54 protein-coding genes (2 of these 54 only partly in view) are annotated in these 56,931 nt (G+C 72.4%); 22 read left to right on the forward strand and 32 right to left on the reverse strand.

Annotation, left to right across the window (positions count from 1 at the left end; all coding sequences use genetic code 11):
• Positions 1–573 carry the 3' portion of a beta propeller repeat protein gene (locus SHK17_RS20805; RefSeq protein ID WP_322920593.1) on the forward strand. Its footprint begins 510 nt before the window's first position, so only the last 573 of its 1,083 coding nucleotides appear in the window; its start codon lies off the left edge, out of view; it ends in the stop codon at positions 571–573.
• A gap of 45 nt (positions 574–618) precedes the next feature.
• The gene (locus SHK17_RS20810; protein ID WP_322920594.1) at positions 619–936 is read left to right on the forward strand and encodes a hypothetical protein; all 318 of its coding nucleotides are present in this window, start codon (positions 619–621) and stop codon (positions 934–936) included.
• A 21-nt stretch (positions 937–957) separates the two neighbouring features.
• Here SHK17_RS20810 and SHK17_RS20815 read toward each other — a convergent pair whose 3' ends face one another.
• Positions 958–1,194 carry a DUF1059 domain-containing protein gene (locus SHK17_RS20815; protein ID WP_322920595.1) on the reverse strand — a complete coding sequence of 79 codons (237 nt, stop codon included), beginning with the start codon at positions 1,192–1,194 and terminating at the stop codon, positions 958–960.
• A 93-nt stretch (positions 1,195–1,287) separates the two neighbouring features.
• Entirely contained in the window at positions 1,288–2,145 is an 858-nt protein-coding gene (locus tag SHK17_RS20820; protein WP_322920596.1) for a sigma-70 family RNA polymerase sigma factor, read from the reverse strand.
• 100 nt (positions 2,146–2,245) lie between these two features.
• On the opposite strand from SHK17_RS20820, the gene SHK17_RS20825 reads away from it, so the two are divergent.
• Positions 2,246–3,394: an alpha/beta hydrolase family protein gene (locus SHK17_RS20825; protein ID WP_322920597.1), complete on the forward strand. Its 1,149-nt coding sequence runs from the start codon at positions 2,246–2,248 to the stop codon at positions 3,392–3,394.
• Between the two features lie 36 nt (positions 3,395–3,430).
• Positions 3,431–3,916 (forward strand): hypothetical protein, encoded by a 486-nt coding sequence (locus SHK17_RS20830; protein WP_322920598.1) that lies wholly within the window; start codon positions 3,431–3,433, stop codon positions 3,914–3,916.
• A gap of 81 nt (positions 3,917–3,997) precedes the next feature.
• Here SHK17_RS20830 and SHK17_RS20835 read toward each other — a convergent pair whose 3' ends face one another.
• The 3 genes from SHK17_RS20835 to SHK17_RS20845 all read right to left on the reverse strand — a co-directional run bounded on the left by SHK17_RS20835 (position 3,998) and on the right by SHK17_RS20845 (position 8,673).
• On the reverse strand, positions 3,998–6,451 hold the full coding sequence (locus tag SHK17_RS20835) for an immune inhibitor A domain-containing protein (protein WP_172268165.1): 2,454 nt from the start codon (positions 6,449–6,451) through the stop codon (positions 3,998–4,000).
• A 127-nt stretch (positions 6,452–6,578) separates the two neighbouring features.
• Positions 6,579–7,997, reverse strand: a complete 1,419-nt coding sequence (locus SHK17_RS20840) for an MFS transporter (RefSeq protein WP_322920600.1) — start codon at positions 7,995–7,997, stop codon at positions 6,579–6,581.
• A 67-nt stretch (positions 7,998–8,064) separates the two neighbouring features.
• Positions 8,065–8,673, reverse strand: coding sequence for a DinB family protein (locus SHK17_RS20845; protein WP_322423627.1), 609 nt, complete (start codon positions 8,671–8,673; stop codon positions 8,065–8,067).
• 37 nt (positions 8,674–8,710) lie between these two features.
• Here SHK17_RS20845 and SHK17_RS20850 point away from each other — a divergent pair, with 37 nt between their 5' ends.
• Positions 8,711–9,148: an MOSC domain-containing protein gene (locus tag SHK17_RS20850; protein ID WP_322920601.1), complete on the forward strand. Its 438-nt coding sequence runs from the start codon at positions 8,711–8,713 to the stop codon at positions 9,146–9,148.
• On the opposite strand, the gene SHK17_RS20855 is transcribed toward SHK17_RS20850, so the two are convergent.
• From SHK17_RS20855 to SHK17_RS20905, 11 genes are all read right to left on the reverse strand, one after another.
• The gene (locus SHK17_RS20855) at positions 9,145–9,507 is read right to left on the reverse strand and encodes a bleomycin resistance protein (protein ID WP_172268171.1); all 363 of its coding nucleotides are present in this window, start codon (positions 9,505–9,507) and stop codon (positions 9,145–9,147) included. The two genes, SHK17_RS20850 and SHK17_RS20855, sit on opposite strands and share 4 nt — an antisense overlap.
• 9 nt (positions 9,508–9,516) lie before the next feature.
• Positions 9,517–9,984, reverse strand: a complete 468-nt coding sequence (locus SHK17_RS20860; RefSeq protein WP_322423629.1) for a hemerythrin domain-containing protein — start codon at positions 9,982–9,984, stop codon at positions 9,517–9,519.
• A gap of 130 nt (positions 9,985–10,114) precedes the next feature.
• Entirely contained in the window at positions 10,115–10,987 is an 873-nt protein-coding gene (locus SHK17_RS20865; protein ID WP_172268177.1) for an RNA polymerase sigma-70 factor, read from the reverse strand.
• Positions 10,984–11,610, reverse strand: coding sequence for a carboxymuconolactone decarboxylase family protein (locus SHK17_RS20870; protein ID WP_322920602.1), 627 nt, complete (start codon positions 11,608–11,610; stop codon positions 10,984–10,986). The genes SHK17_RS20865 and SHK17_RS20870 overlap by 4 nt, the downstream gene beginning before the upstream one ends.
• Before the next feature lie 62 nt (positions 11,611–11,672).
• Positions 11,673–12,440, reverse strand: coding sequence for a glycoside hydrolase family 16 protein (locus SHK17_RS20875; RefSeq protein ID WP_322920604.1), 768 nt, complete (start codon positions 12,438–12,440; stop codon positions 11,673–11,675).
• A 25-nt stretch (positions 12,441–12,465) separates the two neighbouring features.
• A complete protein-coding gene (gene katG / locus SHK17_RS20880; protein ID WP_322920605.1) occupies positions 12,466–14,745 on the reverse strand; it encodes a catalase/peroxidase HPI in 2,280 nt (759 codons plus the stop codon).
• A 51-nt stretch (positions 14,746–14,796) separates the two neighbouring features.
• Entirely contained in the window at positions 14,797–15,216 is a 420-nt protein-coding gene (locus SHK17_RS20885; protein WP_172268189.1) for a Fur family transcriptional regulator, read from the reverse strand.
• A gap of 121 nt (positions 15,217–15,337) precedes the next feature.
• Positions 15,338–16,207 carry an aldo/keto reductase gene (locus SHK17_RS20890; RefSeq protein WP_322920607.1) on the reverse strand — a complete coding sequence of 290 codons (870 nt, stop codon included), beginning with the start codon at positions 16,205–16,207 and terminating at the stop codon, positions 15,338–15,340.
• A 42-nt stretch (positions 16,208–16,249) separates the two neighbouring features.
• Positions 16,250–16,687 (reverse strand): BLUF domain-containing protein, encoded by a 438-nt coding sequence (locus SHK17_RS20895; protein WP_322920608.1) that lies wholly within the window; start codon positions 16,685–16,687, stop codon positions 16,250–16,252.
• Positions 16,688–16,752: 65 nt separating this feature from the next.
• Complete coding sequence (locus SHK17_RS20900; RefSeq protein WP_322920609.1) at positions 16,753–17,685, reverse strand: NADP-dependent oxidoreductase; 933 nt, start codon at positions 17,683–17,685, stop codon at positions 16,753–16,755.
• A 90-nt stretch (positions 17,686–17,775) separates the two neighbouring features.
• The gene (locus tag SHK17_RS20905; protein WP_322920610.1) at positions 17,776–18,087 is read right to left on the reverse strand and encodes a hypothetical protein; all 312 of its coding nucleotides are present in this window, start codon (positions 18,085–18,087) and stop codon (positions 17,776–17,778) included.
• 174 nt (positions 18,088–18,261) lie between these two features.
• Here SHK17_RS20905 and SHK17_RS20910 point away from each other — a divergent pair, with 174 nt between their 5' ends.
• Positions 18,262–18,552 carry a DUF1540 domain-containing protein gene (locus SHK17_RS20910; RefSeq protein ID WP_405030385.1) on the forward strand — a complete coding sequence of 97 codons (291 nt, stop codon included), beginning with the start codon at positions 18,262–18,264 and terminating at the stop codon, positions 18,550–18,552.
• 111 nt (positions 18,553–18,663) lie between these two features.
• On the opposite strand, the gene SHK17_RS20915 is transcribed toward SHK17_RS20910, so the two are convergent.
• A complete protein-coding gene (locus SHK17_RS20915) occupies positions 18,664–21,108 on the reverse strand; it encodes a 5'-nucleotidase C-terminal domain-containing protein (RefSeq protein ID WP_322920611.1) in 2,445 nt (814 codons plus the stop codon).
• 171 nt (positions 21,109–21,279) lie between these two features.
• On the opposite strand from SHK17_RS20915, the gene SHK17_RS20920 reads away from it, so the two are divergent.
• Positions 21,280–21,876 carry a GNAT family N-acetyltransferase gene (locus SHK17_RS20920; protein WP_322920612.1) on the forward strand — a complete coding sequence of 199 codons (597 nt, stop codon included), beginning with the start codon at positions 21,280–21,282 and terminating at the stop codon, positions 21,874–21,876.
• Positions 21,877–22,014: 138 nt separating this feature from the next.
• On the opposite strand, the gene dnaB is transcribed toward SHK17_RS20920, so the two are convergent.
• Complete coding sequence (gene dnaB / locus SHK17_RS20925) at positions 22,015–23,418, reverse strand: replicative DNA helicase (RefSeq protein WP_322423637.1); 1,404 nt, start codon at positions 23,416–23,418, stop codon at positions 22,015–22,017.
• A gap of 499 nt (positions 23,419–23,917) precedes the next feature.
• Between dnaB and SHK17_RS20930 the strand changes: the two genes are divergently transcribed.
• Positions 23,918–25,243: an MATE family efflux transporter gene (locus SHK17_RS20930; protein ID WP_322920613.1), complete on the forward strand. Its 1,326-nt coding sequence runs from the start codon at positions 23,918–23,920 to the stop codon at positions 25,241–25,243.
• Positions 25,244–25,327: 84 nt separating this feature from the next.
• On the opposite strand, the gene rplI is transcribed toward SHK17_RS20930, so the two are convergent.
• The 5 genes from rplI to SHK17_RS20955 all read right to left on the reverse strand — a co-directional run bounded on the left by rplI (position 25,328) and on the right by SHK17_RS20955 (position 28,054).
• Positions 25,328–25,774 carry a 50S ribosomal protein L9 gene (gene rplI, locus SHK17_RS20935; RefSeq protein ID WP_322423639.1) on the reverse strand — a complete coding sequence of 149 codons (447 nt, stop codon included), beginning with the start codon at positions 25,772–25,774 and terminating at the stop codon, positions 25,328–25,330.
• A 14-nt stretch (positions 25,775–25,788) separates the two neighbouring features.
• On the reverse strand, positions 25,789–26,025 hold the full coding sequence (gene rpsR / locus SHK17_RS20940; protein WP_056603689.1) for a 30S ribosomal protein S18: 237 nt from the start codon (positions 26,023–26,025) through the stop codon (positions 25,789–25,791).
• Positions 26,026–26,105: 80 nt separating this feature from the next.
• Positions 26,106–26,708, reverse strand: a complete 603-nt coding sequence (locus SHK17_RS20945; RefSeq protein ID WP_322423640.1) for a single-stranded DNA-binding protein — start codon at positions 26,706–26,708, stop codon at positions 26,106–26,108.
• A gap of 112 nt (positions 26,709–26,820) precedes the next feature.
• Complete coding sequence (gene rpsF, locus SHK17_RS20950) at positions 26,821–27,111, reverse strand: 30S ribosomal protein S6 (RefSeq protein WP_172268216.1); 291 nt, start codon at positions 27,109–27,111, stop codon at positions 26,821–26,823.
• A gap of 298 nt (positions 27,112–27,409) precedes the next feature.
• Entirely contained in the window at positions 27,410–28,054 is a 645-nt protein-coding gene (locus tag SHK17_RS20955) for a hypothetical protein (RefSeq protein ID WP_322920614.1), read from the reverse strand.
• A gap of 165 nt (positions 28,055–28,219) precedes the next feature.
• On the opposite strand from SHK17_RS20955, the gene SHK17_RS20960 reads away from it, so the two are divergent.
• Entirely contained in the window at positions 28,220–29,155 is a 936-nt protein-coding gene (locus tag SHK17_RS20960) for a serine/threonine-protein kinase (protein WP_322920615.1), read from the forward strand.
• Positions 29,152–29,961 carry a deoxyribonuclease IV gene (locus tag SHK17_RS20965; RefSeq protein ID WP_322920616.1) on the forward strand — a complete coding sequence of 270 codons (810 nt, stop codon included), beginning with the start codon at positions 29,152–29,154 and terminating at the stop codon, positions 29,959–29,961. Before SHK17_RS20960 ends, SHK17_RS20965 begins: the two co-directional genes overlap by 4 nt.
• Before the next feature lie 34 nt (positions 29,962–29,995).
• On the opposite strand, the gene SHK17_RS20970 is transcribed toward SHK17_RS20965, so the two are convergent.
• The 6 genes from SHK17_RS20970 to SHK17_RS20995 form a co-directional block, all read right to left on the reverse strand.
• Positions 29,996–30,748, reverse strand: coding sequence for an SDR family oxidoreductase (locus SHK17_RS20970; RefSeq protein WP_322920617.1), 753 nt, complete (start codon positions 30,746–30,748; stop codon positions 29,996–29,998).
• Positions 30,735–31,751 (reverse strand): LacI family DNA-binding transcriptional regulator, encoded by a 1,017-nt coding sequence (locus SHK17_RS20975; protein WP_322423645.1) that lies wholly within the window; start codon positions 31,749–31,751, stop codon positions 30,735–30,737. The genes SHK17_RS20970 and SHK17_RS20975 overlap by 14 nt, the downstream gene beginning before the upstream one ends.
• Before the next feature lie 5 nt (positions 31,752–31,756).
• Complete coding sequence (locus SHK17_RS20980; RefSeq protein WP_322920618.1) at positions 31,757–33,199, reverse strand: GH1 family beta-glucosidase; 1,443 nt, start codon at positions 33,197–33,199, stop codon at positions 31,757–31,759.
• On the reverse strand, positions 33,196–34,026 hold the full coding sequence (locus SHK17_RS20985; RefSeq protein WP_172268235.1) for an ABC transporter permease subunit: 831 nt from the start codon (positions 34,024–34,026) through the stop codon (positions 33,196–33,198). Before SHK17_RS20985 ends, SHK17_RS20980 begins: the two co-directional genes overlap by 4 nt.
• Entirely contained in the window at positions 34,023–35,009 is a 987-nt protein-coding gene (locus SHK17_RS20990; protein ID WP_172268238.1) for a carbohydrate ABC transporter permease, read from the reverse strand. The genes SHK17_RS20985 and SHK17_RS20990 overlap by 4 nt, the downstream gene beginning before the upstream one ends.
• A gap of 99 nt (positions 35,010–35,108) precedes the next feature.
• On the reverse strand, positions 35,109–36,392 hold the full coding sequence (locus tag SHK17_RS20995) for an ABC transporter substrate-binding protein (protein WP_322423647.1): 1,284 nt from the start codon (positions 36,390–36,392) through the stop codon (positions 35,109–35,111).
• Between the two features lie 155 nt (positions 36,393–36,547).
• Between SHK17_RS20995 and SHK17_RS21000 the strand changes: the two genes are divergently transcribed.
• From SHK17_RS21000 to SHK17_RS21010, 3 genes are all read left to right on the forward strand, one after another.
• Entirely contained in the window at positions 36,548–37,456 is a 909-nt protein-coding gene (locus tag SHK17_RS21000) for an SMP-30/gluconolactonase/LRE family protein (protein WP_322423648.1), read from the forward strand.
• Positions 37,457–37,575: 119 nt separating this feature from the next.
• Positions 37,576–38,712: a lipid II:glycine glycyltransferase FemX gene (locus tag SHK17_RS21005; protein ID WP_322423649.1), complete on the forward strand. Its 1,137-nt coding sequence runs from the start codon at positions 37,576–37,578 to the stop codon at positions 38,710–38,712.
• 7 nt (positions 38,713–38,719) lie between these two features.
• A complete protein-coding gene (locus SHK17_RS21010; protein WP_322423650.1) occupies positions 38,720–39,814 on the forward strand; it encodes an alanine racemase in 1,095 nt (364 codons plus the stop codon).
• On the opposite strand, the gene SHK17_RS21015 is transcribed toward SHK17_RS21010, so the two are convergent.
• Together SHK17_RS21015 and SHK17_RS21020 are read right to left on the reverse strand one after the other, a co-directional pair.
• Positions 39,725–40,960 carry a hypothetical protein gene (locus SHK17_RS21015; RefSeq protein ID WP_322423651.1) on the reverse strand — a complete coding sequence of 412 codons (1,236 nt, stop codon included), beginning with the start codon at positions 40,958–40,960 and terminating at the stop codon, positions 39,725–39,727. The genes SHK17_RS21010 and SHK17_RS21015 overlap by 90 nt on opposite strands.
• A gap of 17 nt (positions 40,961–40,977) precedes the next feature.
• On the reverse strand, positions 40,978–43,350 hold the full coding sequence (locus SHK17_RS21020; RefSeq protein WP_322423652.1) for a transglycosylase domain-containing protein: 2,373 nt from the start codon (positions 43,348–43,350) through the stop codon (positions 40,978–40,980).
• A 72-nt stretch (positions 43,351–43,422) separates the two neighbouring features.
• On the opposite strand from SHK17_RS21020, the gene SHK17_RS21025 reads away from it, so the two are divergent.
• From SHK17_RS21025 to SHK17_RS21045, 5 genes are all read left to right on the forward strand, one after another.
• Positions 43,423–44,004 (forward strand): PadR family transcriptional regulator, encoded by a 582-nt coding sequence (locus SHK17_RS21025; protein WP_172268250.1) that lies wholly within the window; start codon positions 43,423–43,425, stop codon positions 44,002–44,004.
• Positions 44,005–44,099: 95 nt separating this feature from the next.
• Positions 44,100–45,182 carry an inositol-3-phosphate synthase gene (locus SHK17_RS21030; RefSeq protein ID WP_172268253.1) on the forward strand — a complete coding sequence of 361 codons (1,083 nt, stop codon included), beginning with the start codon at positions 44,100–44,102 and terminating at the stop codon, positions 45,180–45,182.
• A gap of 191 nt (positions 45,183–45,373) precedes the next feature.
• Positions 45,374–46,747 (forward strand): extracellular solute-binding protein, encoded by a 1,374-nt coding sequence (locus SHK17_RS21035; protein ID WP_322920619.1) that lies wholly within the window; start codon positions 45,374–45,376, stop codon positions 46,745–46,747.
• Complete coding sequence (locus tag SHK17_RS21040; protein WP_322423653.1) at positions 46,744–47,700, forward strand: carbohydrate ABC transporter permease; 957 nt, start codon at positions 46,744–46,746, stop codon at positions 47,698–47,700. The genes SHK17_RS21035 and SHK17_RS21040 overlap by 4 nt, the downstream gene beginning before the upstream one ends.
• Positions 47,697–48,638, forward strand: a complete 942-nt coding sequence (locus tag SHK17_RS21045) for a carbohydrate ABC transporter permease (protein ID WP_322920620.1) — start codon at positions 47,697–47,699, stop codon at positions 48,636–48,638. The genes SHK17_RS21040 and SHK17_RS21045 overlap by 4 nt, the downstream gene beginning before the upstream one ends.
• A 30-nt stretch (positions 48,639–48,668) precedes the next feature.
• Here the strand turns inward: SHK17_RS21045 and SHK17_RS21050 are convergent, their stop codons facing one another.
• Positions 48,669–50,090, reverse strand: coding sequence for a CCA tRNA nucleotidyltransferase (locus tag SHK17_RS21050; protein ID WP_405030417.1), 1,422 nt, complete (start codon positions 50,088–50,090; stop codon positions 48,669–48,671).
• Between the two features lie 83 nt (positions 50,091–50,173).
• Between SHK17_RS21050 and SHK17_RS21055 the strand changes: the two genes are divergently transcribed.
• The 4 genes from SHK17_RS21055 to sigM all read left to right on the forward strand — a co-directional run.
• Entirely contained in the window at positions 50,174–52,489 is a 2,316-nt protein-coding gene (locus SHK17_RS21055) for a DUF6049 family protein (protein ID WP_322920622.1), read from the forward strand.
• 7 nt (positions 52,490–52,496) lie between these two features.
• Positions 52,497–54,143 (forward strand): murein biosynthesis integral membrane protein MurJ, encoded by a 1,647-nt coding sequence (gene murJ / locus SHK17_RS21060; protein WP_322920623.1) that lies wholly within the window; start codon positions 52,497–52,499, stop codon positions 54,141–54,143.
• Between the two features lie 90 nt (positions 54,144–54,233).
• Complete coding sequence (locus SHK17_RS21065) at positions 54,234–56,330, forward strand: protein kinase family protein (protein WP_322920624.1); 2,097 nt, start codon at positions 54,234–54,236, stop codon at positions 56,328–56,330.
• Positions 56,327–56,931: the 5' portion of an RNA polymerase sigma factor SigM gene (gene sigM, locus SHK17_RS21070; RefSeq protein WP_172268277.1), read on the forward strand. The gene runs 76 nt beyond the window's last position; the window shows 605 of its 681 coding nt (coding positions 1–605); the start codon lies at positions 56,327–56,329; its stop codon lies beyond the right edge, outside the window. Before SHK17_RS21065 ends, sigM begins: the two co-directional genes overlap by 4 nt.

The raw sequence follows: 56,931 nt of genomic DNA on the forward strand, positions 1-56,931 counted from the left end.
CAGGTCCTCGCCACCGAGGACCGCGGCCGGACCTGGTCGCTGCTGCCCGACAAGGGCATGCCGGCCTCGGCGAAGGAGTTCGGCTTCGCAGCCAGCGGCAACTGCCTCGTGACGGCGGGCCGGTCCGCGTTCATCGTCTCCGGTGGCGCCCGGGCGCGGGTGCTGCGCTCCGACGACCGGGGACTCACCTGGACCGCGACCGCGTCCGGCATCCCGGCCGGTCCCGCGGCCGGCGGGTTCGCCGGCGACATGGCCTCGCCGCGGCGCGGCATCGCGGTCGGCGGGGACTTCGAGGACGCCGACGACACCACCGACAACGTGGCAACCACCCGCGACGGCCGCACCTGGTCCGCCGTCGCGAGCCTGCGCCACGTCGGCGAGGACGTCGCCTTCGTCCGCGGCTGGAGGTACGCCGTCGCCACCGGTGACTACGACGGCTCGGCCGGCTCGAGCATCACCCGCGACGGCGGCGCCACCTGGACCCGGGTCAGCAAGCTGGGCTACCACGCCGTCGACTGCGTCTCGAAGGTCTGCTGGGCCGCCGGGAGCGAGGGCCGCGTCGGTCGCGGGTGACCGACCGCGGGGAGGCGGCGGAGATCCACTGGCTACGCTCGACGCGTGCCCGACCTCAGCCGCCTCCCCACCGCTCCCCTGCTCGCCGGCGGGCTCGTCGGCGGTTTCGCTCTCGCCCAGCGCACCGGCGTACGCCCCCTCGGCGGTGCCGCGATGCTCGGCGCCAACGCCCTCGCCGCCCGCCAGTGGTGGTCCCTGGGCGGAGCGCCCCTGACCCTCGGCCTGACCGCCGGCTACTGGACCGCGATGGGCGTCTCGCACCCCCTCGCGAAGAAGGTCGGCACCTGGCCGTCGGTCCTCGGCGTGACCGCGGCCGCGGCCTCCGCCGCCTGGGTGCTCGCCGACCGGCGCCGCCCCCGCTGAGTCCGGCCGCCCTCGAGGCGGTCAGTCCTCCGGCAGGGCGGCGAAGGCCTGCTTCATGTCGCGGTACCACCCGAGCGACTTCTTCGGGTGGCGCCAGCGGCCCTTCATCTCGTCGCGCGCCGGCTGGTGGGCGGCGTCGCCCTCCTTCTCGGCCTGCTTGAGGTGCTGGTCCTGGGCGTTGATCACGTCGTCGTGGGTCTCGCCGCGGTGCGCGAGGTCGCACGGGCCGCCGAGCTGGCGGCAGGTCATGGTCTTCATGGTTCCCTCCTGCTGGGTGTCGTGGGGTTGTCGTGTGATCCGTCGTGGTTCTCGTGGTGTCGACGACCGGCGTGGGCCGGGTGTGACCGGTGGCTACCGCGGGTCCGCGCCGTCGCGGCGCACGACGCGGGCGAGGACCTCCGGCTCGGCGCGGAAGGTGATCCCCCGGACCATGCCGTGCTCGACGGTGAAGTCGAAGACGACCGCCGCGGCGCCGCGGTGGAACCACGCCGCCGCCGGCCGGTCGCCGACGAAGACGGGCATCGCGGCGTGGGCGCTGCCGTTGAAGAAGGCGGCGACCTCGCCGCGCCCCTCGATCGAGGCCGGCGTGCCGGCCTGCACCGCGGCCGCGTCGGCGCCGACGACGGCGTCGGGCGCCAGCAGCTGGAGCAGGCGCTCGAGGTCGCCGCCGCGGGCGGCGTCCATGAAGGCGTCGACGACCTCCCAGTCGGCGAGGGAGTCCTCCGCGGCGGGCTGGGCGACCTTCGCGCGGGCGCGTGAGGCGAGCTTGCGGGCCGCCGCCGGCGTGGTGTCGAGGACGGCGGCGATCGTGCCGAACTCGAACCCGAAGCTGTCGTGCAGCACGAAGGCCACCCGCTCGCGGGGGGAGAGCCGATCGATCACGGCCTGGAGGGCGATGCCCACCGTGTCCGCGAGCGCCACGTCGTCGGCGGGGTCGGAGGCGGTCGCGCCGAACGTCTCGCCGAGCTCGACCTCCTCGACCGGCACCGGTGTCCGCGACCGCAGCCGGTCCAGGCACAGCCGGGTCGTCACGGTGGTCAGCCAGGCCGGCAGGTTCTCGATGTCGGTGCCGTCCCGGGCGACGGCGCGCTCGAGGCGCAGCCACGCCTGCTGGACGACGTCCTCGGCCTCGGCGTGGTCGGCCAGCACCCGGCTGGCGATGCCCAGCAGCCGCGGCCGCTCGGCCTCGAAGATCTCGGTCCGGTCCATGCCCTCATCCCTCTCTCGTCCGCATCATGCCCCGTCGACGTCCGGGCGGGCGCAGGTGTGACACGAGGCCGGCTGGGTGCGGTCCCGCACACTGGTCGGCATGGCTGCCCTCCGGCTCCGAGCCGCCCTCCCGGTCGTGACCGTCGCCGCTGCGCTGCTGCTCGTCGGGTGCTCCACCGAACCCGAGGCAGCACCCGCCCCGGCAACCAGCGAGTCGGAGGCCGAGTCGGAGGCCCCGTCCGAGACCCCGTCCGAGACACCGAGCGAGGAGCCGCCGGAGACCCCGAACGAGGAGGCCACCGGGACGCCGACCGAGGAGGCCCCCGAGGAGTCCCCCGAGGCCGAGGAGCCGGCGCACCCGATCTCCGTCGCCTCGCTCGCCCGGGCCGACCTCACCGGCGGCGGCCTGCGGCTCGGCGCGGTCCGCGAGCGCACGGCGTCCTGGACGTCGTACGACGTCACCTTCGCCTCCACGACCGCCGGTCGCGGGACCGAGCCGCTGCGGATCAGCGGCGTCCTCAACGTGCCGACCGGGCGCGGCCCGTTCCCCGCCGTCGTCCTCGCGCACGGCTACATCGACCCGTCCTACTACGTCCGTGGGCAGGGCATGACGCGCGAGCGGGGCTTCCTCGCCGACCGCGGCTTCGTCGCGCTGCACGTCGACTACCGCAACCACGCCGAGTCCACCGACGACCCGCGGGTCGAGACCGCCGTACGGCTCGGCTACAGCGCCGACGTCATCGCCGCCGCGCGGGCGCTGCGCAGTTCGCCCGACGTCCGCGTCGACCCCGACCGGATCGCCCTCTTCGGCCGGTCCATGGGCGGCGGGGTGATGCTCAAGGCGCTCGCCGCCGAGCCCGGCGCCTTCGCCGCGGGCGTCGGCTGGGCCTCCGTGTCGAGCCTGGAGGCGGAGAACTTCGCCCAGTTCCAGCGACCCGACGCCCCCCTCGCCGAGCTCGAGGCCGGCTTCCGCGGCCGGCACGGCCTGCCGGCCGAGGACCCCGAGTTCTGGCGCGGCGTCTCCGCGCGGCCCGCCTTCGGCGACATCACCGAGCCGGTGCTGATGGTCCACGGACGCTTCGACGACACCTGTCCCCCGCCGTGGGCGCGCGCCACCCAGCAGGCGCTCACCCGGGCCGGCGTCGACGCGACCCTGGAGTGGTACGACGACGGCCACGCGTTCGGCCCGGCCTTCGTCGCCGCGATGGACCGCACCGTGCGGTTCCTCCGGGCGCGGATGCCCGCCTGACGGGAGCCGTCGGAGGCTGCCCCGCGTCCCATCCCCATGCAGCCCCCCATCCAGCCCCGCACGCGGGCAGGCCGGCGCGCCACCGCGGTCGCCTCGTCGGTCCTCCTCCTCGCCGTGGCGCTCGGCGCCTGCGGCGAGCAGGACGACGCCCCGACCGGGTCAGCGACCGAGCCGACGACGAGCGCTGAGCCCACGACTGAGCCCACGACCGAGCCCACGACCGAGCCCACGACCGAGCCCACGACCGAGCCCACCAAGCCGCCGCCCACCGAGCCGACCGCCGGCACCACCACCCCGCCGAGCGAGGGCCTCGAGAAGGTGCGCGTCGTGGGAGAGGTGGTCCAGGTCGGCGACTGCGTCGTCGTGCGCGACGACAACGCCATCACGTGGACGATCACCGGCCCGCCGGCGGCCGACCTGGTGGCCGGCGACCGGGTGGCCGTGACGGGAGCGCCCGACCTCGTCGCCACCGGCTGCGGCGGACCCGTGGTCGAGGCGAGCGTCGTACGGGTCGAGGGCTGACGCACGAAGGGCCGGGAGCCATCGGCTCCCGGCCCTTCGTGCGACCGTGTCGTCAGGACCGACGGAGTCGGTCCCTCGGGGTCAGTTCACGCGGATCCGCATGCTGGTGCCGCTCTGCGAGAGCACCTCGATCTGCACACCGGCTCCGGCCACCTTCACGCCGACCCGGGGCAGGCCCGCGGCGACGTAGGGCGCGAAGTAGCGGTTCGGGTCGGTGTCGTCGAAGACCGGGTTCGGTCCGCGACCACGGATCAGGCTGCGACGCCCGCCGGCCGTGAGGTAGAACGAGTCGGACCTCTCCAGACCGAACGGAGCGTCGTAGGTCTGGATGCGACCGCGCCACGCCTGGCCCTGGAGGTTGTAGTGCGGCTCCGGGTTGGCGTCGACGGGCAGCACCAGGCCGCTGCCGGGGTGCTGGCTGGTGTTGTTGTCGGAGTACGACGAGTCCCAGTAGTTGACCAGCAGGCCGTCCTGGTAGGGGAACTTCTCCACGAAGTCAGGCCGGTCCGGGAAGCTGAAGTTGTAGGGACCGGTCTGGAGGTACTTGTCGTAGGAGACGTACTGGCGGTTGCTGGCCAGGTAGAACTGGTCGTAGGCGGTGTTGAAGCTGGCTCCCACGGAGGAGAAGCCGGCCAGCGTCCACCCGTTGGGCGACGTCTCGGCGCCGTCGGCGAAGACGGTCGTCGTGCCGTTGGTGACCTTGATGTCGTCGACCAGCAGGCCGGACCACGCCAGGGCGGGGTTCTGGCCCTGGACGGCGCCGTCGGTGGCGTAGCGGGCACGGAACCCGATCGTCTGGCCGGCGTAGGCCGACAGGTCGAACGTGGCGGTGACGAACCCGTTGCTGACCCCGTCGATGCCCGGCTCCTTGGCCGGGTCGTTCGTCGGGTTGGTGTCGGTGTCGGTGTCGGGGTCGATCGAGGTGGTGTCGATCGCCGTCCAGGTGCCGCTGCCGACGGGGGACTCGACCTCGAACCAGCCGTAGTCGTAGTCCTCCTCGATGTTCCACGCGGCCTTCAGCGACAGCGTGGTGGTCCCGGCCGGGACGGCCAGGTCGGCGCGGGACATCGACGACTTGTAGTCGTTGCCACTGCCGCTGTACCACTGCTTGGCACCCTCGGGCGGGGCGGGCAGCGCGGTCGGGATCTGCTTGTCCGGGAGCACGACGGCCACGCCCTGGGCCTTGTCGGAGTTGTACTCGTGGGGGCCGAGGTCGATCGTGCGGTCCTGGCCCGCGACCACGGTCTCGTAGTCGAGCCAGCCCAGCTGGAGCTTGTCCCAGACACCGAGGTCAGCGGCACGCGTGCCGATGCCCTGGTCGCCGGCGGCGGAGACCCGGCTCTGCGCCATGAGCGTCCACCAGCTCACCGGGTTGTCGCCGGAGGCGGCGGTGTCGTAGTGGTCGGGCAGGCCGAGGTCGTGGCCGTACTCGTGCGCCACGACGGAGATGCCGCCGTTCTCGGGCTGCACGGTGTAGTCGGCGACCCAGATGCCGGTGTTGCCGATCTGGGTGCCGCCGTCGGCGTTGGGGACGCCGTCGACGGACGGGCCCTGGCCGGTGTTCTGGAACGCCTTCCAGCGGTGGCTCCAGATGGCGTCCTCGCCGTAGATCGGGTCACCGTCGGCCTGGTCGCCGCCGGCGTGGATGATCTGGAAGCGGTCGATGTAGCCGTCGGCCTCGTCGAAGTTGCCGTCGCCGTCGAAGTCGTAGCGGTCGCGGATGTCGTACTGCGACACCGTGCGCTTGATCTGGGCGTCGGTCTTGCCGGCGGCCTTCTGGTCGGCGACCCACTGGGTCATGCCGTCCTGGACGAGGTTCCAGGTGTTGTTGCAGACGTTGCCGGTGCAGGGGTAGCCGTTGCTGCGGCCGTAGCGCGCCTGGTTGTAGGGGACGGTGGTGAAGTCGGTGACCATGCCCTCGACGCTGTAGCGGCCCGAGGACTGGCGCTCGTAGTAGCTCTTGAGGGAGTCGGCGAGCTCACCGTCGCCGAAGTAGAGGTCGCGGTAGTAGCGCTTGGTGTACTTCTCGCGCCACTGCGTCGAGTTGTCGTTGGCGCCCGGCTTGGGGATCTCGTTGAACCCGGGGCCCTCGTAGGTGACGGGACCGGCGGTGGCCGGGTCGGTGTCGCGGTCGGGGAAGTTCGGGTGGCGCTGGGTGCCGAAGTCGACGAGGAACACGAACACCTTGTCGGTGCGCTCGTTGCTCAGCTCGACGTACTGGTCCTGCGTCGTGGCCTTGCCGGCGCGGGCGTTGGCACGACGTGCGGCGGGCTCCTTGCCGACCTTGAGCACGGAGTTGCCGCTGATGGTCTGCGGCGCGGCCTCGCCGCTCAGCACGTCGGCCCAGGCCTGCTGGCGGAGGGCGTCCTGCTTCTCGGCTTCCGGGTTGGGCAGGACGTGGTCGGAGGTGGCCGAACGTGCCTCCCCGCCGGTGCTGCGGTTGTCCGCCGCGGGGGCGGCGCTGGAGGGGGCGAGGGTCAGCGCGCCTGCTCCGGTGATGAGGGCCAAGGACAGCCCAAGGGTCGTGGATCTCACGAGATTGTTCCTTTCCGAGAGGCAGGTAGGCGGGCTCGATCGGCCACGACGACTTCCTGCTCGGCCGACACTAAGCCGAAGATGTCCTCGTTGGACAGACCCTTCGTGGGGTAAAGATCCGGCGGTGTCAGTCGGCCGGTCGGGCCTCGAGCTGCTGGGGCGGCGCCGCGGCGTAGGCCCGCGAGAGCCGCCGGTAGGGGGCCGAGGCCAGGGCGACCAGCACCGTCACGAGCATGATGGCGCCCGCCGCGAGGAACACCAGGGCGATGCCGCGCGCCTCACCGTCACCGAGCAGCCAGCCCCACGTGTCGCGCCCGGATCCGGAGTCCATGTAGGGGATCAGCCAGAACTCGGCGATCGGCCCGATGAGGAAGGCGGAGACGGGGCTCGCGGCGAGCTCCACGCTCTGCGCGAAGCCGAAGACCCGGCCCTGGGTGCGGAACGGCACGACGCGCTGCAGGATGGTCTGCTCGGCCGACTCGGCCGCGGGGATGATGCACATGAAGGCGAACAGGCCCAGGACGTAGAGCCAGGCCCACTCGCGCAGGGTGAACGTCATCCCGAGCACCGCCACGCCGAGGTTGACCAGCAGCAGCGTGCGCACCGGGTTGGCGCCGAGGCCCAGCTTGGCGACCAGGCCGCCACCGACGACGAACCCGATGCCGGTGACGCCGAGGACGATCCCCCACGCCTCGACGCTGAACAGCGTGAGGCCGTAGGGGTCCATCAGCGCGATGTAGACGCCGCTCACCAGGTTGTTGAACGTCGAGAACAGGATCAGCGCCACCAGCCCGGGCACCACCCGGATCGCCGCGACCGCTCCCCGGACGTCGGAGCGCGAGGCCCCCTCCTCGGGCTGGGGCTCGAGCTCGGGGATGGTGATGGGCAGCAGGTGGAGCAGCGAGGCGCCGGTCAGCGCGATCGCCACCGCGAGCGTCCAGCCCATGCCGATGAGGCCGACGCTCAGGCCGCTGAAGACGCTGGTGATCATGAAGGCCACGCCCTGCACCGTGCCGACGAGCCCGTTGGCCTTGTCGCGGTCGTCCTCGGGCACGAGCAGCGTGACCGTGGTGGACAGCGCGATGTTGCGCAGGCTCTCAACGACACCACCGACGAGGATCACCGCGGAGAACAGCCAGAACCAGGCGCTGCCCCAGTCGGCCAGCCGGTCCTCGCCGAGCAGCAGCCACAGGCCGCCCGACGCGGCGTAGGTGACCAGGGTGACGGTCGAGGAGATCACCATGACCTGCTTCTTGCGGTGGCGGTCCACCAGGGTGCCGAACCAGGTCCCGAGGACGGCCGTGAACAGCATGAAGCCGCCGCCGATGATGGCGGTGGCCATCACCGAGCGGGTCTCGAGGTAGGCCCAGAAGGTCAGGGCGAACCACAGGTAGCTCGAGGTGACGTTGGCGACGAGGGTGTTGCCCAGCACCGCGCGGAAGGCGCGCAGCGTCTCGGGACCGCGCGTCACGCCCGGGGGCAGGTGGGCCTCGAGCTGCGGCGCGGAGGGGTCTGCGGGGACCGGGTCCATCTCGTCCGTGGCCACCCCGGCAGCCTAGGTGTCGCCACCGACAGTGCGCCCGCCGTTTTCCCGGCCGGTGAGGGCCCCGGGCCTACGTCGCCGGGAACTCCTCGGCGACCGCCGTCAGCCTCGCGACGTACGACGGCCAGTCGACGTCGTCGGGCAGGTTGCTCGCGGCGACCTTCATGCCGGCACCGCCGTCGACGCCCTCGCGCAGTATGTCAGCGTGGCCGGCGTGCCGGGTGGTGTCGCTGATGACGTGCAGGACGATCCGGTGCAGCGAGACCTCGCGCCGGTCCGGGTGCCACCACGCCACCGAGCCTCGGGCGTCGAGCGGCAGGTCGGCGATGGTGGCGTCGCTGAACGCCCACACCGAGCGGTAGAACGCGACGACGTCGGCCGCGGGCACGTCCGCGGGGACCCACCAGTCGGCCTGCGGGTCCGCCTCGGCCTCCTCGTCGCTGACGAGCAGCGCCGCACCGGGGTCCGGCCAGTCCCGTCCGAAGGTGGGACCGAAGTAGCCGACCTCGACGTTGGCCGCGTGCCGCACGATGCCGAGCAGGTTCGTGCCCGTCGGGGTGCGGGGCAGCCGCAGGTCACGCTCGCCGAGCCCCTCGAGCTTCCAGAGCAGGGCGTCCCGCGCCTCCTGCAGGTAGTGGAGGAGGGCGGACTTCGGGTCCAGCAGGTCGGTCGGGGTCACGGAGGAGATCCTGCCGCGCCCGACGTACGGTCGCACCGTGGTTTCCCGTGTGCACTCACTCCACGTCGCGCCCGGCCGAAGGCTGCCGACGAAGTCGGTCGCCTCCGTCGAGGCGGAGGCCGGCGTCGGCCTGGTCGGCGACCGCTACCACGGCGCGAAGCACCGGCATGTCACCGTGCAGGCGCTCGACGACCTCGAGGCCGCGGCCGAGGCGCTCGGCCGACCGGTCGACCCCGGCCTGACCCGCCGCAGCGTCACCCTGACCCACGGCCCGTTGCCGACCCGGCCGGGCGAGCGCCTCCGGATCGGCGAGGTCGAGCTGGAGGTCGTGCGGATCGCCGCGCCGTGCCGCCTCCTCGACGACTGGCTGGGCCCGGGGGCGATGACGGCGCTGCGCTCCCCGCGCGGTGGCACCGTCTTCCGGCTGCTGTCGTCGGGGACGATCCGCGTCGGCGACGCGGCGGTCGACGGCTAGGGGTTCTGCACCAGGCGCAGCAGGTTGCCGTCGGCGTCGACCAGCGCCCCGATGCGGATGCCGGACTCCTCGACCCGCGGCGGGTGCAGGCGCGGCCAGCCCACGTGGGTCTGCGGCAGGCCGGCGGCGACGCAGACGGCGTACATCGCGTCGACGTCGTCGAGCCGCAGGCAGCACCCGGCCGCCGTGCTCGCCGGGTCGAGGCCCGGGTCGCGGAAGAACTCGAGCACGACGGTGCCGCGCTCGACGATCAGCCAGCCGGGGTCGTGGAAGGTCGCGCGGAAGCCGAGCGCGGCGTAGAACCCGGCCGTCGCGTCGAGGTCGCGCGAGGGCAGGTTGGGCGTCGCGTGGTCGGCCATGCACCCACGCTAGAGCGGACCGAGGACCTGCGTCACGGGCGCTGTGAGCTCGAGCCGCTCCAGGAGGCCGAGCAGGGTCCGCTCCTCGTAGCGGAAGTGCGACTCCATGATCGCGCCGATGCCGTCGAGGTGACGCCCGAGCGTCGCGGGGTCCGCGGCCGCGTCGACCGCCGCCCGCAGCGCACCGACGAGGTGGCCGATCATCGCGTGGTCCTGCACCAGCGTGCGCAGCGGCTCCGCCAGGTCCGGGTGCTCGGCCGCCACTGCGGGGAAGAGGATGGTGTCCTCACCCCGGTGGTGCCCGTCGAGGGCGGTGCAGAAGCCGCGGCAGAACAGCAGGAGGTCGCGGCTCGCCGACGGCGCGCGTCCCTGGCCCACCTCGTCCTGCGCCACCCGGTGGGCCGCCCGCAGCCGGTCGTGGACCGACCGCATCTCGTGGGCCCAGGCCACCAGCCTGGTCGTGTCGCCCTCAGCCACGTGAGGGCGAAGGGGACGACGTCATGGTCGTGCTCCTTCGTGTCCGGCGCCTCCATGCCTGGCACGGTCTGCCACCGGCACGCGACGCTGGCGTGAGCCTAGCGGCACAGCCGGCCGGCGGCGGAGGGCGTCATCGCGTCAGGTCGGCGGGATCCAGCAGGCGGGCCAGCTTCTCGGGGTTGCGCACGGTGTAGAGCGCGGTCACGAGACCGTCCTCGACCTGCAGCGTCATCACGCTGTCCACCTCGCCGTCGAGGCGCAGCAGCAGCCCGGGCGACCCGTTGACCTCGGCCGGCTCGGCGCTCATCCGTCCCGCCATGGTCGTGATGCCCAGGCCCAGCAGCCGCACCACCCGGTCCTGGCCCAGCACCGGCCGCGGCATCGCCTGCTTGACGCCGCCTCCGTCGCCGAACGCCACCACGTCCGGCGCGAGCAGGTCGGCGAGTGCCTGCAGGTCGCCGGTCTCGATGGCCGCGAGGAACGCCCGGGTCGCCCGCTCGGTGGCGGCCCGGGACACCGCGCCCCGCGGTCGGCGCTCCGCCACGTGCGCCCGGGCCCGACGAGCGATCTGGCGCACGGCGGCCGGGGTGCGGCCGACCGCCTCGGCCAGCTCGTCGTAGGGGAGGTCGAAGACCTCGCGCAGGACGAAGACGGCCCGCTCGGTCGGCGCCAGGGTCTCGAGCACCAGCAGCATGGCGGTCGACAGCGAGTCGGCGAGCGCGACGTCGTCGGCCACGTCGGGGCCCGTGAGCAGCGGCTCCGGCAGCCACGGCCCGACGTAGTCCTCGCGACGCCGGGCCACGGTGCGCAGCCGGTCGAGCGCGGTCCGCGTCACGATGCGGACGACGTACGCGCGCGGGTCGCGCACCTCGTCCCGGTCGACGCGGTCCCACTTGAGCCACGACTCCTGCACGACGTCCTCGGCATCGGCCGCCGAGCCGAGCAGCTCGTAGGCCACGGTGAAGAGCAGGTTGCGGTGCTCGAGGAACGGGTCGCCGCTCATGGCGCCGACGCCACGGCCACGGCCGGCGCCATCGGCGGCAGCCCGCAGGCCTCGGCGTAGTGCTCGGAGCGGATCCCGAGCGCCACGTTGCCCCGCGCGGTCATGTTCATCGCCCCGACGCGGGCGGTGAGCTCGAGCAACCCGTCGGGGCCCAGCTCGGCCAGCAGCGCGGCGGCCATCTCGTCGGTGACGGCGACGGGCGTGCGGCTCATGGCCGCGGCGTACTCCATCACGCCGCGCTCCAGCGGCGAGTACGCCTCCGACGTCCGCCACCGCCGGACCTCGGACGCCTTCTCGAGCGAGAGCCCCCCGTCGCGGGAGCGGAAGTAGTGCAGGTCGAGGCAGAAGCCGCAGCCGACCTCGGCGGCCGCCGCCATGGTGGCGAGCGTCGCCAGCGTCTGGTCGAGCCGGTCCCACTTCTCGGCCCGTCGGCCGAACCTCATGGTGTCGCCCAGCACGCCGCGGTGGTGCCACATCACCCGCGCCCCCACGGGGACGCCGCCGAGCACCCGGCGCATCGCGACCTTCATCAGTCCTCCGTAGAGGCCGGTGATCTCGGTCGGCGGCACGCGCGGCTCGCTGGTCTCGCTGGTCTGGCCGGTGTGGTCGGTCGGGCTCGTCATGGCGGTCTCCTGGGTCGAGGGGGTCTCGACATGGGACGCCGCCCGACGTCCTCGTGTGACAGTCAGCCGACGACGTGCTCGATGGAGTCGACCTCCAGCGTCGGCTCGTGGTCGGCCAGCGTGCCGTCGTCGCGGTCGGGGAAGTCGAAGACCCCGACGAAGAGCTGGAGCGGGTAGCGCGGGCACTGGTCGGAGGTCCGCACCGGCGTGCCGTCGACCGACCACGTGCAACCGGCCGGGCCCATCTCGACGGTGAAGTCGTGCCACTCCCGCAGGTCGAGGGCGAGCGGGGTGACCGAGAAGTCCTCGCGCAGCGCCGGGTCGCGGAAGGCGTGCACGCCTGCTCCGACGCCCGCCGACGGAGCGGCCGGGTCGGTGACCAGGGTGTCGCCGAACACCTCGAACACGCACACCTCGCCGCACCGCTCGGGCTCGTCCTCGAAGCCCGTCAGCCAGACCGAGACCATCGACCGGGCCGTCACGTCGGCGCGGGCGCGCACCGTGAGCCGACCGCCGGTGAGCAGCCAGCCACGGAACGGGTCCTGCTCCTCGGTGACCGTCAGGCCGTCGGCGAACGGCTGCTGGCCGACGGTGGACCCGAGCGCGCCGGCGAAGAGACCCGACGCGATGGTCGAGGTCCGCAGCGCCGGCGTGTGGCGCTCGGGGCACCACAGGCCCTGGGCGGTGGGGATGCGCAGACGGAGCACCGAGCCCGCGACGTCGTACGACGCCCGGGTGCCGTCGCGGGACGACCAGTGGGGCAGGTAGTGCGGCACCCACGTGTCGGCCGCGAGGTCGTCACCCTCGAAGTGCTCCGTCCGCGATCCCATGACGGCCGGGAGTCCGGTCAGGCCCTCAGCGGTGGAGGTCGAACCGGTCGTTGTCCATGACCTTGACCCACGCGGTCACGAAGTCGCGCACGAACTTCTCGCGGGCGTCCTCGCTGGCGTAGACCTCGGCCAGCGCCCGCAGCTGCGAGTGCGAGCCGAACGCGAGGTCGACCGCGGTGGCGGTCCACTTCACGTCGCCGGTGGCGAGGTCCTGGATCTCGTAGACGTTCTCCGTGTCCTGCGAGGCCTTCCACCGGGTGCCCGGGGAGAGCAGGTTGGCGAAGAAGTCGTTGCTCAGCACACCGACCCGGTCGGTCAGCACGCCGTGCGACGATCCGCCGTGGTTGGCGCCCAGCGCGCGGAGACCGCCGACCAGGACGGTCATCTGCGGCGCCGTGAGGTCGAGCATGTAGGCGCGGTCGACCAGCAGCTTCTCGGGCTGGAGCTTCTCGCCGGGACGGACGTAGTTGCGGAACCCGTCGGCGCGCGGCTCGAGGACCCGGAACGAGTCGACGTCGGTCTGCTCCTGGGTGGCGTCGGTGCGGCCCGGGTGGAAGGGCACGCTCACCTCGACGCCGGCGTCGCGGGCGGCCTTCTCGACCGCCGCCGACCCACCGAGCACGATGAGGTCGGCCAGGGACACCTGGGCACCGCCGCGGCCGTTGAAGTCCGAGCGGACCGACTCGAGCACCTGCAGGACGCGGTCGAGCTCCTCGGGCTGGTTGACCGTCCAGCCGCGCTGCGGCTCGAGGCGGATGCGGGCACCGTTGGCGCCGCCGCGCTTGTCGGTGTGGCGGTACGACGACGCGGAGGCCCACGCCGTGCTGACCAGGTCCGACACGCTCAGGCCGGAGTCGAGGACGGCGGCCTTGAGGGTCGCGACGTCGTCGTCGCCGACGAGGTCACCCTCGACCGGCGGCACCGGGTCCTGCCACAGCTGCGGCTCCGGCACCCAGGGGCCGAGGTAGCGGGTGACGGGTCCCATGTCGCGGTGGAGCAGCTTGTACCAGGCCTTCGCGAAGGCCAGCGAGAACTCCTCGGGGTTCTCCAGGAAGCGGCGCGAGATCTTGTCGTACTCGGGGTCGACGCGCAGGGCGAGGTCCGAGGTGAGCATCGTCGGCTTGCGCTTCGGCGAGTCGGGCGTGGGGCCGGGGATGATCGCCTCGGCGTCCTTGGCCACCCACTGCTTGGCGCCCGCGGGGCTCTCGGTGAGCTCCCACTCGTAGCCGTAGAGGATCTCGAAGTAGCGGTTGCTCCACTGGGTCGGCACGTCGGTCCAGGTGACCTCGAGGCCGCTGGTGATCGTGTCCTCGCCCTTGCCGGACCCGTGCTCGCTGATCCAGCCGAGGCCCTGGTTCTCGATCGGGGCGCCCTCGGGCTCGGGACCGATCAGGTCGGGGTTGCCGTTGCCGTGGGTCTTGCCGAAGGTGTGGCCGCCGGCGATGAGGGCGACGGTCTCCTCGTCGTTCATCGCCATCCGGGCGAAGGTGGTGCGGATGTCGCGCGCCGAGGCGAGCGGGTCGGGGTTGCCGTTCGGGCCCTCGGGGTTGACGTAGATCAGGCCCATCTGGACCGCACCGAGCGACTCCTCGAGCTCGCGGTCGCCGGTGTAGCGCTCGTCGCCGAGCCAGGTGTCCTCGGGACCCCAGAAGATCTCCTCGGGCTCCCACACGTCCTGCCGGCCGAAGGCGAAGCCGAAGGTCTCGAAGCCCATGTCCTCCAGCGCGACGTTGCCGGCGAGGACGATGAGGTCGGCCCACGAGATCTTCTGGCCGTACTTCTGCTTGACCGGCCACAGGAGGCGCCGGGCCTTGTCGAGGTTGGCGTTGTCGGGCCAGCTGTTGAGCGGGGCGAAGCGCTGCCCGCCGTCGCCGGCGCCGCCGCGCCCGTCGTAGATGCGGTAGGTGCCGGCCGAGTGCCAGCTCATCCGGATCATCAGGCCGCCGTAGTGACCGAAGTCGGCGGGCCACCAGTCCTGGGAGGTGGTGAGCACCTCGGCGATGTCGCGCTTGAGGGCGTCGACGTCGAGGGAGGCGAAGGCCGAGGCGTAGTCGAAGTCCTCGCCCAGCGGGTCGACCTTGGAGGAGTGGGCGCGCAGCACCGACAGGTCGACCTGCTCGGGCCACCAGTCGCGGATGCTGTGCGGACGGCCGCCGGCCACGGGGGTCGGGGAGTCGATCGCCGGGTTCTCGCTCTCGCTGCCCTCGGCGGCGGCGGAGTCGTGCATGACCGGGCAGCCGGCCGCGGCCTTCCGGTCCACCCCCTGGGGGCTCTCGGTGACGTCGTTGTCCTGGCTGTCGGTCATGGCTTTCCTTCCGGGGGTACGGATGTGGCTCAGGTGCGGATCAGGTACGGATCAGGCGGCGGTGCAGGCGGGGCAGGTGCCCCAGTAGGTGACCTCGGCCTCGTCGACGACGAAGCCGTGGGTGTCGGCGGCGTGCAGGCAGGGGCGTACGCCGACGGCGCAGTCGACGTCGGCGACCACGCCGCACGAGCGGCACACGACGTGGTGGTGGTTGTCGCCCACGCGCAGCTCGTAGCGGGCCGGCGAGCCCGCGGGCTGGATCCTGCGGACCAGGCCGGACTCGGACAGCACGCCGAGGACGTCGTAGACGGCCTGGTGCGACACGCCCGGCTCCTCGAGGCGGACGGCCGTGAGGACGGAGCCGGTGTCGGCGTGGGGGTGCTGGCGGAGTGCGCGCAGGACGGCGAGACGCGGCCGGGTGACCCGCAGGTCGGCGCCGCGGAGCAGGTGCTCGAACTCGCTGTCGTCCATCGCTCCCACCCTGCCGACTTTTCTTGAACGAGTCAAGTTTGTCGGGACGGCCGTGCGGGACGCCGTGGGGACCGTTCGTCGATCCCCACGACGCCCGCGGGAGGCACGTGTCGGGCGGGTGTCAGCTGGCGTCGAGCCGGGACACCTCGTCGGCGCTGAGCTCGATGTCGGCCGCCGCGGCCGAGTCGGTGATGGAGGAGGGACGCTTCGCGCCGGGGATCGGGATGACCACCGGCGACTGGGCGAGCTCCCAGGCGAGCGCCACCTGCTGGGCGCTCACGCCGCGCTCGCCGGCGATCTCGGCGAAGGCGGGGTGCTTCTCGGCCAGCTCCTTGGCGTCGGAGAGGCCACCGAGCGGGCTCCACGGCAGGAAGGCCAGGCCGAGCTCCTCGCAGACCTCGATCTCGGGGCGGCTGGAGCGGAACTTGGGGCTGAACTGGTTCTGCACGCTGACCAACCGCTCGCCCAATACGGCGTGCGCGGCGCGGATCTGGTCGGGGTCGGCGTTGGAGAGGCCGATGTGCGCGACCTTGCCGCTGTCGGCGATCTCCGCGAGCGTGCCGATGACCTCGTCGTAGGGGACCTTCGGGTCGGGGCGGTGGTGCTGCCACAGGGCGACCTGCTCGACGCCGAGGCGCTGCAGGCTCTCGTCGACGGCGCTGCGGAGGTGGTCGGCCGAGCTGTCGGTGTCCCAGCCACCGCCCTCGGTGCGGACGTGGCCGCCCTTGGTGGCGAGCAGGACGCGGTCGCGCACGCCCAGCTCGTCGAGGATGGAGGCGATGAGGCGCTCGTTCTCGCCTTGCGCGCCGGCCCCCTTCTCGTCGCCGGGGCCGTAGGCGTCGGCGGTGTCGAAGAGGGTGACGCCGGCGTCGAGCGCGGCGGAGACGGTGTCGACGAGCTGCTGTCGGGGCTGGGTGCCGGTCTGGTCGAAGGTCATCAGGCCCAGGCCGATGGCGCCGACCTGCTGGGTTCCGAGGGTGCGAGTCTGCATGGATCCGACCCTACGACGCGCAGCCCAAGCCCGACCCGGGGGTCACACGGCGTTGACGCGGAACGTGTCGAGGAGCCCGAAGGCGGCGACGGCGTGCGAGCTGAGGTCGTCGCCGACCGACTGCCGGGCGAAGTCTCCGAAGTCCTGCAGGTCGGCGATCTCGCGGGCGGTGACGTTGCGGAAGCCCATCGACCAGGTCGCGAACGCCCGTTGGACGACGTGCCTGCGGTCCACCACGCGCACGTCGGTGTGGCGGGCGTCGGCGGTGATCACGTCGATCAGCCCGTCGATGACGTCCTCGGGCCCCTCGAGGGTCTGGATGACGGTGCCGCCGCTGTAGAGGAGCAGGCCGGTCACACCGAGCCGCTCGTTCTTCGGGCGGATCTGCTCGATGAGGTCGACCAGCTCGGCGACCGACATCAGCTGCATCGCGGAGCTGGTGTAGGTGATGGTGAGCAGGGTCGGGTCGTCACTGTCCATGGCTCGGTCGAGGCTAGCCACCGTGAGGGGGGTGGACATCACCCCAGGGGAGACAGGTGTGCCCCTCACACCGTGACGACGATCTTGCCGCCGGGGCTCCCCTCCTCGGAGAGCCGGTGCGCGTCGGCGATCTCGTCCAGCGGGAACGTGCGCGCCACGGTCACCCGGAGCCGTCCCTGCTCCACGAGGGCGGCGAGCGCGTCGAGACCGTCGCGGTCGGGGCGCACGAAGAGGTAGCGGCCGCCGATCTCGGCCACCGCGCCCGGGTCGATGATGCTGACCACCCGGGCCGGGTCCTTCACCTGGGCCGCCGCGTCCGCGAGGGCGTCGCCGCCGACCAGGTCGAGCACGGCGTCGACGGGGCCACCGTGGGCGGCGAGCTGCTCGCTGACGGGACCGGCGTGGTGGTCGAGCACGACGGTCGCGCCCAGCTCGCGCACGAGGTCGTGGTGGGCGGGTGAGGCCGTGCCGACGACCTCGGCACCGCGGGCCACGGCGATCTGCACGGCGAGCTGCCCCACCCCGCCGGAGGCGGCGTGCACCAGCACGCGATCGCCGGGACCGACCTCGAGCAGCTCGGTGAGCGCCTGGTGGGCGGTGAGGCCCGCGAGCGGGACGGCGGCCGCCTCCTCGAAGGACATCGACGGCGGCTTGAGCGCGACGGTCCGCTCGGGAGCCGGGACCAGCTCGGCGGCGGTGCCCTGGGAGACGTCGTCGCGGCGGACGTAGCCCCAGACCTCGTCCCCGACCCGGACGCCGGTGCGCACCGCCGGCCCGACCGCCTCCACGACCCCGGCGACGTCCCAGCCGGGGATGATCGGCAGGTGGTGGGGGAACGCGCCGCTCAGATGGCCCTCGCGCACCTTCCAGTCGACGGGGTTCACGCTGGTGGCCCGGACCCGGACGAGCACGGAGTCCGGCCCGACGGGCGGGTCGGGCCGCTCTCCCACGGTCAGCACCTCGGGACCGCCGAAGGTGTCGTAGCTGGCTGCGCGCATGCTGGTCTCCTGATGTCGTCGGGGGCGCCGGTCGCCGGCGCCCGCACGGTCAACCGTCGCAGGGACGGGTGGTGTTCCCGTCCCGGCGGGTCAGTCGACGTCGATGCCCGTGACCCACCGCTCGCCGGGGTCGCCGCCCCAGGCGTCCCAGGCCACGCGACCGGGCGAGGGGAAGCCGTCGCCACCCTGCGTGAAGCCCTCGGCGTCCTTGTCCACGGTGTGCCGCGCGAAGTAGCCCTGCATCTTCTTCACGTCGGCGTCGCTGACGTCCTTGCCGTCGGCGAGCTGGTGGGCGCGGTGGCGCCCGACGTCGGTGAAGCCCTTGCCGGCCCTGCCCTCCTCGATCCACCGGACGGCGCGCTGGGCCGCCTCCTGCACGTCCTTCGGGGGCTGGTGTGCCACGTCTCCTCCAGGCTGGGTCTCGGCGTACGGGCCGCCCACGCTAGGTCGCTCTCCACCGCCACCGCCCCACCCCGTGGGACGAGCGCATCCCGACGGCCCGGGGCGATCCCGGGGCCCGGCAAGGGAAGCCTGTCCTGTCTGGACGGACGCCCGATCGAGGGGGATCGTCGGGACATGACCACCATGAACCTGCCGATCGTCAGCTCGTGCAGCGTCGACGGCTGCTCCTACAACCACGACCACGACTGCCACGCCGGTGCGATCACCGTCACCGGCTCCGCGGGCGCCGCCTGCGGCACCTTCGTCCACACCGCCGACAAGGGCGGCGTCGACGCCCACGGCCGCGTGGGCGCCTGCCACCGCGCGGACTGCCGCCACAACGACCACCTCGAGTGCACCGCCTCCGGTGTCGACGTGGGTGCCGGCGCCGATCCCGCCGACTGCCTCACCTTCGCGCCGGCCTGAGCCGACCGGTTCCATCCGCCACAACGGCGGCGAACGGCCCCGCCGCGGGCGGTGGTGGTCCGACGGCCCGGGGCTCTGGGTACCCCGGACCGTCGGAGACTCAGGGGCGGGTCAGCGCCGGTGCACCCTCACCTTGACCGTGCGAACGGCCGCCAGCGTGCGGTCGTCACCGGCGTAGGCGATCCTCAGCCTCGTCGTGCCTGCCGCCTCGAGGACCGGCAGGGTGAAGGTCACCCGGCCGGCGCGGAGCCGGCCGGTGAGCTTCCTCGACCCGACCCGCAGCGTGACCTTGCCCGACGGGGTCGTCCCGGCGGCAGCCACGCGGACCACCACCTTCGCTCGCGTCCTCCCCGCCAGCACCGTGCCGGGCCTGACCTTCACGGTCATGGTCGGCTTCACCTGGGTGACCGGTGCCGGAGCGGGCGTCGGCGTGGGGGTCGGCGTGGGGGTCGGCGTGGGCGCGGGAGTGGGCGTGGGGGTCGGGACGGGCGGGGCGGCGGTCACGACGACCGGCAGGGACACCGTGGTCCCGGTGGTGGTGCCGACGATCCGCACCGTGGTGGGACCGGTGGGCAGGTCGGCCGGGATCGTGGCCCGCACCGCGACGGTGCCGTCCCCGTCGAGGAGGTTGTCGGTGCGGGTGCCGTCCACCGGGAACGACCCGGCGGGCCGGCCCCCGATCGTCACGTCGACGGCGGTGTCGCGGGGGTCCGTCGGAGCGGAGTAGGACCACGAGCTGAGGTCGACGGCGTACGTCGTGCCGGCGGCGTACGACGCCTGCGCCCCACCGGGGACGCTGACCCCGATCGCCCGCTGGGTCCGCGGCACGGCGAGCGGGCCGGCGGCGGAGGTGTCGGCGACGTAGGCCGCGAGGGCCGACACCGTGCTCGCCTGGCGGACCTGGGGGACGAGCCCGGCGGTGAACCCGCGGAAGTTGTCGGCTCCGGCCGCGAGCGACTGGCCGACCGTGACCGAGTAGTTGCCGGTCGGGTTGAGCGCGACTCCGTCCAGCCACATGCCGGTGATCCGGTCGCCCTGAGGGCGGGTGGGGTCGTGGGTCCAGGTGAATCCGGACGAGGCCCCGAGGCGCAGGAACGCCGGGCTCGGCACCGTGCCGCCGGCCGTGAGCTGCCACTGCTGCTCCAGCACGGTCTTGATCCGCGCCCCGGTGAGGCGCATGTTGACCAGCGGCTCGTCGGCGACGGCGGCGGCCGCCTGGGCGTACGTCGTGGTGGCCGGGTAGGTGCCGCCGGCGACGAGGTCGGCCTTCAGCGCCGTGGGACTGGTGAAGGAGATCCGCGCCGTGCCCCCGCTGCTGGCGCGGGTCGCCCACCGCTGGGCGTCCGCGACGAGGTTGCCGAGGGTCGACTCGCCGCCGGGGTTGGGGGTCGTGCCGTTGGCCCGGGTGGCCCTGCGGGCGGGCCCGGCGAGCGGTCCGAGGGCGACGCCCGGCTGCACCTGGACGTCACGGAAGTCGACCTGCGCGGACTCGCTGCGGTTCTCGAGGCCGATGAAGCCGCCTGCGGCGACGGTCCTGTCCACGGCGTTGACGGGGGTGCCGTTGAGGAGGACGCGGATCCGGGCGGGGGTGACCTGGATCGAGAACCGGTTCCACTGCGTGACGGGCCTGGTCGCGGCCGCGAGCGCGGCGGCGTCCGCGGCCTGGACCACGCTCCCGTCCGCGGACCGGATCGTGGCGGTGTCGGTGGCGCCGATCATCACGCGGTAGCCGCCGGTGGGCTGGACACCGGTGTTGGTGCTCGAGCCGACGAGCACGCTCGAGGCGTCGTCGACGTCCTTCCGCCTCCAGTCCAGCCCGAGGGTGTAGGCACCGGACTGCTGCTGGGTGGTCGTGGCTCTGGTCCAGGTGGTGCCCGGACCGCGGAACCCGCGGATGGTGCAGTCGGTCTGGTGCCCGAAGCCGCCGGCTCCGGCCTTGCGCCACTGGTCGAAGGAGGCGAAGGTGCCGTCGAAGAGCCGCGCCGCGCCGGTGGCGAGCGGGGTGGGGGCGCAGGTGTCGGGTGCCGTGCCGCCGACCTGGATCGCGTCGAAGTTGAGCCGGCACATCTCCTGTGTCCGGTCGCAGCTGATGGCGAGGGTGTTGGTCCCCTGCACGAGGGCGACGTCGGCGCGGGCGAACTCCCAGTCCTCCCAGCTCCCGGTCAGGGGGTAGGGCACGACCTGCCGGGTGCCGTTGGCGACCAGGCCCATGGAGCGGGTGACGTTCTCCTCCGCGCTCAGCGGGCCGGCGGCGTACCGGATCCACACCGGGTAGGTGCCGGCCTCCGGCACGGTGACCGTCATGGTGGAGGTCATCCCGGTCTCGCGGAACGTGTAGGACCCGGAGCCGGAGAAGTTGCCGTGGTCGCCGGAGTTGAGCGCCGGCCCACCGCTGATCTGGCCGTCCTCCACCTCGAGCCAGGCGACCTGGGTGTCGCCGGGCGCAGCGGCGGCCGAACCCGCCGCGACGGCCAGTCCGGCGACCCCGAGCGACACGGACAGGAGTGCCGTGGACGCACGGCGCAGGCGGGCGGGACGGATGACGGAACGACGCACGACGGGCTCCTCTGCGGGCGCTGTGACGCACGCCACAGCCGAGTCGCACGCTAGCGGCGTCGGTTCAGCATGTCGAACCACGTTCCACATCGTGGAACTCCTCCGGTTGTGGTGCCGCGAGCCGATCAAGAGTTCACATTCCTGACCGCCGCACGGTGCGACACTCGAGTCGTGCCCGACCCGCCAGCCCTCCGCCGCCTGGAGACCTCGCGGCTGGTCCTGCGTCGCCGGCGCCCGGAGGAAGCCGCGACCTACCGACAGCTGTGGACCGAGCGCGACCCGCGCGTGCCTGCTCGGCGGAGGATCGACACCGAGGGGCGGCCCACGATCGACGACATCAGGGAGCAGGTCCGCGCGGAGTCCTCGAGGTCGGGCCTGGTCGTCCTGGCTGTCGTGCGCCGCGACACGTCCGAGGTGATCGGCTACTGCGGTCTGTTCACGGTCGACGGGCGGCCGTCCGACGAGCCGGAGCTCGCCTTCGAGCTGCTCCGATCGGTGCACGGCCACGGCCTGGCGACGGAGGCGGCCCGCGCAGTCGTCGAGTGGGCGGAGCAGGCCGAGTTGCCCCGCCTGTGGGCGGACGTCTGGGACTGGAACACCGCGTCGCGTCGGGTCCTCGACAAGCTGGGCTTCCGGGAGACGGGCGCGGCGACCGCGGGTGAGCACGGCGTCAGCCTCACGACCGTGCTGGAGCTCCAGCCGGCGCCTCGTCGGGCGGCTCGTCGGGCGGCTCGGCCCCCGGGACGGCCCGAGCACCCGCCATCATGAGTGCTCGGACCTGGCCGACGGGCACTCATGATTGCCGCGAGGACGTGGTGCCACCGTACCCACGCGGGCGGCGCTGATTCGTCGTCGCCCCACGTCGTACGCCGCCGGGCCGTGACGGTGGGCCCGGCGGTGCGGGCCTCAGCCCTGGGCCATGTCGACGAAGCGCGAGTAGTGACCCTGGAAGGCCACCGTCAGGTCGCGGGTCGGGCCGTTGCGGTGCTTGGCCACGATCAGGTCGGCCTCGCCGGGGCGGGTCGACTCCTTCTCGTAGACGTCGTCGCGGTGGAGCAGGATTACCATGTCGGCGTCCTGCTCGAGCGACCCCGACTCACGCAGGTCGCTCATCATCGGGCGCTTGTCGCCGCGCTGCTCGGGACCACGGTTGAGCTGCGACAGCGCGATGATGGGCAGCTCGAGCTCCTTGGCGAGGAGCTTGATGTTGCGGGAGAACTCCGAGACCTCGAGCTGGCGGGACTCGACCTTCTTGCCCGAGCTCATCAGCTGCATGTAGTCGATGACGATGAGCTTGAGGTCGTGGCGCTGCTTGAGCCGCCGGGCCTTGGCGCGGATCTCCATCATGGTCATGTTGGGGCTGTCGTCGATGAACATCGGCGCCCCGGAGACCTGGCCCATCTTGCGGGCGAGCTTCTCCCAGTCGTCGTCGCGCATGGTGCCGTTGCGGATGTGGTTGAGCGGCACCTTCGCCTCGGCGGAGAGCAGCCGCATCATGATCTCCGAGCGCGTCATCTCCAGGCTGAAGAAGCAGCTCGTCAGGTTGTTGTGGATCGAGGCGGCGCGGCAGAAGTCGAGGGCGAGGGTCGACTTCCCCATCGCGGGGCGGGCCGCGACGATGATCATCTGGCCGGAGTGGAGGCCGTTGGTGAGGTCGTCGAGGTCGGCGAACCCGGTCGGCACGCCGTAGAGGCCGGCCTCGCGGTTGCCGATGGCCTCGATCTCGTCGAGGACGCCGCTCATGATGTCGCTGAGCGGTGCGTAGTCGACGCTCGCGCGACGGTCGGTGACCTTGTAGACCTCGGCCTGGGCGTGGTCGACCACGTCGTCGATCTGGCCCTCGCCGGCATAGCCGAGGGCGGCGATCCGCGTGCCGGCCTCGACCAGGCGGCGCAGGATCGCCTTGTCGCGCACGATCTCGGCGTAGTAGCCGGCGTTGGCGGCGATCGGCACGTTGGCGGACAGGGTGTGGAGGTAGGGGGCGCCGCCGATGCGCTGGAGCTCGCCGCGCTTCTGCAGCTCCGCCGCCACCGTGATCGGGTCGGCGGGCTCGCCGCGGCCGTAGAGGTCGATGATCGCGTCGTGGATGACCTCGTGGGCCGGGCGGTAGTAGTCCACGCCCTTGATGACGTCGACCACGTCGGCGATCGCGTCCTTGGACAGCAGCATCGAGCCGAGCACGCTCTGCTCGGCAGCGTTGTCCTGCGGAGGGGTCCGGTCCCCGGCGGAGCGCGGCGACTCCCCCGGCTCGTAGGCCGCCGGACCATCGCCCCATGCCTGGTCGGTGTCCCCCTCGAATGCGACGCTCACCGGTGCTCCTCCACTGTCACTGCCCACGACCCACCGCACTCCACGCTAGGGACGACCTCCGACATCACGTCGGACCCGTCGCGCGCGAGACCAGCTCCCGGATCACTGCCCGCGCGAGACCGTACGTGCTGCCGGGCGACGATGGGAAGCCAGCGGCACCGAGTTATCCACAGGTTCTGTGGACAATGTGCTCCCGCCCGTGGACGACACGCGGCACGACGTGCACTCGCCGTGGACCGACCTGTGGAGAGAGTGCTGACGCCGCTTCGAACTTGGGCGCTGACCTGCGGAAACGCCGCCCACAGGCTGTGGACGAAAATCCCCACCCCGATCGCGTCGTTCATCTGTCCGACATCTGGATGATGCCTGTTGCTTTGTCGACACGGCCTCGTGACGCCCACCACCCGCAGCATCATCCACACGGTGATTCACAGGTAGTCCGAAGGGACTATGTACACCCACGGCCCGCCTCGATAGCCCCGGTTCCTAGGCTGCGGGCGTGAAGGCCGTCGACCGCGAGATCCTCCGCCTGGCCGTGCCGGCCTTCCTCGCCCTGGTCGCCGAGCCGATGTTCCTGCTCTCGGACGCGGCGATCGTCGGCCACCTCGGCACGCCCGAGCTCGCCGGCCTGGGGGTCGCGGCCGTCGTCCTCCAGACGGTCGTCGGCCTGTGCGTCTTCCTCGCCTACGGCACCACCGCCAGCGTCGCGCGCCACCTCGGCGCCGGCGACCTGCGCGCCGCCCTCGCCCAGGGGGTGGACGGGGTGTGGCTGGCCGTGGTCATCGGCACCGTCGCGACGGTCGGTGGCATCGCGCTGACACCCGTCCTCGTCGGTGCCTTCGACACCGGCTCGGAGGTCGCCGGGCACGCCGAGACCTACCTGGCCATCGCCTTCCTCGGGACGACGCCGCTGCTCGTCATGCTGGCGACCACGGGCGTGCTGCGCGGCCTGCAGGACACGCGTACGCCGTTGCTCGTCGCCGTCGTCGGCAACGGCCTCAACATCGCGCTCAACGTCCTGCTCGTCTACGGCCTCGGGCTCGGCATCGCCGGCTCCGCGATCGGCTCGGTGGTCGCGCAGGTGCTGTCGGCCGCGTGGCTGGTCGTGGTCGTGGTGCGCGCGGCTCGCGCACACGACGCGCCGCTCTCGCCCGACCGGGCCGGGATCCTGGCCGCCGCGCACGCCGCCGTCGCGCTCGTCATCCGCACCCTCGCCCTGCGCGCGTGCCTGCTCGTGGGGACGTACGCCGTGACGCGGGTGGGCACGCAGGGCACCGACGTCAACGTCGCCACCCACCAGATCGCGATCACGCTGTGGACCTTCTTGGCGTTCGCCCTCGACGCGATCGCCATCGCGGCGCAGGCCCTCACCGGACGCGCCCTCGGCGGCGGTGACGTCGAGGGCACGCGGCGGCTCACCCGGCGGATGATCCGGTGGGGCTGGGGCAGCGGCGTCGTGGCCGGCGTGGGCCTGGCGGTCGCGTCGCCCTTCCTCGGCGCCCTGTTCACCAGCGACCCGGAGGTGCGCGAGCTCCTCGTGCCGGTGCTCCTCGTCGCCGCCCTCGGCCAGCCGCTGGCCGGTGTGGTGTTCGTGCTCGACGGGGTCCTGATCGGCGCCGGCGACGGCGCCTTCCTCGCGTGGGCCGGGATGGTGGTGCTGGCGGCGTACGCGCCCGCCGCCCTGTGGGCTGCCACCCTGCCCCACGGGCTGGTCGCGGTGTGGGTGGCGATGACGTTCGTCTTCATGGGGGCCCGAGGCGTGCTGCTGTCCTGGCGGGCACGCGGGGACGCCTGGATCGTCACCGGCGCGTCGGTCGGTCGCTAGCCCGGAGATGCCGAACGGCCCGCCACCTCCGAGGAGGGGCGGGCCGCCGGGTGGTGCGGTGCGTCAGGTGGTGCGTGCGTCGAGTCAGGCAGGCACGACGTTGAGGGCCACCGTGGCGGACACCTCGTCGTGCAGCTTGACCGACACCTCGTGGGCGCCGAGCGACTTGATCGGGTTGACCACCACGATGGTGCGGCGGTCGACCGGCTCGCCCGAGATCTCGGTGATCGCGTCGGCGATCTCCGAGGTGGTGACGGCGCCGAACAGGCGGCCGCCCTCGCCGGCGCGGACCTTCACGTTGACCGCGTTGGCCTCGAGCTTGGTCTTGATCTCGCGGGCGTGGCTCTCGTCGCGGGCCGCACGCGAGGCGCGGGCCGTCTTGATCGACTCGATGGTCTTCTCGCCGCCGCGGGTCCAGCGGATGCCGAGGCCACGGGGAACGAGGTAGTTGCGGCCGTAGCCGTCCTTGACCTCGACCACGTCGCCGGGGGCGCCGAGGCCGTCGACCTCCTGGGTCAGGATGAGCTTCATGTTCCGTGCCCCTCTCAGCGACCGGTGGACGTGTAGGGCAGCAGAGCCAGCTCGCGCGCGTTCTTGACGGCGATGGCCACGTCGCGCTGGTGCTGGACGCAGTTGCCGGTCACGCGACGGGCGCGGATCTTGCCACGGTCGGAGATGAACTTGCGGAGGAGCGTGGTGTCCTTGTAGTCGACACCGGTCGCCTTCTCCTTGCAGAACTGGCAAACCTTCTTCTTGGGCTTGCGCAGAATTGCCTTGGCCATTGTGGTGCTCCCTTTCAGTGAGCCCGGCCCTGAAGGCAATCAGGGACGGAATGGTGGTGTGGTGCTGGAAAGTGTCCGGATCAGAAGGGGGGCTCGTCGTTGCCGCCGCTGACCCCGGGCGTGGCCCACGGGTCGTTGGCCGGCGCGGACTGGCCGCCACCCTGGGGCTGGGACTGGCCGCCCCAACCACCGCCGCCGCCACCCTGCGCGGGCGCCGGGCTGGCCCACGGGTCGTCGGCCGGAGCGGACTGGCCGCCACCGCCCGAGTAGCCGCCGCCGCCACCGCCGCCGCCGGAGTAGCCGCCACCGCCGCCGGACCGGGTCGTCTTGGTGACCTTGGCCGATGCGGAACGCAGCGACGGGCCCACCTCCTCAACGTCGATCTCGAAGACGGTGCGCTTCTCGCCCTCGCGGGTCTCGTACTGACGCGACTTGAGGCGACCCTGGACGATCACGCGCATGCCCCGCTGGAGGGACTCGGCGACGTTCTCCGCGGCCTGCCGCCACACAGCGCAGGAGAGGAACAGCGTGTCGCCGTCCTTCCACTCGTTGCTCTGGCGGTCGAAGGTGCGCGGCGTCGACGCGATCCGGAAGTTGGCCACGGGCGCCCCCGAGGGGGTGAACCGCAGCTCCGGGTCGTCGACGAGGTTGCCGATCACGGTGATGGTGGTCTCGCCTGCCATGTCAGGTCTCCTCAGAATGTCCTGCTGGTCCGGGTTGCTCTCGGTGTGCTGCCCATCAAACAGGCAGCGACCGACAGCGGGAAGGGTCTATCCACAGACGCCCCTGCGGGCATCAGTGGGCGTCGGGACGCATGACCTTCGTGCGCAGGATCGACTCGTTCAGCGTGAGCTGGCGGTCGAACTCCTTGACCGTCGCGGGCTCGGCCGTCAGGTTGATCACGGCGTAGATGCCCTCGGCGTTCTTCTGGATCTCGTACGCCATCCGGCGACGACCCCACACGTCGAGCGACTCGATCGAGCCACCGTCCTTGCGGATTACGTTGAGGTACTTGTCGAGCGACGGCTCGATGGTGCGCTCGTCGAGACTCGGGTCGAGGATGACCATCACTTCATAGGCACGCATAGCGGTCTCCACCTCCTCTGGGCTAGAGCGGCCACGGGCTCTCCGTGGCAGGAGGACTGTGCGTTGCGGCCGCGACATCGGTCGCGGCCACGGTGGTGCAGGTCGCCCGAAGGCAACCGGGGAAGACTACCAGCGGCGCGGCGCCCCGCCGGAATCGTCGTACGCCGCCCCGGGCCGGCCCCGCCGGACCCCCTCCGGCGGAGCTTTGCACCCGAGTTGCGTGCTTGCAGGTCGAGATCTCCACCTGTAACCCCGGCGGTCACCGGATATCCGGTGACCGCCGGGGATCTCACGAGGGTCAGTCCGCCGACCGACGCACCGCGGCGAGCGCGGTGCCGACGAGCGTGGCGAGGAGCGCGAGCCAGTAGCCGAAGCCGTGGCCCTGGTCGATCAGGTCGCAGACCGAGGCACCGAAGGCGTCCTCGTCGCAGGACCCGCCGGGGACGACGAACAGCGCGAGGACGGTGCAGAGCGCGGCGACGGCGAACAGGCCCAGGACGAGCGTGCGCACGGGGACCGGCAGCGAGAGGCTGACACCGAGGAGGCGGGCGAGGAGCAGCCCGGCGCCGGCGAGGGCCAGCACCGCGCCGAACCAGCCGAAGAAGCCGTGCCAGGCGGTCGCCGACTCGCTCACGCTGCTGCCGAAGGCGTCGACGGAGACGGTGTAGTAGGGCAGCAGCGAGCCGAGGAACGCGAGCGCCCCGGCGCCGATGATCCCGAGGTCGAGCCGGTCGGCTCCCTTGAGCGTCTCGACGGCCGGGGCGGAGCCGGCCGGGGTGGAGCCGGCCGGCGTGGAGCCGGCCGGGTGCGGCTCGTGCGGCTGGTGCGGCTGGTGCGCGCCGCCGTACGACGGTGAGGCGGGCGCCGCGTCAGGCGTCGCGTCAGGCGTCGGGTCGGGCGTGGGCTCGGGCGTGGGCCCGGCCCCGGGTGTGGTGTCGGACATGGATGTGCTCCCCCGCTGGGGTCCCGTGGTCGGGACCGATCGCGCGAGGGTCCCGCACCCGGACGCACGGCGGCAACACGACCGTTGCGAGAGGTCCAGACCATCGTGGGCCACCGCCTGTGGAGGACGGGCCCGCCGGCCACGGGCGAGGACTAGCGTCGAGCGGTGCCCGCAGTCGCGCCGGTCCGGACCTCCGCCGTGGTGGCGGGGCGCTACGTCCTGCTCGACCAGATCGGCACCGGCGGGATGGGCTCGGTGTGGCGGGCCCGCGACGCGCGCACGGGCTGCCTGGTGGCGGTCAAGGTGCTCGGCCGGCACAGCTCGGCGCTGCTCGCGCGGTTCGTGCGGGAGCAGGCCGTCCGGGTGCGCCACCCCCACGTCGTCGCGCCGCAGGGCTGGGCGGCCGAGGACGACCTCGTCGTGCTGGCGATGGAGCTGGTGGCGGGCGGGTCGGTCGCCGACCTGCTCCGCGAGCACGGGCCGCTCGACGCCGGCACGGCCGCCCTGCTGCTCGAGCAGCTGCTGTCCGGGCTCGCCGCGGTGCACGCGGCCGGGCTGGTGCACCGCGACGTGAAGCCCGCCAACCTGCTGCTGGAGGCGACCGGCGAGGCCGGTCCGCACCTGCGCCTCGGTGACTTCGGTGTCGCCGCCCCGGTGGCGGACCGCCGCTTCACCACGGTGCCCGGCGCGATCGGCACCGACGGCTACATGGCTCCCGAGCAGGCGCGGGGGGCGCCGCCGGAGCCGACGCAGGACCTGTACGCCGTCGGGCGGGTGGCCCTCGAGCTCGTCACCGGCCTGCCGCCGGCCCGGCAGCGCGAGATCCCGTCCCACCCGCTGCGGCCGCTCGTCGAGCGGCTGCTGGTCCGTGACCCCGAGCAGCGCATCGCCACCGCGGACGCGGCGCTGCGCCTCCTGCGGAGGCTCCCGCTGCCGCCGGCCGTCCCGCCACCGGTGCCCGACCGCCTCGGGCCGGCCCCGCGGCAACGGCGTACGGGCGGGTCGGGGGCAGGGGTCGAGTGGGCCGCCTGGCTGGGCGTCGCCGCGCTGTGCGGCGTGGTCGCCGGCTGTCTGTGCCTCCTCCTAGGCTGGGCGCCATGAGCAGCCAGCCGTCAGCCCTCCCGATCGGCGCCCACGTCGAGCAGACCGACCCCGTCGCCGAGGCGCGCGCGCGCGACACCACGCTCGTGCAGTTCTTCCTGGGCGACCCGCAGGGCTTCAAGGGCCCGGAGGTGCGGTTCGAGGGCGGTCCCGCGGCGCTGCGCGCGGCCGCCGAGGAGGCCGGCGTCGACCTCTACGTCCACGCGCCCTACATCGTCAACGTCGCCACGACCAACAACCGGATCCGCATCCCGAGCCGCAAGCTGCTCCAGCAGCACATGGACGCCGCGGCGGAGATCGGCGCCCAGGGCCTCATCGTCCACGGCGGCCACGTCAACAAGACCGACGACCCGGCGGTGGGCTTCGACAACTGGCGCAAGGCGATCGACGCGACCGACATCAAGGTCCCGCTGCTCATCGAGAACACCGCCGGCGGCGACAACGCCATGGCGCGCCACCTCGACCGGATCGCCGGCGTCTGGGACGCCATCTCCGCCGCCGACGGGTCCGACCGCGTCGGGTTCTGCCTCGACACCTGCCACGCCTGGGCCGGCGGCATCGAGCTCGGCGACGCCGTCGAGAAGGTCCGGGCCATCACCGGGCGGATCGACCTGGTCCACGCCAACGACTCGCGCGACGCCTTCGACTCCGGCGCCGACCGGCACGCCAACTTCGGCAGCGGCCACCTCCCCGCCGACGAGTTCGCCGGCGTGGTGCGCGAGGCGGGTGCGCCGGTCATCTGCGAGACGCCCGGCGGCGCCGCCGAGCACCTGGCCGACTTCGCCTGGCTCCGCGACCACCTCTGACCACCTGTGACCGACGGGACAGACGGTCGGCCGGCTAGATGACGTGCCCGCCGTTCACCGTGATGCGCTGACCGGTGATGAACCCGCCGGCGTCCGAGGCCAGGTGGGCCACCATCGCGGCCACGTCGTCGGGCGTGCCCATCCGTCGCAGCGGCACCTCGGCCGCGTAGGCGTCCGTGCTGATGCCGGCGTGGCGCTCGACCGGGATCCACCCGGGCTGGACGAGGTTGACGGTGATGCCGTCCGGGCCCAGCTCCTTGGCCCACACCTTGACGAGCCCGACCTGGGCGTTCTTGGCCGCGACGTACGCCGACATGCGCGGCGCCGCCCGGTCCGCGAGGTCGGACCCGATGAGAATCACCCGCCCGTCGCCGGACGCCCGCATGCTCACGAGCGCCGCCTGCACGAGCAGCGTGGGGCTCTTGACGAAGAACTCCAGCTGGTCGAGGTGGGAGCGCCAGGACAGGTCGTCCACACCGACCTCGGGCTGGGGACCGGTGGCGTTGGCGACGACCGCGGTGACGGGACCGAGGGTGCTGGCGACCCGGTCGAAGAGGCCGGACACCCCGTCCTCGTCGACGACGTCGGCCGCGAACGCCTCCGCGACGCCGCCGGCGTCCCTGATCCGTGCGACGACGGAGTCGGCGCCCTCCCGGCCACGCAGGTAGTTGACCGCGACGGGCCGACCGGAGGCCGCGAGCCGCAGGGCGATCGCCGCGCCGAGCCCCCGTGACGCGCCCGTGACGACCGCGACTCCCGCGGAGCCGCCGCGCTCAGACGGTGTCACGACGCACGAGCTCGGGCACGAAGACGACGTGACGCGGGGCGCCGCGTCCACCCTGGTCGATGGTCTCGGTGAGGAGCCGGACCGCCTCGGTCACCATCTGGCCGATCGGGTTGCGCAGCGTGGTGAGGGGCGGCTGGGTGCGTTCGGCGACGCCGAGGTCGTCGTAGCCGACGATCGCGACGTCGTCCGGGACACGGAGGCCGCGGGCCTCCAGCTCGCGCATCGCACCGAGTGCCATGAGGTCGGAGGCCGCGAAGATCCCGTCGATGTCGCCGTCGGCGTCGAGGAGCTCGGCGCAGGCCGTGGTCCCGCTGTGCTCGGTGAAGTCGCCGTAGGCGACCCGGCTGCTGTCCAGGCCCGCGGCCTCCAGCTCCTGGCGCCAGCCCGCGAGCCGGTCGTGACCGGCGCGCATGTCGCGCGGTCCGGCGATCGCGGCGATCCTGCGCCGGCCGCTCTCCACCAGGACGCGTACGGCCTGGGCCGCCGCGCCGGCGTTGTCGCTGTCGACGACGGAGACCCGGTCGGCGCCGAGCCAGGGCGTGCCGATGAACACGCACGGCAGCCCGAGGTCGGAGAGGTGCTCGGCGAGACGGTCGTCGCGGTGGTGGGACGCGACGATGGCACCGTCGACGTAGCGCCCGCGCAGGTAGAGCAGCATCCGGCTCTCGTCGCCGGGCTGGGCGAGCAGGAGCACGAGCTGCAGGTCGCGCTCGCGCAGCGCGCGCGCCACGGCGTGCAGCATCCGCGCGAAGAACGGGTCGGAGAAGACCCGCTCGTCCGACTCGGGCAGGATCACCGCGACGGAGCCGGTCCGCTGCATGACGAGGGAGCGGGCGGCACCGTTGGGCGTGTAGCCGAGCTCGCGGACGGCGTCGAGGACCGCCGCCTGCGCCTTCGCGCTCACCTTGGACCGGCCGTTGATCGCACGCGACGCCGTCGCCTTGCTGACCCCCGCCAGCCGGGCCACCTCGTCCAGCGTGGACGCGTGCGCCTTGACCACCACCTGGCTCACGCTACTGGCAGGCCGTTCGCCACGGCCACCTCCGCGAACCACCGCGCGCTGTCCTTCGGCGTGCGCACCTGGGTGTCGTAGTCGACGTGGACGATGCCGAAGCGGTGGGCGAAGCCATAGCTCCACTCGAAGTTGTCCATCAACGACCACACGAAGTAGCCGCGCACGTCGACGCCCGCGTCCAGCGCGTCCAGCACTGCGTGAAGGTGCTGCTCGATGAACTGCTGCCGGCCGGTGTCGTGGATGGCACCGTCGACCACCACGTCGTCGGCCATCGCGCCGTTCTCGGTGATGTAGATGGGCGGGGCGCCGTAGGTCTCCTCGAGCCGGACGAGGAGGCGGGTGAGTGCGTCCGGGTCGATCTCCCAGTCCCGGTCGGTGGTCGGCCGGCCCGTCCGTGGGAAGACGAAGCCACCACCGGGGTACGGCGACTCGCGGGGGCGCGAGGAGTGCTGGATCCGGCTCCCGAGGAGCTCGTCCGGCTCGACGTCGTACGGGAGCGCCGCCGGGAGGTCACCGTGGTAGAAGTTCACGCCGAGGAAGTCGGTCGGCGCACTGATCAGCTCGAGGTCGCCGTCGAGGACGAAGTCCTCCCAGCGCCTGCCCTCGAAGAGCATGCCCTCGGTGTCGCGGGAGAGGTCGTCGGCGTACTTGCCGAGGAACAGCGGGTCGAGGAAGACACGGTTGTGGAAGCCGTCGAGGCGCCGGGCCGCATCGACGTCGTCCTCGCGGGTCGGGTCGAAGGGGTCCGCCACCGTCGGGTTGAGGGTGATGCCCACGGCCTTGCCGTTGTCGGGGGTCCCGCCGCGGCTGCGGAACTCCTCGACGAACAGCCCGTGCCCGAGGAGCAGGTGGTGCGCCGCGACGACGCCGGCGACGCCCTCGCGGCGTCCGGGCGCGTGGCCACCGCTGGTGTAGCCCATGAAGGCGGAGCACCAGGGCTCGTTGTGGGTCGTCCAGCTGTCGACCCGGTCGCCGAGCGCGTCGTGCACGGCCATCGCGTAGTCGAGGAAGCGGTGCGCGGTGTCGCGGTTGGTCCAGCCGCCCCGGTCCTCCAGCGCCTGCGGGAGGTCCCAGTGGTAGAGCGTCAGCCAGGGCGTGATCCCGGCCGTCAGCAGCTCGTCGGTGAGCCTGCTGTAGAAGTCGAGCCCCGCCGTGTTGACCGGACCGCCGTCCGGGCGCACCCGCGGCCAGGCGACCGAGAAGCGGTAGGACGCGAGGTTGAGCTCCTTCATCAGCGCGACGTCCTGCGGCATCCGGTCGTAGTGCTCGCACGCGACGTCGCCGGTGTCGCCGTGGAGGATCGCGCCGGGGACCCGGGTGAAGGTGTCCCAGATGGACGGCGTGCGTCCGTCGGCGGCCACGGCGCCCTCGATCTGGTAGGACGCCGCAGCGGCTCCCCAGAGGAAGTCGGTGGGGAACAGTCGTGTCGTCGTCATCCCTTGACGGCTCCTTGCATGATGCCGGCCACGAGCTGGCGGCCGGTCGCGATGAACAGAAGTAGCAGCGGGATCGTCGCGAGCAGGGTGCCTGCCTGGAGCAGCGCGATGTCGGCGATGCCGCCCGCGGGCGCGATCTTGAGCTGGTCGAGCGCGGTCTGGAGCGTCTGGACGTCGGAGCCCTGCAGGATCAGCAGCGGCCACATGAACTCGGTCCAGGTGTGCATGAAGGTGAACAGGGCGAGGATGGCCATCGCCGGGCGGGCCGCGGGCACGGCCACGGTCCAGAAGGTGCGCAGCTGGGTGCAGCCGTCGATCCTCGCGGCCTCGATCAGCTCGTCCGGGATCGCGTCGACGAGGTACTGGCGCATGAAGAAGACGCCGAACGCGGTGACCAGGAAGGGCAGGACCACCGCGGTGCGGGTCCCTGCGAGCCCGAGGTTGCTGAACTCCTTGAGCAACGGCACGAACGCGAGCTGGGTCGGCACCGCCAGGGTGGCGACGACGAACGCCATGGCCAGGTTGGCTCCCCGGAACCGCAGCTTGGCGAGGGAGTAGCCGGCCAGGGTGGAGAAGAACACCACCGACGCCGCCGAGACGCTGGAGATGACCACCGAGTTGCCCAGCGCCGCCCAGAAGTCGATCTGGTCGAAGACGCGCCGCGCGTTGTCGAGGAAGTGGCCGCCCGGGTAGAGCGGCGGCGGGCTCTGGATGGCGCGCTCCTTGGTCACCGAGCCGATGACGAACGACCAGTAGAGGGGGAAGGCCGAGCCCACCACGAAGGCGGAGAGCAGGCCGTAGACCAGGAACCCGGGACGCCGGCTCACCGCTCGGCCCTCCTCTGCAGGTGACGGGTGACGAGGAACTGGAGCAGCGCGATGCCGATGATGAGCAGCACGATCAGCCACGTGGCCGCGGCGGCCCGCGGGTAGGGGTCGGTGCCGCTGTTGGAGGTGTTGAACACGTACATCGTCAGCGTCTGGTACTGGTAGTTCGCGCCGCCCTGGAACTGCAGGTTCGTGTCGAAGAGCCGGGGCTCGGTGAAGATCTGCATCCCGCCGATGGTCGCGGTGACGATGACGAAGAACATCGTCGGCCGGATCGACGGCAGCGTGACGTGGAGGAACTGCCGCACGCGGCTGGCGCCGTCGAGTGCCGCCGCCTCGTAGAGCTGGCGCGGGACCGCCTGCATCGCGGCCAGGATGATGAGCGTGTTGTAGCCGGTCCAGCGGTAGTTGACCATCGTGGCGATCGCGGTCCAGCTCGCGAACCGGTCGGAGTGCCAGCTGACGCCGGGCAGGCCGACCGCGCGGATGATCTCGTTGACCAGGCCGGACTTGTCGGCGAAGAGGCTGCCGAAGATCAGCGCGGTCGCTGCCGGCGCGACGACGAACGGCAGCAGGACGCTCATCCGCCACCAGGTCCGTCCCCGCAGCGGCGTGTCCAGCATCCCGGCGATGACCGTGGCGATCAGGACCTGCGGCACCGAGGAGAGCAGGAAGATGCCGATGGTGTTCCAGAAGGCCTTGTGGAAGACCGGGTCCGTGAGCACGTGGGCGTAGTTGGCGAAGCCGACGCCCGGACCGTGGTCGGCCCCGTAGCGAGGCCAGGAGAAGAAGGAGAGATAGCCCGAGTAGGCCATCGGGTAGACCCCGACGAGCAGGAACGCCAGGAAGAAGGGCAGGAAGTAGAGGTATGGCGAGAAGCGGAAGTCCCACTGGGAGAGCTTCTGGCGCCACGTCAGCCGCGGCGTCGGCGGACCGGTCTGCTGCGCCGGCTCGCCGGTCCTGAGGGCCTCGATGGTCGTCATCGGGCTGCCTTTCTCGGAGGTGGGGCACGGTGCCCCCGGGCCGGGGAGGTCGTGGAGGACCTCCCCGGCGGGAGCGTCCGTGCTGGACGGGGTCATCGGTCAGGACAGGCTCTCGACGGCCTGCTCGAACGTCGCCCATGACTCGTCCGGCGAGATGCCCTCGTCGACGCGCTGGATCGCGGTGAGGAAGAGGCCGAGGATGTCGGAGTACTTGTCACCCTTGTAGGGGTGGCCGGGCTCGACCGCGGCGGCGCGGTTGGCGAGGATCTTGGCGGTGGGGGCGTCGTTGAAGTAGGGGTCGGTGATGTTCTCCTCGGCGAGCGCCTCCTGCGCCCCGACGTTGGCCGGGTAGTTGCCGGCCGCCTCGAAGGCGGCGAGCTGCTGCTCGGTGTCGGTCAACCAGTTGGCGAGCTCCTTGGCCTCCTCCTGGTGCTCGGACTGCATCGGCACGGCGAGGTAGGACCCGCCCCAGTTGCCGCCGCCGCCGGGGAAGGCGTCGACGAAGTCCCAGCCCTCGACGTCCGGGGCGGCCGACTTCACGTTGGAGAACATCCAGCCCGGGCAGGGGATCGTGGCGAAGCCGTCGTTGGCGAACCCGGCCTCCCAGTCGTCCTCCCACTGCACGACGCGGGGGGAGAGCGTGTCGACCTTGCTGGTGACGGTCTCCCACACGTTCTGGAGCTCGGGGTTGTTCACCTCGACTGTGTTGTCCTCGGTCTGGAAGGGGAACTGCGTCTGGTTCAGCATGGCCTGGGCGATCGCCCCGCTGGAGTCGAACCACTTGGTCTCGGGCAGCTCCTCGGTGAGCTGCTCCCCGGCGGCGAAGTAGCTGTCCCAGCTCTCGAAGACCGCCTTGACCTCCTCGCGGTCGCTCGGGAGCCCGGCCTTCTCGAAGAGGTCGGCGCGGTAGCAGAAGCCCTCGGGGCCCGCGTCGGTCGGGTAGGCGACCTGCTTGCCGTCGGCGGTCTGGGCGTTCTCGTAGGCGTACTCCACCCAGCGGTCGTCGAGCGAGGGGTCGGTGAGGTCGGCGAACTGCTCGGACGCGCCGTCGGTGAGGAACTGCGGCATCGCGTCGCCCTCGATCGCGACCACGTCGGTCAGGCCGTCGCCGGCCTGCAGGGCCTGCGTCATCGTCTGCTTCCACGGGTCCCAGTCGGCGATCTTGGTCATCTTCACCGAGAACGGGCGGTCGGGGTCGGCGTTCCACTGCTCGATCAGCGCGTCGTAGCCGAAGTCGCTGAACGTCGTGATGGTGAGGACGTCGTCCTTGCCGAGCGAGGCCTGGCTCGCCTCGGAGTCGCCGCCGCAGGCGGCCATGGTGCCGGCGACGAGTGCCAGGGCGACACCGACAGCGGCCTTTCGTGGAGTGGTGGAGTGGCGCATGGTCTGGTGCTCCTCGCGGTCGAGCCGGTGGTGGAATCGATTCCACCGCTGTTGCCGGGAAACTATGACGGCCATCACACCAGCCGTCAAGGGGCCCGCTCCGAACGGCTCGTACGCCTGCGTCCGCCCGGTGGAATCGATTCCATTCGAGCGGTGTGCCGACTACGATCGCCGCACCCCCACACCACCGCTCGACCGTCCACGTTCCGGAGGAAGCCATCCGAGCCGAGCAGCTGACCGACGTCGTCACCCACCACGGGGAGGGCATCGGCTGGGACCCCGCCCTCTCGCGCCTCCGCCTCGTCGACGTCTTCGCTGGCGACCTCCTCACCATCGACGGCGGGCTCCTCGAGTCGCGCCTCCACGTGGGCGACGTCGTGGGCGCGTGGCGTCCCCGCGTCGACGGGGGCGTCGTGGTCGCGGCGGACGACAGGTTCCTCCTGCTCGACCCCGCGGGCGGGGTCGAGTGGACCTCGCCCTCGCTGTTCGGGCCGGGTCGCCGCATGAATGACGGAGGGTGCGACCGGCAGGGGCGGTTCTACTGCGGCTCGATGGGCGTGGACGCGCTGCCCGGACAGGGCACCCTGTGGCGGCTCGACCCGGACCGCACGGTCACGCCGGCCCTGACCGACCTCACGATCCCCAACGGACTCGTCTGGTCCGTGGACGGGCGCCGCGCGTACCACGTGGACACCCCACGGGGCTCGGTCGACGTGCTGGAGCACGACGGCAGCACCGGGGCCCTGGGGCGCAGGACACCGGTGGCGCGCGTGTCCGGGGGCGACCCCGACGGCATGGCGCAGGATGCGGACGGCGGTCTCTGGGTCGCCCTGTGGGGCGGCTCCGCCGTGCACCGCTACTCCCTCGACGGCACGCTCACCGCGGTCGTCGAGGTGGACGCGGCCCAGGTGTCCTCCTGCGCGTTCGGCGGCCCGGGCGACACCCACCTCTACATCACCACGTCCAGGCAGGGCCTCGGCGACGCCGAGGACCCCGCGGCGGGTGCGGTCTTCTGCGTCGACGTGGACGTCGAGGGAGCGCCGGTCGCGGCATTCGCCGCGTGAGGCACCCCGTCCGAGAAAGTTGCGGGGAGACGCAACCCTTCGTGGCCGTCCGGCGTCTGTACTGACGAGGGGACCAGACACGTACGGGGGTCGTGTCTGGTCCCTTGTAACGTGTCGGGGTGACGACCTCCCTGACGCTGCGCCCCGTCTCCGCGCAGGAGCACCGCGACTTCATCGCTCGCCGGTCGTCCGCCAGCTTCCTGCAGACGCCCGGCTGGGCGCGCGTGAAGGCCGAGTGGCGCGCCGAGTCCATCGGCTGGTTCCGCGACGGTGCGCTCGTCGGCGCAGGTCTCGTCCTCTACCGCCAGCTGCCGAAGGTGCGGCGCTACCTCGCCTACCTGCCCGAGGGCCCGGTGATCGACTGGGCCGGCGACGACCTCGAGGCGTGGCTGGCGCCGATGGTCGCCCACCTCAAGGCGCAGGGCGCCTTCGCCGTGCGGATGGGCCCCCCGGTCGTGACGCGCCGCTGGTCGGCCGAGCAGGTCAAGGCGGGGATCGCCGACGAGTCCGTGCGCCGCCTCGGCGACGTACCTCCCCTCGAGCGCTCGCAGGACGGTGCCCGCGTCATCGCCCAGCTGCACGAGCTCGGCTGGCAGCAGCAGTCCGCAGAGGGCGGCTTCTCCGCCGGGCAGCCCCAGTTCAACTTCCAGATCCCCCTGGTCGACGCCGACGGCCTGCCCCGCACGGAGGCTGACGTCCTGGCCGGGATGAACCAGCTGTGGCGGCGCAACATCAAGAAGGCCGACAAGAGCGGCGTCGAGGTGGCCCTCGGGGAGCGCGCCGACCTCAAGGCGTTCCACGACCTCTACGTCCACACCGCCGAGCGCGACCACTTCACGCCGCGACCGCTGTCCTACTTCGAGACGATGTACGACGCCCTCCTCGCCGAGGACCCGGACCGGATCCAGGTCTGGCTGGCCCGCCACGAGGGCGACCTGGTGGCGGCCACCATCGCCATCCGCGTCGGCACGCACGCGTGGTACTCCTACGGCGCCTCGTCCACCGAGAAGCGCGAGGTGCGCGGCTCCAACGCCGTGCAGTGGGCGATGATCCGCCACGCGCTGGCAGCCGGTGCGCACGTCTACGACCTGCGCGGCATCACCGAGACCCTCGACGCCCACGACCCGCACGTGGGCCTGATCCAGTTCAAGGTCGGCACCGGCGGCGAGGCGGTCGAGCACGCCGGCGAGTGGGACCTCCCGGTCAACCGCGCGATCTACAAGGCGTTCCAGGTCTACCTGGCGCGCAGGGGGTGACGCGCCGATGAGCCTGGTCCTCACGGTGGACGGCGCGCGCTGGCGCGCGCACCTCCTCTCGACGGTCACCCGCCACCCCGGCATCGTGCCGGTCGCCAAGGGCAACGGCTACGGCCTCTCGCTCGGGCGCCTGGCCCGCCGCGCGCAGTGGCTGGCCGAGCACGCCGAGGAGACCGGCGCGCCGCTCGACGTCGTCGCTGTCGGCACCTACGACGAGGTCGAGGAGGCCGCCAGCCGCTACGCCGGTGACCTCCTCGTGCTCACGCCGTGGCGTCCCTTCGGCGCGGCGCTCGACCTGCAGGACCGCACCGCCTCGCGCGTCGTGCACACCGTGAGCCGGCCCGCCGACCTCGCCGCCCTGCGCGAGCGCGACCCCGAGGCGCGCTTCGTGCTCGAGCAGCTCACCTCGATGCGCCGCCACGGCATGACCCGCCGCGACCTCGAGGCGGCGGCCGAGACCCTCGCCACCGCCCAGGGCGGCGGCGCGCGGCACCGGCTGCGCGGCGTGGCCATGCACCTGCCGCTCAACACCACCTCCCACCTCGGTGAGGTGACCCGGCTGATCAACGACGTCGTCGCCTCGGGCCTGCCGACGCGCACCGTCTTCGTCTCCCACCTCACGAGCGACGAGCTCGACCGGCTGGCGACGACCTACCCCGACTTCACCGTCCGGCCCCGCGTCGGCACGGGCCTCTGGCTCGGCGACCGCGGTGCGCTCTCGGTGACCTCCACCGTGCTCGACGTGCACGAGGTCGAGCGCGGCGACGTCTTCGGCTACCGCGGACGCAGCGTCCCCAAGCACGGCCACATCGTGGTGGTCAGCGGGGGCACCGCCCACGGCATCGGCCTCGAGGCGCCGACCGGCGACCAGTCCCTGCGGGCGCGCGCCGCGACCCTCGCCCGCGGCGGCATGGACGCCGTCGGCTTCGTCCGATCGCCGTTCTCGATCGACGGCAAGCAGCGCCTGTTCGCCGAGCCCCCGCACATGCAGGCCTCGATGCTGTTCGTGCCCTCAGGCGCGCGTGTCCCCGACATCGGCGAGCGGGTCGACGTGCGGGTCCGCTTCACCGCGACCGACTTCGACCGCGTCGTCATCTCCTGACCCGGCGTCGCGGAGCACCGCGACCACCAGCCAGACGAGTCCCGCGACCCGCAGCACGATCGCCAGCCAGTAGGCGCGGGCGTCGTCGGTGATGGTCGGGGCCAGCGCCTGGCCGAGCCACCAGCCGGTGATCACCCAGCTGAGCAGGTGGAGGGCCTGCCACACGAGCAGGTCGCGCCAGCGGCGTACGGCGATCGCCGCCAGCGGCAGTGCCAGCAGGGCGAGCTCCGGGGGCGCCGACGGCGTCACCACGAGCGCGGCGGCCAGCAGCACCAGCCCGGCCCGCGCGGACGTGATGGGGCTCGGCTGCTCGGACCGCCGCACCAGCCACCACACGGCGCCCGCGGCGAGGGCCAGGACGAGGCCCTGCACCACGGCGCGCGAGGTGGGTGAGCCACCCAGGCCGGCCTGCTGCAGCAGCAACCAGACGGACCCCGTGTCGGGGCCCTGGCTGGTTGCCCGGCCGGGCAGGGTGACCACGACGTACGCCGCCGCTGCCGCGAGCACCGCGTCGACGCGGTCGCGGGTCCGGCCGCCCACGGCGACCACCCCGAGGAACGCCACGGCCACCGGCAGGGCGAAGGCGGCGCCGATGCCGGCCCCGATGCCGGCCAGCCAGCCGCGCCCGGTCGTCCATCCCCACAGCAGCACGGCGACGCCGACCGCGGCCACCAGCGTCCACGACAGCCAATGGACGAGGAGGACCGGGCCGAGCGCCCAGCCGGCGGCCGCCCACGGCCGGCGGGGGTCGACCCGCACCAGGAGGCCCGTGCCGAGGAGCGCGAGGGCGGCGAGCAGCACGGCGAGGGCGGCGGTGGTCGCGACCGTGCCGCTGCCGGGGAGGGTCCCGGCGAGCCGCTCGAGCCAGGTGGCCACCTGCGGCGGCGTGCGCGAGGCGGCGGCCGTGCCGGCCAGGTCGGTCCAGCAGAGCTGGGCGAACGGCTGGTCCTGCCGGCCCCACCCCGACGGAACGCAGGCGCCCTTGCTGAGCATGCCCGCGGCCAGCACGAGGGACGTGGCGCCGAGCAGCGTCCGGGAGGCGTCCCACCAGCGGTGACCGCCGGCGTGGTCGCCGAGCGGCCCACCCACCACCTCGGACATCGCGGTCGCGACCGGGTCCGTGCGGGTCGGTGCCTCGTGGTCCACCAGTGCCCCCGACCGGATCAGGGCCGCGCGTCGAGTGCGGCGAGCCGTGCCTGCCAGCGGCCGGCCGGCGTGGTCGGCGCCGCCGTCGGGGTCGTCGGGACCGGGGTCGTGGGCGCCGGCGTCGTCGGGGCCGGGGTCGTCGGCGTCTCCGTCGGGATCGGCGTCTCGGTCGGGATCGGCGTCTCCGTCGGGATCGGCGTCTCGGTCGGCGTGGGCGTCTCGGTCGGCGTCTCCGTCGGCTCCTCCGTCGGGATCTCGACCGTGGGCGTCTGGGTCGGGGTCGGGGTCCGCGTGGGCTGCGGCGTCGACGGGGGCGGCGGCGGCGGCGTGTACTCATGGCCGTCCTCCGGGGCGTCGCCGTCGACGTAGACCGGCTCGGGGAAGTCCTCGACCTCCTTGCCCTCCATCACCCGCTGCATGATCGCGGTCCAGGTCTTGGCGGGGTAGTTGCCGCCGAAGTAGCCGGAGCGGCCGTCGGAGCTCGTCGGCAGCCACAGGTCGGCGCCGTCAGGCCGGGGGACGTCGAGGCCCTCGCGGCCGCGACCGCGGACGTACATCACCGCGGTGGAGACCTGGGGGGTGAAGCCGACGAACCACGACGACGACACCTCGTCGTCGTCGTTGGTGGCGGTGCCGGTCTTGGCGGCTGCGGGACGCGCCAGCGCCAGCGCCTCGGTGCCCGAGCCGGACTCGACCACCTGCTGGAGCGCGTACGTCACGTCGGCGGCGATGTCCGGGTCGACGGTCTCCTTGCTGCGGGCCTTCGCCTCGTAGAGGACCTCGCCGCTCTTGCTCACGACCTTCTCCACGACGTGGACCTCGTTGCGGGTGCCGCCGTTGGCGAGGGTGGCGTAGGCGTTGGCCATGTTGATCGGGCTGACCTGCGCCGTCCCGAGCGTGACGCCGACGTTGTCCTGGAAGTCGATGGACCTGCGCGGGATGCCCCAGCGCTCGGGCTCGTTGCCCGGGATGCCGAGGTCCTCGGCGGCCTGGATGACCTTCTGCGGCCCGTCGTCCATCGAGTCGACCATGTCGACGAACGCGGTGTTGACGGAGTTCTCCGTCGCGGTGACCATCGAGACGGCCGAGCCGTAGTCGGTGTCGCCCTGGTTGCCGAACTCCGTGCCGGCGACGTCGATCGGGCTGTTGCCCTCGAAGGTGTCGTTGAGCGAGAACCCGTCGCGGATGGCCGCCACGTCGGTCGCGGCCTTCATCGTCGAGCCGGCCATGCCACCGGACACGGCCCAGTTGATCTGCGAGTCGAGGTAGTCCTGACCGCCGTAGAAGCCGAGCAGCTCACCGGTCTGGGTGTCCACCGTGGCGGCACCGACGTGGAGGTCCTTGTCACCGGCCGGCCCGGGCATGCCGGCGTCGGGACGCTGCTCGAGGACGGCGTCCTCGACGTCGGCCATCACCTGCGGGTCGAAGGTGGTGGTGATCCGCAGGCCGCCGCCGTCGATCTGCTCCTCGGTGGCGATGTCGCGGTCGAGGATCTCCTGCTTGACCAGGGCCAGCATGTGGCCCTTCTGCCCGCCGAACTGGCTCTGGGTGGCGACCTTGGGGAACTTCGGCAGCCGCTTGACGGCCTGGTCGCGCTCCTCGGTGGTGATGGTGCCCATTTCGGCCATGCTGTCGAGGACGTACTCGTAGCGACCCTTGAGGTCCTGCTTGGCCTCCTTGCCGTTGGCCGGGTCGTACTGCGTCGGGTTGTTGAGCACCGTGGCGAGCACCGCCGACTCGCGCAGGCTCAGCTGGCTCGCCGGGTGGTCGAAGTAGGCCTTGGACGCCGCCTGGATGCCGTAGGCGCCGCGGCCGAAGTAGATGGTGTTGAGGTAGCCCTCGAGGACCTCGGACTTGCTGAGCTGCTGCTGGATCTTGAGCGAGACGATCGCTTCCTTGATCTTGCGCTTGTAGCTCTGCTCGGAGGTCAGGTAGAGGATCTTCACGTACTGCTGGGTGATCGTCGAGGCACCCTGGCGGGCGTTGCCCTGGGCGTTGGAGAAGAGCGCGCGCAGGATGCCCTTGGGGTCGATGCCCTTGTCGGTCCAGAAGGACTGGTTCTCCGCGGCGACCACCGCGTCCTGCATCGTCTGCGGCATCTCCGCGAGCGGGATCGACTCGCGGTTCTGGTCCTCGTAGTAGGTGCCGAGCTGCTGCTTGCCGTCGCGGTAGTAGACGAACGTCGTCTGCGCCTTGAAGGCCGCGTTCTCCTCGGGGATGTCGATCGCCTGGTAGAGCACCACCACGATGCCGCCCAGCAGCAGGGCGCAGACCACGCCGACGACGGCGAAGACCTTGGCGAACCTGGCCGCTCGCTGTCGCGGCGTACGCCGGGTGCTGGGCCGTCGGGTCATGGCCTTTCCGTCGGCCCTGCGCTTCTTCGCACTCACCGGATCAGGGTACGGGGACCGGTCCGCCAACCCGGATTCGTCACCTGCGGATATATCAGTACGATAGGTCACATGGCACGCCGCGGGGACACCATCGAGCTCGCAGTCCTCGGACTGCTGCACGAGGGACCCATGCACGGCTACGAGCTGCGCAAGCGGCTCAACCTCATGCTCGGCTGGGGCCGGGTGCTGTCCTACGGCTCCCTGTACCCCGCCCTGAAGAAGATGCTGCGTGCCAACCTCATCACCGAGGTCGCCGCCACCACGACGCCGACCAGCCGGCGCCCCCGCATCACCTACGAGGTCACCGAGGCCGGCAACGAGCACTTCCAGCGGCTCATGTCCGAGGTCGGCCCCACCGCGTGGGAGGACGACAACTTCGACATCCGGTTCGCGTTCTTCTCCTCCACCGACATGGAGATCCGTCTCCGCGTCCTGGAAGGCCGCCGCTCGCGGCTGCAGGAGCGCCTCGCCCGCGTGCAGGGCGAGCTCGAGCGCACCCAGGCCGAGGTCAACCGCTACGCCGCCGAGCTCCAGCGCCACGGGGTCGAGTCCGTGGAGCGAGAGGTCCGCTGGCTGTCCGACCTGATCCGCGCCGAGCGCGGCGACGAGTCCCGGACACCCGCACCCGGAGCGCCGACCGGCTCCGACTGACACGCCAGACCAGCCAGACCAGCCAGACCAGCGACACCAAGACCAGACGCACCACCAGCCAGGCACACGAGGACCACAACGAGGAGGAGAGCCCCATGGGTTCGGTACGAGTAGGGATCGTGGGGGTCGGCAACTGCGCCACCTCCCTCGTCCAGGGCGTTGAGTACTACAGGGACGCAGACCCGGCCGTGACCGTGCCGGGCCTCATGCACGTCGTCTTCGGCGACTACCACGTCAAGGACGTCGAGTTCGTCGTCGCCTTCGACGTCGACGACAAGAAGGTGGGCAAGGACCTCTCCGAGGCCATCAACGCCTCCGAGAACAACACCATCAAGATCGCCGACGTGCCGACTCTCGGCGTCGAGGTCAAGCGTGGCCCGACCCTCGACGGCCTCGGCAAGTACTACCGCCAGACCATCGAGGAGTCCGGCGCGGAGCCGGTCGACGTGGTCCAGGCGCTCAAGGACGCCGACGTCGACGTCCTCGTCTCCTACCTGCCGGTGGGCTCGGAGGAGGCCGACAAGTTCTACGCCCAGTGCGCGATCGACGCCGGCGTGGCCTTCGTCAACGCGCTGCCCGTCTTCATCGCCTCCGACCCCGTGTGGGCGAAGAAGTTCGAGGACGCCGGCGTCCCGATCGTCGGCGACGACATCAAGAGCCAGGTCGGTGCCACCATCACCCACCGCGTGATGGCGAAGCTGTTCGAGGACCGCGGCGTGGCCCTCGACCGCACCTACCAGCTCAACGTCGGCGGCAACATGGACTTCAAGAACATGCTCGAGCGTGAGCGCCTGGAGTCCAAGAAGGTCTCCAAGACCCAGGCCGTGACGTCCAACCTCAAGGGCGAGCTCGCCGACAAGGTCAGCGACCGCAACGTGCACATCGGCCCGTCCGACTACGTCGCGTGGCTCGACGACCGCAAGTGGGCCTACGTCCGCCTCGAGGGTCGCGCGTTCGGTGACGTCCCCCTCAACCTCGAGTACAAGCTCGAGGTCTGGGACTCCCCGAACTCCGCCGGCATCATCATCGACGCCGTCCGCGCCGCGAAGATCGCCAAGGACCGCGGCATCGGCGGCCCGATCCTCCCGGCCTCGGCCTACCTGATGAAGTCCCCGCCGGTGCAGATGGCCGACGAGGTCGGTCGCTACGAGCTCGAGAAGTTCATCCGGGGCGAGTAGTCCCCGACCGCTCCACCCCAGCACGACCCAGCACCACCACAGCACGGCCCCGCAGGTCCACGTCCCGGACCCGCGGGGCCGTTGCCGTCCCGCCGCCCGGGGAAGGCCCGAGGATAGAAGCGCTTCTCCGGGGTACTCAGCGAGATGGACCCCGCTGGAGGTGCCGGCGCGGGCATGGGAGGAGATCGGTCATGCGACTTTCCGCGTTGACGGGCACGTTCGTGGCGGCATGCCTGCTGGCAGGGTGCGCCCAGGGCACCGGCGACTCCGAGGAGACCTCGGACGCGTCCTTCGACAGCAGCGCCGACCTGTCCGGCGAGGTGCAGGTGATGGGCTTCGGCGCCGGCGACGAGATCGCGACCGAGCGCCTCGAGCTGGCGGAGGAGGAGCTCGGCGAGGCGAAGGTCGACCTGGTCGAGGGCGACCTCGACATCCAGCAGTTCCTCTCCTCGGTCGCCTCGGGCGAACCGCCCGCGCTGGTCTACGCCGAGCGCAGCCAGATCGGCACGTTCGCCTCCCGCGGCGCGGTCGTCCCCCTGACCGACTGCATCGAGGGAGAGGGCATCGACACCTCCGTCTTCCGCGAGTCCGCCCTCGGGGAGGTCACCTTCGACGACGAGGTCTACGGCATCCCGGAGTTCAACGTCGTCCAGCTGACCCAGGCCAACGCCGACCTGCTCGAGCAGTCCGGCCACACCGTCGAGGACGTCAACGGCTCCGACTGGGCCGCGGTCCTCGAGGCCAACAAGGACCTCATGCAGATGCAGGGCGGGGACCTGGCGACGATCGGCTACGACAGCAAGCTCCCCGAGTTCCTGCCGCTGTGGGCCAAGGCCAACGGCGCCGACCTCATCTCCGAGGACGGTCGCACCGCCCAGCTCGACGACCCGGCGGTCGTCGAGGCGCTCGAGTTCGCCGTCTCGGTCTACGACGCCCAGGGCGGCTTCGGCGAGGTGAAGGCGCTGCGCGACTCGGCCGACTTCTTCGGCGACGGCAACCAGTTCGCCAGCGGCTCCCTCGGCGCCATGCCGATGGAGCAGTGGTACGTCAGCGTCCTCAACGACGTCTCCCCCGACGCCCCGATGGCCTTCGACACGGTGCGCGACCTCCAGGGCGAGCCGCTCGCGTGGGCGTCGGGCTCCGCGTGGGCGATCCCCAAGGGCAGCCCCAACCCCGAGGCCGCGTGCCGGATGGCCCGCGTGATGACCGAGACCGACTCCTGGATGGCCGCGGCCGAGGAGCGCGTCCGGCTGCGCGAGGAGAGCGGCGGGCTGTTCACCGGCATCCTGACCGCCAACGAGGAGGCCGACGAGGCGATCCGCGAGATGGCCCCGACCGACGGCGACTCCGTCTGGTCGCAGGCGGTCGCAGCGATGTACGAGGCCAACGACCACACCTTCGCCATGCCGGCCAACCCCGCCGGCGACGAGTTCGAGCAGGCCTGGCAGGACGAGGTCAACAAGGTGCTCAACGGCCAGAAGGAGCCGGCCGACGCCCTGGCGGACGCCCAGGAGGCGGCGCAGGACGCACTCGACGAGGCATGGGCGAGCTGGGACGAGAAGTGAGCACCGCGACGGCTCCCGGCCGGCGTACCCGACCCGCCACCCGGCGCCGCCGGGGCGAGGGCGGACGGCACCAGGGCCGCGTGGCCCTGCTGTTCATCAGCCCCTGGCTGATCGGGTTCGTGGTGTTCATGGCCTACCCGGTCCTCTACACCGTCTACCTCTCGCTGACGGACTACGACGTCATCAACGACCCGTCCTTCGTGGGGCTCGACAACTACCGCGAGCTGATGGGTGACGAGAAGATCCGCCTGGCGCTGCGCAACACCTTCGTCTACACCCTGATGTCGGTGCCGGCGCAGCTCGCCGTCTCGCTCGGCCTCGCGCTGCTGCTGCAGCGCGCCGGGCGGGCGGCGGGATTCTTCCGCACCGCCTTCTTCCTGCCGAAGATGACGCCGCCGGTCGCCGTGGGCGTCCTGCTGCTCATGCTGCTCAACGGGCAGAACGGCCTGCTCAACGAGTTCCTCGGCTGGTTCGGGATCAACGGCCCCAACTGGACGACCGACCCCGCGTGGGTGAAGCCCGGCCTGGTGATCATGTCGCTGTGGACCGTCGGGGCATCGGTGATCATCCTGCTGGCCGCCCTGCAGGAGGTGCCCGAGGAGCTCCTCGACGCCGCCCGGGTGGACGGGGCCGGGTGGTGGCGCCGGCTGTGGCACGTCACCGTGCCGATCATCAGCCCGGCGATCTACTTCATCGTCGTGGTCGACACCATCGCCTCGCTCCAGTCCTTCACCGAGGCCTACACGGCGTTCTTCGGGGCGGGCAACACGACCTACAGCAACGACGCCGCGCTGTTCTACGCCATCTACCTGTTCCAGCAGGCCTTCGAGTTCCTCCACATGGGCTACGCCTCGGCGATGGCGATGCTGCTCTTCGTCATCGTGATGGTCGTCACCGCCGTGCAGGTGATGCTCAGCCGGCGCTACGTCCACTACACGGGCGGTGCGCGATGAGCACCCTCGACCGCGCCGGCGAGGCCGGACCCACCACGGGCGTGCCGCCGGTCGACCCGGACGAGGCGGTGACCGCTCCGGCCCGGGCCCCGCGGCCGCCGAACCGGCGACCCGGCCTCGGCGGCCGCATCTTCGTGGCCGTCGCGCTGGTCGTGACCACCATCGCGTTCGTCTACCCGTTCGTGTGGCTGGTCAGCGCCTCGCTCAAGCCGCGCAGCGACGTCTTCGACAACCGCCTGATCCCCGAGACGCTGACCTTCGACAACTACATCGAGGTGTGGAACGCCGCACCGATGGCGGCGTGGCTGCTCAACACGGCCTTCGTCACCATCATGGCGACCCTCACGGTCACCATCTCCAGCGCGCTCGTGGCGTGGGGGTTCGCGCGCTACCAGTTCCGCGGCCGCAACTTCCTCTTCGGGCTGGTGCTCGCCTCGATGATGATCCCGGGCGCGGCGACGATGATCCCGACCTACCTGATCTGGGACTCGCTGGGGATGGTCGGCACGCTGACGCCGCTGTGGGCAGGCAACGTGTTCGGCACGGCGTTCTACATCTTCCTGCTGCGCCAGTTCTTCCTCGGCCTGCCGACCGAGCTGTTCGACGCGGCCGAGATGGACGGCGCCGGGCACTGGAAGGTGTTCTGGCACGTCGCGCTGCCGCTGACCAAGCCGGCGCTCGTGGTCGTCGCCCTCTTCGAGTTCCAGGCGGCGTGGACCGACCTGATGCGCGGACTGATCTACCTGCGCGACCGCGAGGACTTCACGGTGCCGCGTGGCCTCAAGTCGATGCTCGACCAGTTCGGCTTCGGCGGCGAGTGGCACTGGGAGCTCGTCGTCACCGCGAGCGTCATCACGACCGTGCCGATGATCCTGGTGTTCTTCCTCGGGCAGAAGCAGATCATCCAGGGCGTGGCGAGCACGGGCACCAAGGGCTGACGCCGACTCGGCGGCAGTTCTGCGGGTCCGCTAGGAGGTCCGCCCTGCCCACCAGGCGCGCAGGGCGGCCTCGGCCTCCTCCGGCGACTTCGGTCCCTCCTCCACCCGCAGCTCGAGCAGGAACGCGTACGCCTGCCCGACGTCGCGGCCGGGGCCGATGCCGAGGAGCTCCATGATCTGGTTGCCGTCGAGGTCCGGACGGATCGACGCGAGCTCCTCCTCCTCCGAGAGCCGCGCGATGCGCTCCTCGAGCGAGTCGTACGCCCGGCGCAGGCGGTCGGCCTTGCGCTGGTTGCGGGTGGTGCAGTCGGCGCGGGTGAGGATGTGCAGCCGCTCGAGCTGCTCGCCCGCGTCGCGGACGTAGCGACGTACGGCACTGTCGGTCCACTCGCCCGACCCGTAGCCGTGGAAGCGCAGGTGCAGCTCGACCAGCGTGGCGACCGCGTCGGTGTCGGCGTTGGAGAAGCGCAGCGCCTTCATCCGCTTGCGGGTCAGCTTGGCGCCGACGACGTCGTGGTGGTGGAAGGTGACGATGCCGCCGGCCTCGAAGCGGCGCGTGCGCGGCTTGCCGACGTCGTGCATGAGGGCCGCGAACCGGGAGACGAAGTCGGGACCGTCCCCGAGGCGGTGCTCGAGGTCGATCGACTGCTCGAGGACGGTGAGGGTGTGCTCGTAGACGTCCTTGTGCCGGTGGTGCTCGTCGCGCTCCAGCGCGAGGGCGGGCAGCTCGGGGAGGACGTGGGCCGCGAGGCCGGTGTCGACCAGCAGGGTGAGCCCGAGCCGCGGGTGCGGCGCGCAGACCAGCTTGACCAGCTCGTCGCGGACCCGCTCGGCCGAGATGATCTCGATCCGGCCCGCCATCGCGGTCATCGCCGCCACCACGTCGGGCGCGACCGAGAACCCGAGCTGGGCGGCGAACCGCGCCGCGCGCATCATCCGAAGAGGGTCGTCGGAGAAGGAGTCCTCCGGCGCGCCCGGCGTGCGCAGCACCCGCTCGGCCAGGTCGACGATGCCCCCGAACGGGTCGACGAACTCGCGGCTCGGCACGCGGACCGCCATCGAGTTCACCGAGAAGTCGCGCCGGCCCAGGTCGCCCTCGAGGGAGTCGCCGAAGTCCACGTCGGGCTTGCGCGACGACGGGTCGTAGCTCTCCGAGCGGTAGGTCGTGATCTCGACCTGCCACGGCCCCTTGCGGCAGCCGATCGTGCCGAAGTCGCGGCCCATGTCCCACACCGCGTCGGCCCAGCCCGACACGAGCCGCTCGGTGACGTCCGGCACGGCCGAGGTGGTGAAGTCGAGGTCGTTCTGCAGCCGGCCGATCATGGCGTCGCGGACCGGCCCGCCGACCAGGGCGAGCTCCTCGCCGGCCGCGGCGAAGAGGGCCCCGAGCTCGTCGATGACCGAGCCGATGCGGTCGAGCTCGGCCCCGACCCGGCGCTGGATCTCGACGATCGTGAGCGGTTGCAGTGCGGCGTCGGACACGACGGGCCAGTCTACGTGCCGACCCGGTGGGTCCGAACAACTAGCATCGGTGCGTGCCCCGCCCGTCCGTGATCCGTGCTGCCCTGGCGGGGCTCCTGACCCTCGGGGTCGCGACCGGGCCGGCCCTCGGGGCGGCCGGAGCGCCCGCGACGAGGGCTCCCGCCGAGGAGCCCGACCCCCTCGTCGTCCACCTCGACACCATCACGCCGGTGCTGCCGAGCACCGGGGACGTCGAGATCACCGGCACGGTCACCAACGTCAGCGACGAGACCTTCACCCGCGTCAACCTCCACGCCTTCTCCTCCCAGCAGCCGATCCTCGACTCCCCCAACCTCAACGAGTCGGCGGGCGTCGACCCGGGCGTCTACGTCGGTCCCCGGGTGACCGTCCCGGGCACGTTCGACACCGTGGACGAGCTCGCGCCCGGCGAGACGGCGTCCTTCTACGACTCCGTGCCCGTCGAGCTGCTCGGCACCTCCGGCCAGGCCGGTGTCTACTGGATCGGCGTCCACGCCCTCGGCGACGGCTCGGTCCCGCGCGACGACATCGCCGAGGGCCGGGCCCGCACGTTCATCCCGCAGGAGCCGACCGGCGACCGGACCCAGGAGGCCTCGGTCATCCTCCCGGTCCGCAGCCGGGTCTGGTACGACGCCGACGGACGCGTCGCAGGGCTGGACCGGTGGGCCCGCCGACTGGCCGAGGGTGGCAGCCTCGACGGCGTGCTCGACATGGCCGAGTCCGCGGGCTCGACGCCCTACAGCTGGCTGGTCGACCCGGCCGTCCTGCACGCCGTGGCGAAGCTGACGGTGGGCAACCCGGCCCGGAGCATCGCGCCGGACCCCAGCGTCGAGGGCCAGCAGCCCTCCCCGACCGAGACGCCGACCGACGGCGTGGACGAGACCCCCACGCTGGAGACCATCACCCCCGCCACCCCGGAGCCCACCGAGGACCTCAGCGAGGAGGACGCGCAGCTGATCGCGGCGGCGGACGCCTGGCTCACCCGCTTCCAGGCCATCGTCGGCTCCGACACGGTGCTGACGCTGCCCTACGGCGACCTCGACGTCGCCGCTGCCGCCCGCAACGACGCCACCCGGCTCGACCAGGCGGTGGACCGCAGCGCCGAGGTGATGCTCGACCTCGGTCTCACCTCGCAGCCCGCGGTGTCCCCGATCAGCGACCGGCTCAGCGAGGAGGCGATCGCCGCCACGCCGCCGGGCACCGTCATCCTGCTCGGTGACAGCGCCTTCGACCTCCCGCCGACCAGCCCCGACTCCGTGGTCCGACTGCTCGGGCACGAGGTCGTCGTCACCAGCACCGGGGCCGAGGCCGGTGGTCCCGGTCCCACCGCGGCCACCGACCCGCTCGCGCTGCGTCAGCGCCTGCTCAGCGAGGCGGCGCTCCGCCTCGAGAACCGCGACACGGCACCGCTCGTCGTCACCCTGCCCACCGTGTGGAACGGGGAGGACGCGGCGTCGTTCTTCACCGACCTCGACCAGCCGTGGCTCGACCTCGTCCCCGTCAGCGACGTCGCGGGACGCAGCGCCGTCGACGTGCCGGCCTCCAGCCTCAACTACACCGAGGACGACCTGGCCGCGGAGCTCGACCCGACCAACTTCTCCGCGGCCACCAGGGCAACGACCGCGGCCACCCTCCTCGAGCAGGTCCTCACCCTCCAGACCATGGTCGAGACCTCCGTCGAGGACCAGGCGCTCGTGCTGCTCTCCGAGCAGCACCGCGCCCGCCCGGGTCTGGCCCGCGCCGCCACCGACCGGCTCGACGAGGTCCTGCGCGAGGACCTCGCGTCGGTGCGGATCGAGGGACCGCCCGCCGTGACGCTGTCCGGCGACTCCGGACCGCTCGGCGCGACCCTCGTCAACGAGCTCGACCAGCCGGTGACCGTCCGGGTCCGGGTGAGCACCGACGGCGAGATGAACCTGACCGGCGGTGACGGCGTGCGCGAGCTCGGCCCCCTGGCCCGCAGCGTCGTCCGCTTCGAGGCGAGCACGAGCGAGGTCGGCGTGCACAACGTCCGGCTGTCGGTGACCAGCGTGGACGGCGTGGCGCTCGGCTCGACGGCCCAAGTGCCGATCCGCGCGGCCCGGGTGAGCGCGTTGATCTGGGTCGTCATGGCAGTGGGCGCGCTCGTCCTGTTCGGCATGGTGGGCTACCGCCTGCCGGGTCAGATCCGCCAGCGCCGTGCCGAGCTCGCGGCCGCGGAGGCCGCCGACGAGCAGCCCGAGCCTGCCGAGGACGCGCCGCCCGGCGAGGACCACGCCGACCACCGGGACCCCGGTGACCCACCGGTCCCCGGCGAGCCGGCCACCTCGCGCGCCGCGGACCTCGAAGACGCCGCCACGGACCGCGCATGAGCGGCGCATGAGCATGACCGACCAGCGCGTGATGGCCTCCTCGGCCGTGATGGCCGCGGGCACCGTGGTGTCGCGCGCGTCGGGCTACGTCCGCAGCGCCCTGCTCGTCGCGGCGCTGGGCGCCTCGATCCGCGGCGATCTCTTCACCATCGCCAACACGCTGCCCAACATGGTCTACATCCTGCTGGCCGGCGGCATCTTCAACGCCGTCCTCGTGCCGCAGCTCGTCCGCCGCATCAGCAGCGACCCCGACGGGGGCGACGCCTACGCCAGCCGCGTCATCACGCTCTCCGCGCTCTTCCTCGGCGCGGTCAGCGTGCTGCTCGTCGTGCTGGCCCCCCTGCTCCTCCAGGTCTACCTCGACAGCCGCTACCTCGAGCCCGACCGCGCGGCCCACCTCGAGTCGATCGTGAACCTCACCCGCTGGTGCCTGCCGCAGGTGTTCTTCTACGGCATGTACGTCCTCATCGGGCAGGTCCTCAACGCGCGGGGCCGGTTCGGGCCGATGATGTGGGCCCCCATCGCCAACAACCTCATCTCGGTCGGGGTGCTGGTCCTCTTCCTCGTCGTCTGGGGGCCGGTCGGTGACAGCGCCGACCAGTACGCCCCGCTGAGCGGGTCCCAGGAGGTGCTCCTGGGCCTCGGCTCGACCATCGGCATCGTCGCGCAGTGCCTGGTGCTCGTCCCCTACCTCCGGGCCTCGGGGTTCAGCTACCGCCCGCGCTTCGACTTCCGCGACCCCGAGCTCAGGCACACCCTGTCCCTGGGTGTGTGGACCGTGCTCTTCGTCATCGCCACCCAGGCGGCGTACCTCGTGGTGGTGCGGCTCGCGTCGGGCGGCACCGCCGGCGGCGGCGACGGCACGGGGCTGACGGTCTACTCCAACAGCCTGCTCATCATGATGGTGCCGCACGCGATCGTCACCGTCTCGCTCGCCACCGCGATCCTGCCGCGGCTCTCCGCCCTGGCCTCCGAGGACCGCCTGGCCGAGCTCGGGAGCACGGTCGGCTCCACGCTGCGCACCGCGCTGGCCCTGGTGCTGCCCTTCGCGGTCCTCCTGCCGCTCGTCGCCGGCGACGTCGCCGCGGCCGCCTTCGGCTGGGGCGGTGGCGAGGAGCGCGCGGCGGCCTTCGCCCCGACCCTCGCGCTCTTCGGGCCGGCGCTGGTGTTCTTCACCGTCCACTACTTCATGCTCCGCGGCTTCTACGCCATGGAGATGACCCGGCTCGTGTTCTTCATCCAGCTCGCCGTCTCCGCGACCAACGTCGCCGTCGCCGTCGCCCTCGTGCCGTCCCGGCCGCCCGAGGACACCGCCCCCATGCTGGTGGTGGCCTACCTGTCGTCGTACGCCGTCGGCGCCGCGATCAGCACGGTGCTGCTGCGGCGCACCGCGGGCGGCATCGAGGGCTCGCAGCTGCTCCGGTTCCTCGTCCGGATGGCGCTCGTGCTCGCCGTCGCCGCCGCGGCCATCTGGGCCGCCGAGCTCGCGATGTCCGGGCTCGGGGAGCGCCCCGGACCTCTCGTCGCGCTCGTACGGGGCGGGCTGAGCGGGCTCGCCGGCTGCGTCGTGCTGCTCCTCGGCGCCCGGCTCCTGCACGTGCGCGAGGTGACCAGCCTCGTCGACATGGTCGCGGCGCGCCTGCACAGGCGATGAGACTGCCTAGAGTGGCCGCAAGCACGGCGACGGCGCTCGTGCGACGGTCGTGCCGGGGCGGGCAACAGGTCAGTGGGAGCGAGGTGAGCGGTGCCGACGTCGATGCAGGCGGGTGACGTGCTCGCCGGACGCTACCGGCTCGACGACCTGCTGGCCGAGAACGGGACCGGCCGCTTCTGGCGTGCCCACGACCTCGTGCTCCACCGGCCGGTGTCGGTCCACCTCCTCGACGCCGGCGACGAGCGCGCCGAGGCGATGCTCGAGGCGGCCCGGCGCACCGGCCCGGTCATCAACCGCCGGCTGCTGCGCGTGCTCGACGCGGAGATCGCCGACGGCCGCTGCTACGTCGTCAACGAGTGGGGGCAGGGCGAGTCGCTCGACATCCTGCTGACCCGCGAGGGTCCGCTGGCCCCGCGGCGCGCGGCCTGGCTGGTCGGGGAGGTGGCCGAGAGCATCGCCGAGGCGCACGCGTCCGGCCTCGCCCACGGGTGCCTGGCGCCCGAGAACGTCCTGGTCGACCAGCACGGGCAGATCAGGATCATCGGCTTCGGCGTCGAGGCCGCCCTCCGCGGCCTGCCGCCCGGTCGCCTCAACGTCGACGAGGTCGACCTCGCCGGCCTGCTCTACAGCGCGCTGACCGGCAAGTGGGCCGGCGTCTCGGAGTCCGCCGTGCCACCGGCACCGGAGGTGCACGGCGAGGTGCTGCGGCCCCGGCGCGTGCGGGCCGGCATCCCCCGGATGCTCGACGCGCTGTGCGACCAGGTCCTCAACCCCCAGCACGCGCCGGGGACCGAGGGCTCCGACTTTACCGCCCACCGCATCTGCGAGATGCTCCACGACTACGTCGGGGACACCACCGGGACGCTGCCCCCGGTCGCCGCGCTCCGGCCCACCCCGCCGCCGGCCCAGGTCCAGCCGGCCATCCTGCCGACCACGACCGTCCCGGTGGCGGGTGACGAGGCCGGCGAGGCCGACGAGGCCGACGAGGCCGAGGACGCCAGCGGGACCGACGCCGGGCCGGCCGAGCTGACCGCCACCCACGCCGTCCGCACCGACCCGACCGCCACCGTGGTGACCGCGCCGGTCCCGGCCGAGGAGCGCGCGAGCAGTGACGGGACCGACAACCCGCCCGCCGACCCGCCCGACGAGCCGCCAGTCGACGCGCCCGCCGAGGCTGCGCCCACCCCGGTCGCCGACCTCCCGACGGAGGCCGGGATGCCGGTCTTCCACGACGACGACGAGGTCGACTGGCTGCGCGCTCGCGCCGACAAGCCGGCGCCACCCCCGCCCCTGGCCGACCCCCAGCCCAAGCCCCTCTTCGCGCCCGACCCGCCGGAGGGCGAGCCCGTACGCCGTCCGCGTCCCGGCAGCCGGGCGCCCGGCGGCGACTACTGGCCGTGGGACTCCAGCCAGGACTCGGGCCGGGACTCCGGCCGGGACTCCGGCCGGGACTCCGGCCGGGACTCCGGCCGGGACTCCGGCGTACGTCCCGTCGGGCGGGACACCGGCTCGTGGGCGTCCGGCGCGTGGGCGGAGGACCGCTGGGGCACCGGCGAGGGACTCGAGGACACCGGCGACCAGGTGCCCGGCCGGACCTGGATCCGGCTGGCGATGATCGTCGCGATCTGCCTGCTCGTGGGCGTCGCGGCGGTGGCCGCCTACCAGCTGGGGCTGCGGCCGCCGACCCCCGACTCCGGCAGCGACGACCCGACGCCCAGCGCGAGCCCCACGGCGGCCGAGCCGACGCCGTTCACCGACCTCGCGGCCGACGACTTCGACCCGCAGGGGACCGACGGCCAGCAGGAGAACCCGGACACCGTGCCGACCGTCCTCGACGGCGACCCCGCCACGTCGTGGACCACCTCGACCTACGAGCAGAACTTCGGCCCCGCCGGCCTCAAGACCGGGGTGGGCCTCGTCATCGACCTCGGCAGCACCCGTGCGGTGCGGCAGGTCCGGGTGACGACGGAGGGAGGCCAGACCTCGCTCGCCACCTACGTCACCTCCGAGGCGCCGACCGGGGTCGCGGAGCTCACGCCCGTCGGCACCGCGTCCGGGACCGGGGAGCTCACCGTCGACCTGGCCGAGCCCGTGTCCGGCCAGTACGTCACGGTGTGGCTCACGCTCCTCCCACCGGTCGACGGCGGCTTCCGGGGGACGATCTCCGAGGTGCAGGTGCTCGGATGACCACCGGCGCGAGCGACGCCCGCACCGATCCGCGGTCGGACCAGGAGCTGCTCCGGGCCCACGTCGACGGCGACGCGGACGCGTTCGGCGTCCTGTTCACCCGCCACCGCGACCGGCTCTGGGCGGTCGCGCTCCGCACGATGGGCAATCCCGAGGATGCCGCCGACGGCCTCCAGGACGGCATGATCGCCGCCTTCCGACGGGCCGGCTCCTTCCGCGGCGAGGCGGCGGTCACGACCTGGCTGCACCGCGTGGTGGTCAACGCCTGCCTCGACCGGATCCGCGCCGCCAAGATCCGGCGCCTCGACGCCCTGCCCGACGACGTCGAGGACCGCGGCACCCTGGTGGCGACCGCCGTCCACGACGACCAGCCGGACGCGGCAGCCGAGGACGCCGAGCGACGCCGACGGGTGCTCGACGCGCTCGCCACGCTGCCGGCCGAGCAGCGCGCCGCGCTCGTGCTCGTCGACATGGAGGGCTACCCCGTCGCGGAGGTCGCCGAGATGCTCGGCTGCGCCGAGGGCACCGTGAAGTCGCGCTGCTCGCGCGGGCGCACCAAGCTCGCCACCCTGCTGGCCGACCTCCACCACCCGGCCGGTGA

Origin of the sequence: Nocardioides renjunii, assembly GCF_034661175.1 — a bacterium.
In the GTDB taxonomy this organism is placed as follows: Bacteria; Actinomycetota; Actinomycetes; order Propionibacteriales; family Nocardioidaceae; genus Nocardioides; species Nocardioides renjunii.

Bases quoted from the DNA above. Each gene is read 5' to 3' on its own strand.
- SHK17_RS20815 (WP_322920595.1), bottom strand. From the start codon at position 1,194: ATGAAGACCATGACCTGCCGCCAGCTCGGCGGCCCGTGCGACCTCGCG.
- SHK17_RS20995 (WP_322423647.1), bottom strand. From the start codon at position 36,392: ATGCGCCACTCCACCACTCCACGAAAGGCCGCTGTCGGTGTCGCCCTG.
- SHK17_RS20865 (WP_172268177.1), bottom strand. From the start codon at position 10,987: ATGAGCGGCGACCCGTTCCTCGAGCACCGCAACCTGCTCTTCACCGTG.
- SHK17_RS20990 (WP_172268238.1), bottom strand. From the start codon at position 35,009: ATGACGACCATCGAGGCCCTCAGGACCGGCGAGCCGGCGCAGCAGACC.
- SHK17_RS20900 (WP_322920609.1), bottom strand. From the start codon at position 17,685: ATGCGCGCAGCCAGCTACGACACCTTCGGCGGTCCCGAGGTGCTGACC.
- SHK17_RS20945 (WP_322423640.1), bottom strand. From the start codon at position 26,708: ATGGCAGGCGAGACCACCATCACCGTGATCGGCAACCTCGTCGACGAC.
- rpsF (WP_172268216.1), bottom strand. From the start codon at position 27,111: ATGCGTGCCTATGAAGTGATGGTCATCCTCGACCCGAGTCTCGACGAG.
- katG (WP_322920605.1), bottom strand. From the start codon at position 14,745: ATGACCGACAGCCAGGACAACGACGTCACCGAGAGCCCCCAGGGGGTG.
- SHK17_RS20875 (WP_322920604.1), bottom strand. From the start codon at position 12,440: ATGGGATCGCGGACGGAGCACTTCGAGGGTGACGACCTCGCGGCCGAC.
- SHK17_RS21010 (WP_322423650.1), top strand. From the start codon at position 38,720: ATGAGCCTGGTCCTCACGGTGGACGGCGCGCGCTGGCGCGCGCACCTC.
- SHK17_RS20830 (WP_322920598.1), top strand. From the start codon at position 3,431: ATGCAGCCCCCCATCCAGCCCCGCACGCGGGCAGGCCGGCGCGCCACC.
- SHK17_RS20855 (WP_172268171.1), bottom strand. From the start codon at position 9,507: ATGGCCGACCACGCGACGCCCAACCTGCCCTCGCGCGACCTCGACGCG.
- rpsR (WP_056603689.1), bottom strand. From the start codon at position 26,025: ATGGCCAAGGCAATTCTGCGCAAGCCCAAGAAGAAGGTTTGCCAGTTC.
- SHK17_RS20980 (WP_322920618.1), bottom strand. From the start codon at position 33,199: ATGACGACGACACGACTGTTCCCCACCGACTTCCTCTGGGGAGCCGCT.
- SHK17_RS20965 (WP_322920616.1), top strand. From the start codon at position 29,152: ATGAGCAGCCAGCCGTCAGCCCTCCCGATCGGCGCCCACGTCGAGCAG.
- SHK17_RS20820 (WP_322920596.1), bottom strand. From the start codon at position 2,145: ATGGACCGGACCGAGATCTTCGAGGCCGAGCGGCCGCGGCTGCTGGGC.
- SHK17_RS20825 (WP_322920597.1), top strand. From the start codon at position 2,246: ATGGCTGCCCTCCGGCTCCGAGCCGCCCTCCCGGTCGTGACCGTCGCC.
- SHK17_RS20885 (WP_172268189.1), bottom strand. From the start codon at position 15,216: ATGGACGACAGCGAGTTCGAGCACCTGCTCCGCGGCGCCGACCTGCGG.
- SHK17_RS21045 (WP_322920620.1), top strand. From the start codon at position 47,697: ATGAGCACCCTCGACCGCGCCGGCGAGGCCGGACCCACCACGGGCGTG.
- SHK17_RS20910 (WP_405030385.1), top strand. From the start codon at position 18,262: ATGACCACCATGAACCTGCCGATCGTCAGCTCGTGCAGCGTCGACGGC.
- murJ (WP_322920623.1), top strand. From the start codon at position 52,497: ATGAGCATGACCGACCAGCGCGTGATGGCCTCCTCGGCCGTGATGGCC.
- SHK17_RS21030 (WP_172268253.1), top strand. From the start codon at position 44,100: ATGGGTTCGGTACGAGTAGGGATCGTGGGGGTCGGCAACTGCGCCACC.
- SHK17_RS20895 (WP_322920608.1), bottom strand. From the start codon at position 16,687: ATGGACAGTGACGACCCGACCCTGCTCACCATCACCTACACCAGCTCC.
- SHK17_RS20890 (WP_322920607.1), bottom strand. From the start codon at position 16,207: ATGCAGACTCGCACCCTCGGAACCCAGCAGGTCGGCGCCATCGGCCTG.
- rplI (WP_322423639.1), bottom strand. From the start codon at position 25,774: ATGAAGCTCATCCTGACCCAGGAGGTCGACGGCCTCGGCGCCCCCGGC.
- SHK17_RS21025 (WP_172268250.1), top strand. From the start codon at position 43,423: ATGGCACGCCGCGGGGACACCATCGAGCTCGCAGTCCTCGGACTGCTG.
- SHK17_RS20955 (WP_322920614.1), bottom strand. From the start codon at position 28,054: ATGTCCGACACCACACCCGGGGCCGGGCCCACGCCCGAGCCCACGCCC.
- SHK17_RS21035 (WP_322920619.1), top strand. From the start codon at position 45,374: ATGCGACTTTCCGCGTTGACGGGCACGTTCGTGGCGGCATGCCTGCTG.
- SHK17_RS20870 (WP_322920602.1), bottom strand. From the start codon at position 11,610: ATGACGAGCCCGACCGACCACACCGGCCAGACCAGCGAGACCAGCGAG.